This is a genomic window from Chitinibacter bivalviorum (assembly GCF_013403565.1).
Taxonomy (GTDB): domain Bacteria; phylum Pseudomonadota; class Gammaproteobacteria; order Burkholderiales; family Chitinibacteraceae; genus Chitinibacter; species Chitinibacter bivalviorum.
In genome coordinates, this window is sequence record NZ_CP058627.1 from 1,670,193 (window position 1) to 1,727,863 (window position 57,671).

Here is a 57,671-nt window from a genome sequence, read left to right on the forward strand (position 1 = left end):
CCGGGCCTGATCCGCGAGAAAATCACGCTGCTGATTAAATCACTGCCCAAGCCGATTCGCCGCCTGTGCGTCCCCGTGCCTGACTTTGCCACCAAGATGATGGTCGCACTGGAAAACGCCGACCGCGAAGCCCCGCTGCTGCCACAACTGGCGCAGGCGGCCACGCGGGGCTGCGGCCAGCCGGTGAACGCGGATGATTTCAACGGTAACGATTTGCCCACTCACTTGCAAATGAACTTCCGCATCGTCGACGATGCCGGCCAAGAGCTGGCGCAAGGCCGCGATCTGATTGCGATTCGCGCACAATTGGGCGAGGCGGCGCAGCTCACCTTCCGCGATACGGCGGACGAGAGCACTGGCATCGAAAAATCGGGCATTACGAAATGGGACTTTGGCGATCTGCCGGCCAAGATCAATTTCAAACGCCACGGCAAAGCAATGACGGGCTACCCTGGCCTTGTGCCGGATGAAGATGAAGCAGGCAAAGAATGCGTAGCGATTCGGCTGTTTGACACCGAACATGCGGCCAATGAAGCTCACCGCGCTGGTGTCGTGCGGCTGCTGCAGTTCGAACTCAAAGAGCATCTAAAGCAATTGCCCAAAGCCTTGCCAAACTTTAACCAGCTCGCCATCCATTACCGTAGCCTTGGCAATAGCGACGAGCTGATGGCGGACGTCATCGCCTGCATCTGTAATCGCGCCTTTCTGGGCGACGACGAAGCGCCGCGCAAGAAGAAAGATTTCGACGAGCAGAAAAGCCGCGCCCGCGTTCGCCTACCATCGGTACGCGATGCCGTGCTTCGCACGCTGAACGACATCGCGCCGGACTACGTCGCGCTCAATGGCTTGCTCGCCAAAGGCGGCAATATCCAGAACGAGCTAAAAACCCAACTCGGCAGCCTGATCTACAAGGGCTTTCTCACCGCCACGCCATGGGAGCAGCTACCGCGCGTTCCCGTTTACATCAAAGCGATGAAAGTCCGCCTCGAAAAACGCGTGCAAAACCCAAGCCGAGACGGCCAGCGCGGCGCGGAAGTGTCTGAGTTAATGCAGAGGTATATCGCTGAAATCGAGAAGTGGCAACGCGAAGGTCGAGATACTGCCACCCTATTGCCGTTCCGTTGGATGATTGAGGAATTACGGATTGGGCTGTTTGCGCAAGAATTACGCACGCCGTATCCGGTGTCGGTGAAGCGGCTAGATAAGATTTGGGCGGAGATTACGAAGCGGTGATGGTTGATCAATGTTGATGTGTAGGGTGGGTTTGCTGAAGGCGTAACCCACCGTTCACGTGGTAAACTGAATGAAATTGAAAGAACTTATCCACACCTCACTGACGCTGGCTCCATATCCGCCGAACAATGTAGGCATAAGGTTTTAGATATGACTGAAAATACGAATACCGTTCCAGAAATCAATAAAACAGCGTTTAGTTGCCCTCATTGCAATGCGTTCACGACACAGCATTGGAGCCATTTGTATTCAAACTCATACCCGAATGACTCCAGAACCCCGAACATTCCAAACCCAAGTTTGAAAGAAAAATTTCATTCTGACCCTGAGATTAATCAGAAAGTTAAAGAGGAGCTCATTGAGTGGATAGATAAAATGTCATTGGGCAAACCGTTCACCGAAATTGAGCAAAATTCTTGCTACTCAAGAAGACGGCTAATGAATTTGAATATTTCTGAGTGTTATAACTGCAAAGAAATATCTATTTGGGTTCACGATCAATTAATTTGGCCAAGCTCAAAAATTGAAGTAAAGCCAAACCAAGATCTACCATCTCACATAAAGCGCCTTTTCGACGAAGCACGAGAAATAGTTTTATCTTCCCCCAAGGGAGCTGCTGCTCTGTTACGCCTCAGTATTCAGCATCTCTGCAAAGAGTTAGGTGAAAGTGGAAAAAATATCGATGATGACATTGCGAGCCTCGTCGCAAAAGGCTTGAACCCGCTAGTTCAGAAAGCTCTTGATATTGTAAGAGTCATTGGCAACGAGGCAGTTCACCCAGGAGAAATTAATCTCGATGATGATAGCGATACGGCACTTCAATTATTCGGTTTGATTAATCTAATTGCTGATCAAATGATCACTCAACCCAAGCAAGTTGAGGCTCTATATAAAAAATTGCCAGAAAAAAAGCTAAATGGAATCGAACAAAGAAATAAAAAAGCACTTGAGAACTCGTAGCGCCGCGGCTTGAGCTGAATGAAATAAAGCCCAACGTTTACCGCGACCACCGAAACCGCCAACCAAGGCGGTTTTTATTTACCTGCAGCAATAAATCCACCACGGATTGGCGGCTATGCGCCGCGGCACTTACTTTCTTTGCTTCGCCTAAAGAAAGTAAGCAAAGAAAGGCGACCCCACATCTGCGTCGGCTACGCCGATGCCCTCGCTGCGGACAATCGGCAAGGCGGCGGGCTTTAACAAAACAGAGCCCGCCGATACCCCGCCCCGCCCGTTCCTCGCTCGGCGCAGCTGTAGGGGAATCCGCGCAAACCAACCATTGCTGTATATACATGCCAATGTGTTGCTCTGTATATCAATCTAGATTTCACTTTGGTGAAGATACCCCTGCATTGTTTAGAACGGAGTGCCCGTGGAGCCGCGCCGTTTGAATATGACTTGGCGAGGATTTTAAGCCGCAACCTGTTTGCGACCGAAGGAAGTCCAGACGGAAACTGCGCGACGCTGGCCGGCGAGGACTAAAGCATCGATGACTTGCTGTTTAACCTCAGTCAAACCTGCAGGCATAAAAAAAACACCTAGCTTTTAAGCTAGGTGTTTTGTATTGGTGGGCCCACACGGACTTGAACCGTGGACCAAAGGATTATGAGTCTCATGCAACAACCCCGCTACACCCTGCTATATGCTGTATTTACACAATATAATATAAGGAAAGGGGCTTTATATATGCTATATCCACCATTACGGTTGACACATTGTTGACACTCTAATTGATGGATACCACTTAATTTAATTAAGCCGAAAACGGCTGGGGTCGCTTCGTTTGAGCCAATAAATTAACCGTTTTAAGAATCTGGTCAGAGCAGCTAGACCATACGCTTACTAAGTTAAAATCAAGAAAATTAGCACCATCCCAACGTAAAGCTGCACCCACCACATCTAGTGGCCGAACCCTTGAAATCCGATCCATGTTAGTCTCGATGTACTCGACGTGTCTCTGCAAATCCGCCCTGAACTGAGGAGTTAGAGTAGGATCTTGCAAACTCTCTCGCAGGCCACTTACAACCATCGATATAAACACAGCATCGCCTTCACGCTCACGCCAAGCAGATTTATTAATGAAATTGAATTTCAGCGTGTCAAATGTTGCAACAATAAATGTTGCACAAGTTAATCCTGCACCAGTTTTTGAATCTGCCCAATTACCCCCCATATCAAATGGAGTTCTATCACAGAAAAAACTGTAAGGAATATCTTCTAATTTATATGGTATCTGATTAAATAACTTATCAATCTTAGCTTTTTTCTTTAGCCAAGAGGACAAAAGCAATAAATTAGGTCGATTTAACTTCACATTGGCAAAATAGCCACTACGAGGTGCAATTTCAACTCGAAAATCATAATGCCAAGCCATATGCAAATAAAGAACAACGCTATCTACACGAAGCAAAAAACCCGCGTGCTGCCCTTTACTATTAACATGTATAGCAATGCCGCCTAAAGGCACATAGTCATCACTTTGTCCACGAATGGGGTAAAGCATTCTCACCCCCTTAATTCAAGCAAACCACCAAAACATTCCTTTTGCAAACTTAAACTTGGAACTTTCCTCACAGATTGGTTCAAGAGTTTGTCCCAATTTGGTATGTAATCTTTATAGTCGGATGCACTTCGATATACGGCGGCTTCAAAATAAGAATCAACATTCATTGCATCTAACATGGCAAGCAAACTTGCAACTCTATCCAGTCGCCCGTCTTCAATTAAAGGCTCAGTCACTTCGAATATTGCATCAAACCCTCTTGAATACTCTGCATCATTTTGGACATTTATTTGACGCAAACAACTTAATGAACGATAAAAACCAAGAACATCACTTGACACATCTTCTTGGTCTTTTCGCCGAACAACATTAGTTGACGCGATAGAGCGTGCAAAATTAACCGAGTTACTTAAAGTGCCATGACTTGATAAGGAAAAAGCTACTCCAGCTAAAATAGTAGTAACACTTTTCAAGGCATCAAAAACAGCAGACTCTCCCCCCGACACATTCGAAGATAAATTTATCGACTGAGTTGTGGCACTAGAAGTAATTCTTGGTGATATCGTTGAATATCTAATAGAAGTTGAGGACATAATTAAAAACCACCACGTATACATTCATCCAACTGCTCAAAAATGCAATCAATTAGCCGCAAAGGGTTATGGATCGGATTTTTATTCATAGCATCAGAATTTATATCCCACTCGACCTGAGCAACTAGCTCATTAACAATTGATGCGGGGCCTGAAGTATCAAATGCAATATTCTGAATTTGCCCGATAGCACATCTAAGAATTCTATTAATTTGCCCAGAATCATCAGCCCAAATTGGCTTATTTATTTGAAAATTAAAATCCTGACTACCATCAGGAATTTCATAATTAATCAAAGTAGATAATGCTTTTGAAGCAGCACAGTTATCGGCTTCTTTTCTTGAAAATACAATTCCAACCGCGTAACGCAATGCACCACTTGAGAGTTCATCATTTATACATTGCAGCATCGCTCTGAGGTCTGCAATCGATTGATCATAACTTCCGATAGATAGCAAGCCTTCAACAGAAGGTGAGCTTGGCTGTATTGCAATGTCGATACGAGTGGGCAACGCAAACTGTACTGCTACATTTTTACTTCCATCAGCCGATGGTCCAAAAGCCATATGCACAGGCGCAGCAGGTGGATGCAACACACTGGGATTTTGTTGTTTTGTCAGTTTTTTCCATAAACCATCAGGCGATAGGCTAGCATTTTCCAGATGGAAAAAGGTAAAACGTAAGCCCTCAACATTCCAACCCGACAAGTCATAACGTGACATTTAATTTCCCAACCCTTACGAGATAATAACTTACAACAAAAAACACTGAACTAACTACATCGTCAACGAATTGTAGACCAAAATCCCTTAGACAGTCATCGCTTTATTCCCTATACAAATAGTAAGACCAACAAAACCAGAAGTTACAACCTTAAAATTAGTAAGGATATCGTCATGAATTAGACCAAAAAATTGTTTTGCCTTTATCTGATTTTATATAGATCGTAAAGTTTCAGGCCAAATAAAATACGGCCCAAATTTAGGACTAAACTTAGCCTCACCGCCCGCAGCCTTGCCCTGTGCGGTTAGTTTTGGCTTGCCCTCAACAATCTCTACAAAACCCTTCTCAACCAATTTATCAATCAACTCTTGAGTATTTTTGAGCCCTAGCTTGGCGGCTAGCTTGGAGCTGGTTAGTTTTGCTACCTCTTCCACTGCTTCCGAGATGGGCGCAACCTCAACAGCTGGCGGTGCGGCCATCGCTGCTTTTTGCTCTTCAACTTGAGCTGTATTTGCAAGCTCATTGATCCCAAACTTTGCTTTGTAGTCGGGTTTTATAGAGCGATGGTGTCGGGTGAATATCTCAGCAATTTCCATCACCGTTTCGCCGCTGACGATCTTGGCCAAGCTACCAAACATACGACCAAAGCTTGCATCATCTGCATTGGTCTTAGTTACCCATTCCAAAACCTGCTCAGCCTTGATGACGTTTTTGGTATCAAAATTTTTTGGGCGCGTAATGCGTTGCTTGTTGCTAACCATCACCACACTGGTAAATGATGGCATCAGCGTTACGCCAAGGCGTGTAGGCAGCGGCAGAGTCTTGCTTAGGGCCTTTAGCACTTCAATGTGCTTTTCGTTCTGGGCTAATGGGCTGGGAATACCGATGGGCTTCTTGTTGTACCAAGCGGTGAACTCGCCCTGCTCGTTGATTTGCAAGTCAGCGCTGAAGTTCTTGGTTTCGATCACAAATACATCCAGCAAACGGTTGATCAGTAAATGATCAATCTGCGCCACTCGTCCATTGTGCTCGATCCGTAAGTCATGAATCACCGCCCAGTTTTTTGAATCCTTCAGATAGAAGTTGATTTCATATTCACTGTTTTGCTCGCCCTGAACCCCTTGCTTGAGAGCATGGATTTCTTTGGTGATTAGCTCCCGCTGTTTGGCGCTCAAATTCGGTAATGTCAGCAGCTCGTGCAGCTCATCAAGCTGCACTTGTTTGGAGTCTGGATTCTTTATGATCATTTTTTTCTTCAAAACCAAAATTAAATATCTACAAACAAACTTCTGAACCCTAACTACCTGACAAGCTCTACTAGGCAATCAAACAGACAAATCTTTCACGGTGCATTTCCAGATTTTCTGCAAAAGAACTAAACAATCCCACTTCTGGCACAAATGATGTCAAAAACTATATGCACTAGCCCTTCAGTCCGCTTCAAAAGTTGCACATGTGCAACTTACGCAAACGATTAGATTTTCCAATCAGCTAATATTTAGCTCAAGTCATGCAAATGATGTCAAAAACCGTATCCTGCGCTAGCTATATACACTTCAAAAAAGTTGCACATGTGTAACTCGTCTCGACCTCCACCCTCCATAATGAGTGATGATCCATAACACTTATGATGCAAATGATGTCAAAAACTATATCCTGCGCTAGCTCTGAACTACCGTAAAAAGTTGCACATGTGCAACTCCTGCAAGTCAGCAAAGCAGCTTGATTTACTAATATTTAGTAAATCTCGCTCAAATGATCTCAAAAACCGTATCCTGCGCTCAGCTCTCAACCACTTCAAAAAGTTGCACATGTGCAACTTTCTTTTCAAGACAGAACATACCACTCCGTAATATTTACCATGGCCAGCACAAATGATCTCAAAAACCATATCCTGCGCTAGCTCAGAACTGCCCTAGAAAGTTGCACATGTGCAACTCCAACATGGTCAGCAAAGCAGCTTGATCTACCAATCTTTGGCAAATCTCGCTCAAATGATTTCAAAAACCGTATCCTGCGCTAGCCTAGAACTACCCTAAAAAGTTGCACATGTGCAACTTTAACCCTTGCCAGTAACGTCCCTGCTGGGCCGTACAGGCTGTCGGCCTACCTGCTGGTCGGCTCGCCAAAATTCGTTTTGAAATTCTTCAAAAATCAAACCGTTTCCAGATACAGGTACTTTTGAAACCCGGTAAAAACCTTGTTGATTTCGGCGGGCTTGCCAAGATCAGCTGCAGCATCAGCTAGTGAGTCGTGATATTTCAGCTTGAGCAAAGGCGTGAGTTTGGTTTGATCCAGCTCTTCCACGCCCAGATTCACGTAATGCGACAGCACAAAATCCAAAAACACCTGCTGCTTGCTATTGAAGTTGGTACTGATCAACGCCATCGCCTTGGCTGCACGTTCTTCTCGCGTCAACGGGCTCATTGCATAGGCCACATGGGCTAGCACGTCGAATAGATCACTATTCTCGGCATCTATGATTTTCTGCATTTCCTGCAGTTGGTCTTTGCCAAAGCCTTTTTCTGCCAAGCCCTCCAGTAGCTTTTTGCGCGTATCGGGCGACATCCACAAAGTACGCAGCTCTTCTTCGTTTTTGAAAAAGTCTGGCAATTGGCCAAATAACATTTCCATGAATTCCTGAGCGGCCATTGGTGTGCCGTCTGGATGCCAAAAGCTAGTGCAGGTCATGTGTTGAATGGCTCGCACTTTGCCATCGGCCAGCTTCACTTTGGCTTTGGGCTTTTTCTTGCAAATGCATGGCTCTTGCCCGCACTGCTTGCAAATTTCTGGCGGGCATACACATGGCTGCTGGCCACAGATCTTGCACGGCTTTGGTGGCGTTTTCTCGCATTTGCAGGGGTATAGGCCACACGTTGGGCAGGTTGCCGGGTCAACTGGCTCGCCATCCCAATCCGGGTCGCTAAACAGGTGGTGCGCCTTCACAAAATCATAAATCGTGAAGTAGTCTTTACCATCGTAAAGCCGCGTACCGCGCCCGATGATCTGCTTAAACTCGATCATCGAAGTCACTGGCCGCATTAGCACCACATTACGCACGTTTCGCGCATCAACGCCTGTAGAGAGCTTTTGTGAGGTCGTCAAAATCGTCGGAATCGACTTTTCGTTATCCTGAAAATCGCGCAAATGCTGCTCGCCCAAAGCACCATCATTGGCGGTAACACGGTGGCAGTAATTCGGGTTGCTGCTGGTTTTGATCTGGTTAATCAAATCGCGCACGGCGAGCGCATGAATCTGGTTGGCGCAAAACACCAGCGTTTTTTCGTTCTGGTTAATTTGCGACATAAACAGCTTCACCCGATGCTGCTCACGCTCTTTGATTTCGATAATCTTGTTGAAGTCTTTTTCTTCGTAGCGTTTGCCCTTCTCGACTTCGCCCTCGATCACCGCATCATCCGGGGTGTAAACGTATTCATCCAGCGTGGTCGAAATTTGCTTCACGCGGAATGGCGTCAAAAAGCCATCGTTGATGCCGTCTTTCAGCGAATAGCTATACACAGGCTCGCCAAAATAGGCGTAGGTATCGACGTTATCTTTGCGCTTTGGTGTGGCCGTCAAACCCAACTGCACGGCGGGCGAGAAGTATTCCAAGATACCGCGCCAGTTGCCTTCGTCTTTCGCGCCACCACGGTGGCACTCGTCAATGATGATGAAATCGAAAAAGTCGGCGGGGTATTCGCCAAAATACGGCAAAGGCTGGCCATCCTTGCCCTTGCCGCTCATAAAGGTCTGAAAGATGGTGAAAAAGATGCTGCCGTTTTTCGGTACTTTGCCTTTTTTCTTGATGTCGTCTGGCTCGATCCGCACCAGTGCATCTTCGGGGAAGGCCGAAAACGAGTTATAGGCTTGGTCGGCCAATACATTGCGGTCAGCCAAAAACAGAATACGCGGGCGGCGTTGTGGCTCGTTGCTAGTTTTCCAATCGGTTAGATTCCAGCGCGATTGAAACAGCTTCCACGCCAATTGAAAGCCGACAAAGGTTTTGCCTGTACCCGTTGCCAGCGTCAGCAGAATGCGGCTGCGCTGCTCGGCCACCGCAGCTAATACGCGCTCAACGGCAATATCTTGATAGTAGCGGCCTTGGAAATAACCGCCTCGGTCTTCAAACGGAATCGCAGCAAAACGATCACGCCAAGCATTTTGCGTCGCAAAGGTCAGATTCCACAACTCATCCGGGCTTGGAAAGCCAACCCGCTCGCCTTCCGTACCCTGCTCCATATCAATCGCATACACGCCCTGCCCATTGCTGGCATAGGTGAAGCGAATCGACAGCTTGCCCGCATAATCCTTGGCCTGCCCTACGCCTTCGCTCAGCGGCTTATCCCAAGCCTTGGCCTCTACAACGGCCAGCTTAGTATTGCGGTAGATCAGCAGATAATCGGCGCTCAATGCCTTGCCGCGTTTGCCATGCCCTTCCAACCGCCCCAGCGTAATCGGGTATTCCCGGCGAATACGGCTTTCATCGACCACGCCCCAGCCAGCGGCTACCAGCATAGGGTCAATATGGTCTGAGCGGGTTTCGGCTTCGTTCATGGAACATTCCTGTTATTTTTTCACGGCACACAGCAATCAGTTTTACACGGACTGACAAGGCTTCATCACTCGCCGCAGTAAGGTCAAACCTTGCAAAAATCGGCGTCAATCAAAACCCAATCAAGAAAAAATCGCACTACCAATCAGCCATAAACCTTTGATTTCCATCGGTCTACTGCTTAACAAACCATCTACACACCTGCAACAATCAAAACACGATCAAGAAACTCAAGCCTTAGCCAACTGTTTCCATTTTGGAAACGGTTGCTTCGTTGCTCCAGCTCGCCGCTGGCAAAGATGTTCTTCAGGTGTTTGGAAATCGCCGCTTTCTGTACGCCAAACACATTCGCCATCTGCTCTTGCGACAGCCATACCGTCTCTTGCGCTACGCGCACTTCGACTGTGCCGTTATCGGCCCGATAGATCGTAATCTCGCCCATGACATACCCTTTGCAGTATTGCCATATAGAACATTATCAACAATGGCTACAAGTATATACCCCATCACAATTCACCACTAAATGCTTGCTGCAGCAAGGCTTTTTTCAGCTCGTCGAGCGCGGCGAGTTTTTGCTGGTAGATGCTGATTAACTGATCATTTTGTTGCGATACACTCTGAATCAATTCAACAATCTCGGCTTGCTTCGCAACAGGGGGGATTGCACCCAACTGCAATGCACGAATATCTTTCATATTCACATGCTGCACCGTCGCACCACGCGAATGCGCTAACAATTTGGTTTGCATTAAGGGCTGAAGCAGAAAATAAGCCAAAAAATGAGAATTAAGAAATTCAGACTTAGGGCGAATTAAAACAGTTCGCTGCCCCAGACAAAGCGGTTGGTTTTCTGGGATTACGGCTACATTACCAGCGGGAGCCTCACGCGCTAATATCAAATCCCCTGCTGCCGGAATTGCTCTGCGAGTCCATTCAACGTATGTTTCCTGCGATACGCGATAAACACCATCGAGCAGCAATTTTCCCTTACCGATGTTAGGGGTGCGAATTGATGGAATGCCTTCGTCCTGAGTGGGAGCTGTTTTATGCTCACAATCAACAATTAGCTCGCACAACTCAGACAGGGGCGTCCCTAAATCTCGCCAGTTCTGATCTTTATTTGAAAAAATATACTGCAAATGGCTTTCAAATAATGCGCGGGCGTTTTGTAGGTTTTTTTCGGCATTGGCTTTCGCCGTGGCAATCCCTTCAAACGCCTCATCCAGAATGGCAACAATGCGCTGCTGCTCTTTTGTATCTGTTGTGAATAGCACACGTTCATCATGAACAAAGTTACGATTTAAGGTTGGTACACCTGTACCAGTCGCAAACCGTTTTAAATCAAAATTATTTAGGAAATGAAATATAAACTTCGGATCATTTCCATGAAAATCCTTAACATAAAGAACGGTATTTAATGGCCAATAATCTTTATCAATAAAAAAAACTTTACCAATACTGCCGCTTCGACCTGTAATTACTCCGGGGCTTTTAACTGCTGACTTATGATGAGAGTCAATTACCCCACTTGAGCTAACCAAGGGAAAAGTGCCGGCAATTCGATTTTGAGTAGGCAAATCGAATCCCCGTTGCAATGTTGCAACTTCCCCAAACCTTTTGTACGACCACCCCGCCTTCATACCCCATCCCCCAAACGCTGGCGCGCCAGCTCGATGGATTGATGCAACTTCGCTTCAAGGATTTCTTTGGCGGGCAATAGCGTCAAATAGTCGGCGACGCGAATATTACTTTGATCGAGCTGCAATAGTTCAATATGCTCATTGTTTTTGCCCGCACACAAAATCAGCCCAATCGGGCTATTTTCATTGGGTAGTTGCTCGTATTTTTCCAGATAGCGCAAATACAGCTCCATTTGACCTTTGTACGCGGCTTCAAATTCGCCAATTTTTAGTTCAATCGCCACCAAACATTGCAAACGGCGATGGTAAAACAGTAGGTCGATATAATAATCGCGCTGGTCGATGGTGATGCGTTTTTGCCGAGCCATAAAAGCAAAGTCGCTGCCCATTTCGACGATAAAACGCTGCAATTCGGCCACAATGGCCGATTCAAGGTCTTTTTCACTGTAGGTGTCGGCTAGACCCAGAAAATCCAGCACATAGGGATCACGAAACGCCAAATCAGCCGACATCTGCCCTTCTTCACGCAAAGCCTGCAAATCCTGCTGGATGGTGGTGGCGGGCTGTTTGGAAATGGCGGTGCGCTCAAACAGCATGGATTTAATGCGCTCTTGTAGCTGGCGCACGCTCCAGCGTTCGAGTCGGCAAATTTCAATATAAAACTCGCGTTTCAGTGCGTCGTCGATGGCCAGCAACAGGCGCAAGTGTGACCAGCTCAATTCTGCACACACTGTGTTCACAATTGCCGAGTCGGGAAAAACGCTGGCCAATTGCACGCAAAGCCAAAGCTGGCGCTCGCTCCAGCCTTTGCCATATTCACTACTCAGTTGCCGCGACATACTGGCAATCAGCTGTTTGCCATACTGCCCACGCTCGCCTTTTAAGACTTCTTGCTGTAAACGCTGGCCGATATGCCAATACAGCAAACTCAGTTCGGCATTCACCACGGCGGCGGCGCGTTGGCGAGATCGCTCGATCAGAACACGCAGATCGAGCAAGATCGGTGAGTGCTGGGTAGGCAATGTCATAGTAAGCCTCGAATGGTCGCCAACACTTCAGCGCTTTCCACGTCCAGCGCGGCGATTTCATCCATGATGTCTTGCGGGCTACGGTGAATCACCTCTTCACCGCCATTCGGATTTTTAACCGACAAATCGTAAGTCGCAATATCGAGGTCGGCGACATCCACGCTCCAGCTTTTGGCAGAATCGGCGCTAGTGGCTTGCAGCGTAATAAATTCGGCCAGATCGTCGTCATTGAGCGGGTTGGTTTTACCCATATTGCGGCCGGGATCAAGCTGGTAATACCAGACTTTGCGCGTGGGCGAGCCTTTTTCAAAAAACAGCACCACGGTTTTAACGCCAGCGCCTTGGAATGTGCCGCCGGGGCAATCGAGTACGGCGTACAGATTGCAGCTTTCCAGCAGCAGCTTGCGCAAGCTGACCGAGGCATTATCGGTGTTCGATAGGAAGGTGTTTTTGATTACCACCGCAGCCCGGCCACCTGCTTTGAGCATTTTGATGAAATGCTGCATAAACAGGAATGCGGTTTCTCCGGTGCGGATCGGGAAGTTTTGCTGCACTTCCTTACGCTCTTTACCGCCAAACGGCGGGTTGGCCAGAATGACATCCATACGGTCTTTGTCTTGGATGTCTGCAAGGTTTTCGGCCAGCGTGTTGGTGTGCTGAATATTGGGCGCTTCGATGCCGTGCAGGATCATATTCATGATCGCAATCACGTAGGCCAGCGATTTTTTCTCTTTGCCGTAGAAAGTGCGCTCTTGCAGCGTTTTTAAGTCGTCCGTAGTGCGATTGGGCGTTTGATTAAGGTAATCAAAGGCTTCGCACAAAAAGCCCGCAGAACCGCATGCGCCGTCATAAATACGCTCGCCGATTTTGGGCTTGGTCACGGCAATCATGGCGCGAATCAGCGGGCGTGGCGTGTAGTATTCGCCGCCGTTGCGCCCAGCGTTGCCCATGTTCTTGATTTTGGCTTCGTACAGGTGCGATAGCTCGTGCTTTTCCACCTGCGAGCCGAATTTCAGTTCGTCGATATGGTCGATCACATCGCGCAGCGTGTAGCCGCTTTGAATCTTGTTTTTAATCTCGCCGAAAATTTCGCCGATTTTGTATTCAATGGTATTCGGGCCTGCTGCCTTTTGCTTGAAGCCCTGTAGATAGGGAAACAGGCGAATATCAACAAACTGGCGCAAATCGTCGCCTGTCATCGCGGCGTTGTGGTCGATCTGGCCTTGCTCATCTTTCGGCGCGGCCCAATAGCCCCAGCGGAATGGCTCGGCGAGAATGTAAGTGTACTCACGGCCTTCCAGCTCGGCTTCCATAGCCTTGCCCTCTTCCAGCGCGTCCAGATACTTCAGAAACAGCAGCCAAGAGGTTTGCTCGGTGTAGTCCAGCTCGGTGGTGCAGCCAGATTCCTTGTGCAAGATGTCGTCGATATTTTTAAAAGCTTGTTCAAACATGGGATGGATCACTTTAACTTGATGGCGAATGCTCTGCACCGGATTGAAGGGCAAAGCAGCCTAAAGGCGTAATTTACCGACTTGAGCGGCATAGAACAAACAAAACGGCGTGATTTTGACGAATAAAGTCAGATAAAGCCTGACTGATGCGGCTGGATAGTCGATTGCAGGCAACAACGGGCGCAAAAGGCAGATCAGCCACTACTCACCTTGCCGAACCGGGTTTGAGTTTTGTGATGGCAGACAGACAATTTTTAGGTGCTATTTTTTAGGAAAAAATTTTGCGTTGCCAAGTGATGTGCCTAGCAAAATCAAGCATTAGCGCCCAATTTGTACCTACAAATACCGGCAACTGCCTATCCTGCGTGTGCTCAATTTTAAGCTTGTTTTTACCTCAAAACTAAGCTTTTCTAGTCAGAATTCGCTAAGAAATCGCAAAAATCACAAAGGAAGCAGGAATGAAGCACTAAAGAAACACAAAGAAAGCATCTAGGAAGCAAAAAAGATGCAGAAAGGCAGCAAAATACGGGATTTTGCAGGCTTTTACAGATCAAAATCAGGCAACCACGGGCTGTTTTGCAAAAGAAGGTCTGCTTCCAATAGCTCACGTGCCAGGCTGATGCTTGAATATCGCTTTCGATCTGAAGCATTGGAATCAACAACAATCTCGATGCCAAAAGAGCCCAGCCCGTAGCCAATGTTTAACAAGAAAAGCCACGTTTCCAAAGAGTCAGGCCTCTGCATGGGTGCAAGCAGTTTATTCGCCACGGCAGCGCCCCCACAAAAGTTAGAAAAATACGGTTTGATTTGCAAATCACACGCACTGATGCCACAACAAATGCTGCTTGTATTGTAGGCTAGGCATTCCATTATTTTTGCTTCAAAACCAGATCCAGCGCGTATTTACGTGCGCCCTGATTAAGAAAGATTATAAAAGATTAAGGCGTTTTTCTGAAAACACGGAAAGCTAGTATTGGCGAGGCTTGCAGGCAGGTTTTGATGCATAAAAATCTGTGTGCTACATCGGGTTTTTATGTGTGCTACATCGGTATTGCCTGTGTGCTACAACGGTAGCTCATGTGTGCTGCATCGGTATTTTCTGTGTGCTACATCGGCAAGATCTGTGTGCTACATCGGTATGAATTTAGCCATTTTTTTCCTAATTGCAGGCAAACCTTTGCCGTGCCGCAAAGTAAGCACTTAGATGGTAGAGCAGGCTGGTGACAAAAACTAAAGCGTGGCGATGTTCGCGTTGAACTTATGCTTTAGAAACTTGGCTTGGGATGTCGAGGGAGTACGCGTAACGTGAACGATATTTTGTTTGAATTCAGCATTAAAAATTTGCTGATGCTGCTCAGAGGCCTTAGCTATCAACGCAAACGCTTTTCGAAGATCGCGCTTAAAGCCGTAGAGATCAGCATTTTCACTGCCGCAAAGTGCATGCAATGTTTCAATCGAATAGGCAAATGGCTTAGCGTGGCTTGAATAAAATCCATGCAGCCAAAGGGCAAGCGGAAATCCCGCTAGCTGCTGCCTAACCTGCCAATCTAGCGCGGTCCATTGGTCTTTCTCAAATAAACCGCGCAGCTTCGGGTTTAGCCGAATCAGATATTGCCGTGTAGCCTGATCCCGATAAACAGAGTCGATCAAGCTGCCTTCATAGCTTAAATTGCCAATTTGAATATTTAGCGCGGTTGCATTTAGACGGCTTAGCCGGGCATTTAGAATTTTTCGGTTTTGCCCTGAGTCAAAGAGGCTAACCAGTCTCAATAATTGGTAGGCCGTTACCCTACATTCATCACCCAGCATTTGCATCCTAGAAGCATGCAAAACGGCCTCCCAAATGCTCAAATCAAATTGATCTAGGGTAGGCCCAGAATAAAGGATATTTAAACCTGCGGCGGCGTATATCGGCTTTCGCTCCAAATATTGAGCAGCGCCTTTTCGTCGAACACCAAATAGCGCAGAACGAAGCAAGCCATTGGGTACACCACGCGCCGTTTCAGGCCACAATGGAAGCTGCACAGACTCGTTGCAAGTCTGATCAACTACTGCAACTGCAGCCTTTTTAGGCTTTAGTAGCGCCCTTTGATGTGCCTCTTTAACTTTGGTTAGCACTGAATTTTCGTACAGAGAATCATCCATATACAGGGATGCTCGTTGCACAAATAAGAAACCGCTGATAAATCAAAGCTTAAACTCTCGCTCAAGCAATTGTTTATTCAGTAAGGCTATGTTCACAAAGCTATATTTTCCAATTTTAACGATCGGCCAATATCCCTTGTCAATTTGCGCGTTTAACACCCCCTCTGGCAGGCCAATCAGCTCAGAAAATCGCTGGCGCGTCATTAGTGGCGCTAAGCCAGCGACAGAGGTAGAAAGCTGTGCAAAATCACCATGATCATTCATAATCTCATCCATTAAGGAATACGCACTAAAGCGCCAATAGTACAGCTACACGCATCAATGCGTAGAATAAACGCACTAAATTTAAGTGTCAAGGCCAGCTATGAATAAAATTACAGATCGACTGCAAGCAGTCATTACTGAAAAAACAGAAGAGCGTCGTCGATGGAAATCGCTCGAAGAACTTAGCGGGATCACAGCAATGAGCTGGCAAAACTTTTGGCGTGGCAAACAACGGCCAACAGCTGAAATGCTCGAAGCAGTCTGTCAAGAATGGCCAGAATATGCGTTTTGGATCACAACGGGCATTACCGATCCTTTGCGTGGCCACATCGCACCACAGTCATTTGAACCGTGCTTTCCAGTTGTTAGAGGGAAGCCGCTTACATTCGCAAATCAGGAATGGAAGTACAAGCTTGCATTAATGCAAACAGAAACTGCAGCAGAAGGCAGCATGGCTGATAAGCGCCTTAAAAGAGAGCAGCTTGGAAGAGAATTGGCCAACGAAGCGAATGTTCCTGCCCTATTTTTATCTTATGAAGATTTAATCGACCTTTACGGCGAGAAAGGCAGCTATCAGTACGTCGAACTCGTATTTGATGAAGAGCTTAATAATATCGAAGAGATGCGGCGGCATGAAGAACTGGCGCTTTCAGAAAAACGGGCACGAACCGTACAGAATATTAAAATTTCTGCAGTCATAGACACACTCTACAAGCGTGGTGTCCATAAAATTCGAGGCTGGTTTTCGCGTGAAATTTAACTATGGCCATTAAAAAAGCTGATTCAGGCTGGCTCGTTGACATCCAACCCGGTGGGCGTGGATTCAAACGCTATCGCAAGAGCTTTGCCACCAAAGCTGAGGCATTGGCATGGGAAACATGGGTAAAAGGTCAGATTCAACAAGAACCAGACTGGCAACCCAAAAAGCGAGACACCCGCAAACTAACCGAATTGCTAGAACTGTGGTGGGTCAATCATGGCCAGCAGCTTCGTGCGGGTAAAAACACTCACTCTCGCCTATTGCTGCTGATTAACTCAATCGGCAACCCGGTAGCTGATCAATTTTCTGCTGATGATTTTGCAGCCTACCGCGCCAAGCGTCTGGCGGCAGGAATTTCGGCCAATGCCATCAACCGTGAACACGCCTACTTGCGGGCGATGTTTAATGAACTGAAGCGCCTCAATCACTGGAGCGGTGAAAATCCGCTATCGGAAATCCGTAGCTTCAAGATTGTCGAAAAAGAGCTGAGTTTTCTCACCAATGAGCAAATCAAGATTCTCTTTGCGGCACTAGAGGAAAGCAGCAACCCTGATGCACTGATCGTTAGCCAAATTTGCCTATCGACAGGCGCACGATGGAGCGAGGCAGAAGAGCTGCGCTCTACGCAGCTCAGGCAAGGTGCAATCGAATATGCCATGACAAAAAGCGGGCGCAATCGCACGATCCCGATTTCTACTGAATTAGAAGCGCAATTAAAAGCGATAGCCAAAGATGGACGGCATCGACTTTTTGCTAGTTGCTATTCAGCGTTTAGGGAAGCGGTAGATCGTTCAGGCTTGAAGCTACCAGACGGGCAACTTACGCACGTACTGCGCCACACCTTTGCCAGCCATTTCATGATGAATGGGGGCAATATTCTGACGCTGCAGCGTGTACTCGGCCATAGCGACTTGAAGATGACAATGCGCTACGCGCACTTGTCGCCAGAGCATTTGCAAGAGGTTAGAAATTTGAATCCGCTGGCGCGGTTGACACTTGGTTGACAGTAGGCAAGAAAAAAGGACTTAGCCGAAGCCAAGTCCTTGATTTTTGGTGGGCCCACACGGACTTGAACCGTGGACCAAAGGATTATGAGTCCTCTGCTCTAACCAACTGAGCTATGGGCCCGTAATCTGTGTCGAATCTGGCCTAAACCAGATTCGAGAGAGGCGCTATTTTACTGCTCACTGGCCGCATTTTCAATGAAAGATTTCAATCTTTCTGAACGCGTTGGGTGACGCAGCTTACGCAGAGCCTTGGCTTCAATCTGACGAATACGTTCGCGCGTTACGTCAAACTGTTTGCCCACTTCTTCCAAGGTATGATCGGTACTCATATCGATACCAAAACGCATACGCAGCACTTTGGCTTCGCGTGGCGTCAGTGTGTCGAGCACTTCCTTGGTGGCTTCACGCAGACCTGCATACACGGCGGCATCAGCTGGCGCCATATTGTTTTGGTCTTCGATAAAGTCGCCGAGGTGCGAGTCGTCGTCATCACCAATCGGTGTTTCCATCGAAATCGGTTCTTTGGCGATTTTCAAAATCTTGCGGATTTTGTCTTCCGGCATTTCCATGCGTTCAGCCAATTCTTCCGGCGTCGCTTCCAAACCAGTTTCTTGCAAGATTTGACGTTGGATACGGTTCATTTTATTGATCGTTTCGATCATATGCACCGGAATACGAATCGTGCGCGCTTGGTCGGCAATCGAGCGAGTAATCGCCTGACGGATCCACCATGTGGCATAAGTTGAGAACTTATAACCACGGCGATATTCAAATTTATCCACCGCTTTCATCAAGCCGATATTGCCTTCCTGAATCAAATCAAGGAATTGCAAACCACGATTGGTGTATTTTTTGGCAATCGAAATTACGAGACGCAAGTTGGCCTCGATCATTTCACGCTTCGCACGGCGCGCTTTGGCTTCACCGGTACTCATTTGACGTGAAATTTCTTTCAATTCTTTAATACTGATGCGCGAATCGTCTTGCAGCTCGTTCAACTTCTGCTGCTTTTCCATGATCGCGTGCTTGTAGCGGAACATCACGCCCGAATAAGCATGTTCGGCGGCGATTTCTTCCGGCACCCACGTCAAGTCGGTTTCACGACCAGGGAAATTCTTAATGAAGTAATCACGCGGCATACCCACACGGCGAGTACACAAGTCCATGATCTGGCGCTCTTGCGTACGAATGTCATCCACCATGCCACGCATCACGTCACACAGCGACTCCACCTGACGTGCAGAGAAGCGAATATTTTGGAACTCGGCGGCAATCGCTTGCTGATACTCAAGGTACTTCGCGCTTGAGCTACCTTCTTTATCCAGAGCAGCCAACATTTTGGCGTATAGATCACGGATATTTTCAAAGCATTCACGCGCTTGAGTTTTCAGCAACTCAAGATTGGCACTGGCTGCAGCTGCGCCGCCATCATCCTCTTCTTCCTCGTCGTCATCTGACTCTTCGAGGATCGCATCTGGATCAGGCAGATCAGGCTCTTGCTCTTCTTCCTCAACCGCATTCGGGTCGATGAAGCCATCGATCACGTCGTCGATGCGAATTTCGTCGTTTAAACCCTGATCAACCAGATCAATAATCTGGCCAATGGTCGTTGGGCACGCAGAAATGGCGGTGATCATGTGACGCAGGCCGTCTTCGATGCGCTTGGCGATTTCGATCTCGCCTTCGCGAGTCAATAACTCAACCGTACCCATTTCACGCATATACATGCGGACAGGGTCAGTCGTGCGACCGAACTCGGCATCAACGGATGACAGTGCGGCCTCAGCCTCTTCTGCCGCGTCTTCATCGGCTACCGCAGCGGGCGCGTCAGACATCAACAGATCTTCGGCATCCGGCGCTTCATCGTAGACCTGAATACCCATATTCGAGATCATGCTGATGATGCCTTCGATTTGCTCGGCATCCAACATGTCTTCTGGGAGGTGGTCGTTGATTTCAGCGTACGTGAGGTAGCCGCGCTCTTTACCGAGCACAATCAGCGTTTTGAACTTGGCCTTACGCGCCTCAGGATCCAGCTTTTCTGGCTCTGATTTGCCGCTCAATTCAGGGTTTTCTTTGTCGTATTTTTTATCTGCTGCCATGACTCTACTTGGTGTGTCTAGCAAAACCGAAAATTATACCAGAACTAGGGCACTCTTGTCCCGAAGCACTGATCCGTTTGGCAAAAAAATGCCGATATTCACTAAAAATTCACTTATTTACGCAATAACAAGGCCAAATATTCTTCACGCTCTTCATCGGTCAAACCACCGTTGGCATCGCGATATTCGAGCTGGCTCTTGCGATCCAGTGTAGAACTTCGATCCTGACTTTGCGCTGCTGTTTGCAAAGTATCTTGCAACTCGGCCTGCAATTCCTCGTCATCAAAACGATCAAACATCCCCTGCGACTCAGCCTGCACCTGCACCAAACGAGCATACAAAGGCTCATCGCGCCAATGCTCTAGCAAAGCCTGAGGCAAAATATCTGCCTGCGAGCGGACATATTGCAACACCGAGCGCACAGCACCAGCAAAGCCCTGTTGCGACCAATTCGTTTCCACTTCAGCGCAAGCCTGCAACAGGCTGGGCTTATACAAAATCAACTGCAACACCCGCAATAATGGATCTTGCCGTGGACGTGGCGGTAAGGGCACGCGCTGCGGTTCATCACTATTCCAGCGTTTTGACCGCCCACCTGAAAATGCACCGCTGCGCTTTGGCCGCCATTGCTTTTGCTGGAACTGCCGTTTTGGCGGCGAAAAATCTCCCGTTGCATAATCGCGCTCGACAGCGAAATCAGCGGAACTATCATTTGGGTATTGCTCAGCAGAGCTTGATTTATATTGCTTGGAATTAGATACCCCAGAAAGCAATAGACTCATCTCTTCCATCGTCAATTGGCACAACTCAGCCAATCGTTTGCTCAGCATTAACTTTAAAATAGGGGCGAGTGTTAATTGTTCAAGATAAGGCTGCGTCAAACGCAATAACTTAGCCCGCCCCTCTTCCATTGTTAAATCAACTTGTGCCGACAATTCTTTCAGCAAATACTGCGACAGAGGCAGTGCATCTTGCACGATCAATTGCTCAAATTGCGCTTTTCCAAATTCCTGTACATAAGAATCGGGATCATGCTCAGCCGGCAAAAACAGAAAGCGCAATTCTTTGCCATCTCGCACTTCGGGCATGCTGTTTTCCAGCGCCCGCCATGCGGCTCGTCGTCCCGCCTTATCGCCATCAAAGCCAAACACCACTTCGTCGGCCAACTTTAGTAGCTTTCGAATATGCTCGGGCGTACACGCCGTCCCCAACGAGGCAACCGCATATTCAACACCATGCTGATGCAGCATGACGACGTCCATATAACCTTCGGCCACGAGCACGCGCCCATGATCGCGAATCGCGGCACGCGCTTGCGGCAAACCATAGAGCTCGCGACCCTTTTCAAAGACCGGCGTTTCTGGCGAATTAAGGTATTTGGGCTCACCCTGCCCCATAACACGCCCACCAAAACCGATGATTTGGCTGCGCTGATTCATGATTGGAAACATCACGCGATCGCGAAAACGATCATAGCGCCGTTTTGTTTCTTCTTTATCAATCACCAAACCCGCCTCAGCGAGGGTTTTATTCCAGTCGTAATCGGCAAAAGCGGTTTTGAGTGGCTGCCAGTCGTCGCCACCCGGTGCAAAACCCAAACCAAAACGCGCCGCCGTCTTACCAGTCACGCCGCGCTTTTTGAAATATTCAATTGCCTGCGGCGCAGTCTTTAATTGGGCGCGATAAAAATCAAACGCCGTTTTGAGCACATCGTAGATGCCAGGGGCTTTTTTTTGCTCTTCGGTTTGCGGCTTATCCTCGACGGGCACCTGCATCCCGACTGATTCTGCCAACTGCCGCACGGCATCTGGAAAACTCAGCGCCTGATGCTCCATCACAAAGCTCAGCGCCGAGCCGTGCGCACCACACCCAAAGCAATGATAAAACTGCTTGGTCTGACTGACGGTAAACGAGGGGGATTTTTCTTTATGAAATGGGCAGCAGGCCATGTAATTTTGGCCCGCCTTTTTGAGCGGCAGATAGCGCTCAACCACGTCGACAATATCAACGCGATTGAGCAAATCCTGAATAAAATCTTCAGGGATACGCGCCATCAATAATCCTTAAGCCAGACGAGCTTTGATGAGCTTACTCACCTCAGCCATATCGGCACGACCCGCCAATTTTGGCTTCAGATCGCCCATAATTTTACCCATGCTAGCTGGCGTACTACCGTGAGTAGCAATGGCCTCATCCAAATACACGGCGATTTCGTCGCTCGTTAATTGTTGCGGCATGTAATCGGCCAACACCACCAATTCGGCCTTTTCTTTATCCGCCAAATCCAGCCGCTGCGCGGCTTCAAACTGGGAAATACTGTCTTTGCGCTGCTTGACCATTTTTTCAATAATGGCGGCGATATCGGCATCTGATAATTCGATACGCTCATCCACTTCGCGCTGCTTCATAGCGGCCAACAACAAACGAATCGTCCCCAAACGCTCAACTTGCTTCTCTTTCATTGCCGTTTTCATATCAGCAGTAATTTGCGCTTTCAAACTCATTTTTGGCTCCAATCTAAGCAATCATCGATAGTGCAACAGTATAAACACGAAGGCTATAAACAACAAAAGGCCGCACTTGGCGACCTTTTGCTTTATTGCAGGCTAACTCTTAGTAGAGTTTAGCTGGCAATTGCTGGCTACGCAGACGTTTGTGTTGGCGCTTAACAGCGGCAGCCAATTTACGTTTACGTTCAGCAGTTGGCTTCTCATAGAACTCGCGAGCACGAAGTTCGGTGAGCAGGCCAGTTTTTTCAACAGAACGCTTGAAGCGGCGCATTGCTACTTCGAACGGTTCGTTTTCTTTAACGCGAACTGAAGGCATTAATCGAGTCCTGTGTAAATAAATGCAATAGCCAAAAACGGCTAGAGAACTAGTAAAGGGTGGCATTATCCCCAATTTCTCCACACTTGTCAAAGCATGAAAAGCATCAAAGGCTTTATTGTTGCGCCTACGCCAGCTACCATACTGTTTTTGCTGTTTATCTAGGTTGGCAATATGCTGGTTTTGGGGATTGAATCATCTTGTGATGAGACAGGGGTCGCATTATACGACACCGAGAAGGGTTTACTCGCACATCAGTTGCATACCCAAATCGCCATGCACAGCGAATACGGTGGCGTAGTGCCTGAACTTGCTTCGCGCGATCATATTCGCCGGGTATTGCCATTGACCAGCGCCTGTCTCGCCGATACCAAGCTCGCTTTAAGTGATATTGACGCGATTGCATATACCGCCGGCCCAGGCCTAGCGGGTGCACTGCTTGTGGGCGCCTCGGTGGCCAACGCGATGGCGTTTGCGCTCAATAAGCCAACCATCGCCGTTCATCACCTCGAAGGGCATTTACTTTCACCTTGCCTTGCCGACCCAGCGCCCGAATTTCCGTTTGTCGCACTACTCGTGTCGGGTGGACACACGCAGCTCATGGCCGTGCACGGCATTGGGCATTATGAATTACTCGGCGAAACCGTCGATGACGCAGCCGGTGAAGCATTTGATAAATCTGCCAAATTACTCGGCCTGGGCTACCCGGGTGGGCCTGCGCTGTCAAAACTCGCGGATACCGGAGACGCCAGCCGCTTTACCCTGCCACGCCCGATGCTGCACTCTGGCACCTTGGATATGAGCTTTTCCGGTTTGAAAACCGCAGTACTGAATTTAGTAACGCAGCAAACTCAAGAAAAACCGCTCGACGACGCAACACGCGCCGACATTTGCGCGGCATTCCAAGCAGCCATCGTCGAAGTATTACTCAAGAAATCACTCGCGGCGCTCAAACAAACCGGCATGAAGCGCTTAGTCATTGCGGGGGGCGTGGGCGCCAATCGCCAACTGCGCGCAGCGCTGGATGATGCAGCCAAAAAACGCAAACTGGAAGTTTTCTACCCGCCACTCGCCCTCTGCACCGATAACGGCGCGATGATTGCCTACGCTGGCGCGCAGCGATTGAAATTTCAGCAAACGGCAGGCTCATTTGCCATTCAACCGCGCTGGGATTTAGCCAGCTTAGCCAGAACGGAATAAACTCCATTCGGGTATTGCCATGCAAAGCAATAATTAAAAGACTTTCAGAGCAATACCCCTCCGTTAATTGCGGGCATGCGTGAGTTGATAATCCTCCAAGCCATCGAGCTGCGATAACACTTGCGCCAATTGCCCCAAAGGCGAGCCAGCACGTTTATCGTGCGCCACACAGACAAAATGCCACTCTTGTCGCCCCTGCTGCAAATCAATCGTTACCGTGCCGCCCGCCAAATCATAGCCATGGGTATGCACAAAACCACGTAATACATGCTCAGAGGAAGGATGCCCCACACGAAACCGCAAACGAACGCCGATCGCTGGGCGTGAAGGCAAATAGCCCTCCAAACGAGCGCCCCACATCATCAGCCCCGCCGATAGCATCGATAAAATAATCGCCGCCAAATAAAAACCAACCCCCACCAAGACCCCGATGACCGACGCCACCCAAATCGACGCCGCAGTAGTCAGCCCGCTGATGTTCATCCCCTCTTTCATGATCACACCAGCGCACAGAAAACCGACCCCCGTGAGCACACCTTGAATAACCCGGGTTGGATCGCCACTCAATACCGAAGGTGATATTTGCTGATTGACCAATTGACCGCCGTACCAGTGATTGGGAAAACCAGCCACAATCACAGCGGCCGCCGAAGCCATACACACCAAAGCATAAGTCCTCATTCCCGCTGCGCGTCCGTGGTAACTGCGCTCATACCCCAGCAACAGGCCCAAAACCAAGGCCACCAGCAGGGTAAATATGATCTGCGCATTGGCGCGCATTTCGGCGTACGACCAGAAATCCAACACGTTTTTCGTAACAAAATCGACCATCGCACACCTCCCTGCCACCAAATCTGCCATATGGCTGACGTCTATCATCCTTTCATTAAAGCGCCAAACCGACAGCGCCACCGAAGTTATTTAACCCATTTCCAGACCTAAGTACGCGCCCCATAAAAAAACCCGCCACCGGCGGGTTTTAATCAATCATCCAGCTAATGAATCTTGCCTATGCGGCAGCCAAGACTTCAAACTCAGCAACAAGCCGATTCGGCCACGCCAGTTGCAAGCGATCCCCCGCCACAATCGGCCCCACACCTTCGGGCGTACCGCTATAAATCAAATCACCCGCTTGCAGCGTGAACTTGCTTGAGAGCCAAGCGATCAATTGCGCCACGGAAAACGCCATCTGCTGCGTTTGCGCCGATTGGCGGAGCTCTCCATTGATATGCAATGTAAATGCTTGGCAGGTCGGATCAATATCCGCAGCAGGAACAAAGTCACTCAGCACCGCCGCGCCGTCAAAGCCTTTCGCCAAGGTCCAAGGGTTACCCGCTTTTTTAGCGGCCGCTTGCACGTCACGTGCAGTCAAATCCAAGCCCAAACCATAAGCAACCACATGCTGGAGCGCAGCTGCCTGATCAATATTTTTACCCCCCTCACCAATCAACACCACAAGCTCCAACTCATGGTGCACATCGTTCGACCAAGCGGGCAATACAATCGGTGCGCCAGGCTGCAAAACCGCTGAATTAGGCTTAATAAAGATCATCGGCTCATCCGCAATGGTCGAACCCATTTCCTTGGCGTGAGCGACATAATTGCGTGCCACACAAAAAATATTATTAATCCGATACTGTTGCGAACCGACTTCGATGACCGCCATACACACTCACTTATCAAATAATGATTAAGACAACCACTGCGCGATCGAAAAGAGCAAAATCACCGCCAGCCACAAGATCGCCGCGCGCCAGACCAAGGCCACCGCGCTCACCAAATCTTCGGTACTTGCCTCGGAGCCCACGCCCAGCTCTGGGCGAAATTTCACCGTATGATCTTGATGCAAAGCTTCACCCAAACGGATTCCCAACGCACCTGCGGCTGAAGCCAGCAAAATACCGTAATCCTGATCCATCCATTGCGCCGCCTGCTCGCGCCAGCAATACACAGCGTCTTCAAAATTTCCCACGATCGCAAAACTCACCGCCGCCAAACGCACCGGCACAAAATCGAGCACATCCATGGCCGAATCAGCAAAGCGACCAAATACATCACCATGCCCACCCCATTTTTGCTGCAACAAACTCGCCGCCCGATAGAGCACTGCGCCTGCGGGCCCAGCAAAAGGCGCCAATACGACAAACCAGAAAATCGTACCGAACACATAACGATGCGAATCAATCACGCCTTGCTCGATCGTGAGACGCGCCACTTCATTGTCGCGCAACTCCGAAGTCGATTGCCCAGTCCACCCCCCCAAAAGCTCGCGCGCAGAGCTTAAATCATCGCGCTGCAAAGCCTTTGAAATCCCCGTGAATGCATAGCTAAATTGCCGAAATCCCATCAGCAAGTACAACACAGCCACATTCCATGCCAGCGCGGCAAAGACGCTCAAGCTCGTAAACGCCCAATACCCCCCCACCGCACCAACCAGCAATGGGACCACAGCTAGAATCCAGGCATATACCCCATTGCGATACTCACCTGCATTCAAGCTACGCGCCATATTATTGGCGATACGCACAAACATCAGATAAATCGGATTACGATTACTAATCGGACGCAACTGCTCTAAAGCCAGCGCCAAAATCAATGACAGAATACTCATAAGCCACCACTCATTAATTGCCACACGGCCCATCGTCGCCGTGCTGCGCAAATCTTGTTATAAATCGCACTCGACAAAAGCTGCCACGCGAATGCTTTCACGATACCATAGCGACACAAGGCAACCAAACAGAACAATGCCTCTTGAAAAATGCTGCTACAGCGCCATATCAGCCGTATCAGCAATGATGACCACCCAACCGGAGATAAAACCCATGGAACACAAATTACCAGAATTGCCATACGCTCAAGACGCACTGGCACCATACATGTCAGCCGAGACCTTGTCTTACCACTATGGCAAACATCACCAAACTTATATCACCAACCTGAACAACCTCATCAAAGGTACAGAAAACGAGAGCAAGTCGCTCGAAGACATCGTTAAAACTGCACCAGCTGGTGGCCTGTACAATAACGCAGCCCAAACTTGGAACCACACTTTCTTCTGGCTGGGCTTTGCTCCAAATGCTAGCGGCGAAGATCGTGCACCTGCTGGCGCCCTAGCTGATGCCATCGTTGCCAAGTGGGGTTCATTTGACGAATTCAAGAAAGCATTCAATGCCTCTGCGGCTGGCAACTTCGGCTCAGGCTGGACTTGGTTGGTTAAAAAAGCCGACGGCAGCGTTGATATTGTCAACACTGGCGCGGCGGGCACCCCACTCACGACCGGCGAAACTGCTTTGCTGACCTGTGACGTTTGGGAGCACGCTTACTATATCGACTACCGCAACAGCCGCCCGAACTACCTTGAAGGCTTCTGGAAATTGGTAAACTGGGCTGTCGTAGCAGAACGCTTTGCAGCCTAAATCACAAAAAAACGACCTTTTGTCGTAAATTTTTCACAAAAGATCAAAATAAAAAGGCAGCCACCAGGCTGCCTTTTTGTTTTTCTTTACCCATCAGAAAATACCACTTCAAAATCCGAACCACTCCCCGCAAAGTGGTATTTAATCAATAAAATAATCGGCCTTAGCAACACCTACAAAATGCAAGGCTATTTTGAGCAGCACAATTGGTCTGCACGCACCTTTACAACGCCAAACCAAACCTTACAAATACAAAAAGACTATATTCCACGCGGGTTTTGCGCTCATTAAAGCTATTGACAAGGCATTTGTAGTCTGCAAAATTATCACTACACAACAGCCAAATCCAAGACTTCACAAAAGCACAATTTGGATTAGCTGTTGAGATGACTGGTATCTAAAAAAACCGCCAGCATCGAAAATACAATCGGATAAGTACACTCGATCGTGCGCAAAACGACGACCCAGTCTTACCTCACTCCGTTTGTATGTCGCAGTGGCCAATTGGCCTTCTGTTTGCAAATTGCAAACAAACAACACGACAAATCTAATCCGTAGGATGAGAGGAAACCAAATGAACTTTCGCTTAAGCGCAGTAGCCACAGTTGTTGCAGTAGCATCCGTTAGTGCATTCGCAGCCGTTGCATGGACCGAAGGTAGCACCTACACCGCAGGCACCGTCGTTACTTATAAAAACAATGACTACAAAGCACTCGTAACTCACACCGCTTACGTAGGTGCTGGCTGGACGCCAGATACAACACCCACCTTGTGGACTTTGGTTGGCGCAGCAAGCGCAACCCCAGCTCCAACAGCGGCTCCAACAGCGGCTCCAACAGCAGCTCCAACAGCGGCTCCAACAGCAGCTCCAACAGCAGCTCCAACTGCGGCACCTACTGCTGCTCCAACTGCAACTCCAGCAGCAGGTAGCTGCACTGCACAAGCTTGGTCAGCGACGGCTTACTCTGCTGGCGCTGTAGTTAGCTACAACGGCCGCACATACAAAGCTCAGTGGTATGCAGCAGCTAGCGATATTCCAAAACAAGTAGCTAACTCTTGGGACTCTCCATGGTTAGATCAAGGCGCATGCTCAGGTAGTTCTGTGACCGCAGTACCAACAGTTGCTCCAACTACAGCACCAACAGTTGCTCCAACTACAGCACCAACAGCTGCTCCAACTACAGCACCAACAGCTGCTCCAACTGCAGCACCAACAGCTGCTCCAACTGCAGCACCAACTGCAGCACCAACTGCAGCACCAACTGCGACACCAGTTGCAAATACTGGCACTAAACAAGTTGGTACTTACTTTGCGGAATGGGGCATCTACGGTCGTAGCTTCTACGTGAAAAACATGCAAACTAGCGGTCAAGCAGCCAAATTGACCTTCATTAATTACTCGTTTGCTAACACATACAAACAAGCCGATGGCACTTACAAATGCGATGCTAGTATTACTCGCACCGAAACCGGCAATGGCGACGGTGGTGACGCTTGGGCTTCATACCAAAAAGGTTTCGATGCGGCATCTTCAGTTGATGGCGTAGCAGATGCTTGGGGTGCCGATGGCGTAGGCAGCTTGAAAGGTAACTTTGGTCAGCTGAAAAAACTCAAAGCACTCAACCCTAATCTGAAAGTTTTGATTTCGATTGGTGGCTGGTCTTGGTCTAAAAACTTCTCCGCTGCTGCCGCGACCGACGCAGGCCGTAAAGCACTGGTTTCTTCATGTATCGACCAATACATCAAAGGCAACCTGAAATACGATTCAGGCTCTAATGCTGGCGGTCCAGGCACACTGGCAGGCGTATTTGATGGTATCGACATCGACTGGGAATACCCAGGTGTACAAGGTATCGGCTACAACTCAGTTGACCCAGTTAACGACAAAGCAAACCATGTGGCTCTGTTCAAAGAGTTCCGCACTCAATTGGATGCTTTGACCGCTCAAACAGGTAAGAAATACTACTTCACAACTGCAATTGGTGTCGGCCAAGCTAAATACGATGCAACTAACCCTGCTGCTGCATATGCATATACAGACTGGGTAAACATCATGTCTTACGACTACCATGGCTCATGGGATGCGAAGACCGACTTCCAAGCTAACCTGTACAAAGATCCAAGCAGCCCGAATATCGCAGGCGGTGGCGATCCAGCAACGTACTACACCGATCACGCAATTAACAGCTTGATCAGCTTGGGCGTACCTGCAAGCAAATTGCAATTGGGCGTACCATTCTATGGCCGCGGTTGGACGGGCGTAGCAGCTGGTCCAAATGGTGATGGTCTGTATCAATCTGCTAGTGGCGCCGCAAAAGGCACTTACGAAAATGGCTTTGAAGACTACAAAGTTCTGAAAAATGCTGCAGGTACTCTACGTACTCACGCCATTACTGGTGACGCGTGGAAATACGACGGCAATAACTTCTGGACTTATGACACTCCAGCCGTAATTCAAAACAAAGCTGCATATGCAAAAGCTAAAGGCTTGGGCGGTGTATTCAGCTGGTCTGCTGACGGCGACTCAGGTTCTGAATTGGTAAACGCAATGGCGACCGTTAATCAATAAATAGCAAAATTGAAATAACCACCTTGAACGCCCCGACTTCGGTTGGGGCGTTTTTTATTTACTTTAAACCCGACTTAAATTACATACACAATAAGTATTTATATTTTCCAACAAGGAAGTGAGAAACCGCATAGATACTCAGTTTTCCTATGCACAAAGCTATAAAAAGCCTTGATTTTCTCGGTCTTTGGCAGTTACGATGTCAGGAATAGGATGGATGGTTTAAACATCTCGATATAACGACATCAACACGAGATCAAACATGAACAAGATGCATTCCAATCAGTTGCTACAAAAGGGTTTTACCCTGCTTGAGTTACTCGTAGTGCTTTTGATTATTGCCCTGCTCGCAGGTTACGTTGGCCCAAAATTATTTGGTGAAGTGGGCAAAGCGAAAACCAAAACAGCGGCAAGCCAAATGAAGTCGATTGCTGACGCATTAGACCACTACCGCCTTGATACAGGCCGCTACCCAAGCACAGAGCAAGGCTTGATTGCTTTGGTGAAAAAACCCAATGAAGAAAGCAAATGGAATGGCCCCTACCTGATGAAAGATGTGCCCAATGACCCTTGGGATAAGCCTTATGTGTATAAGGTGCCAGGTGACAATGGGCACGACTACGAACTCCTGACATTTGGCCTTGATGGCAAAGCTGGCGGCACAGGCGAAGATGCCGACGTTAGCTACTGGCAATAAGCCTAAATCATGCATTACAAGGTCAAAGCCCTCTCTGCAGGAGTGATGCAGGAGCTGGAGCTCGACGCAGCCAACGTTGATGAGTTAAAGAGCCAATTAAGCGCAAAAGGCCTACAACTCATCAGCTTTCAAGCCGAGCGCAGCTTCGGGTTTTCGTTTGGCAAAAACGAATTCCAAGTGTCCCTGTTCACGCAAGAACTGATCGCTCTGCTTGAGGCTGGCCTCACGCTGGTGGAGGCGATGGAAACACTCAAAGACAAGAGTGGGCACGATCAAAACCGTACCGTACTAACACGGATGATTGAAGGCCTTTACCAAGGTCTACCGCTGTCAAAAGTATTGGGGCAGATGCCGAACCTATTTCCACCGCTCTACGTTGCGACGGTGGGCTCGGCGGAAAAAACTGGCCATTTGGCCGATGCCTTAAAACGTTATCACCATTACGAATCACGCTTAGCCGCCGTTAAAAAGAAAATTGTCGCGTCGCTGGTCTACCCGCTGGTGGTGATCGGCATTGGTGGCAGCATTATGTTGTTTTTGCTGTTTTATGTGATTCCGAAATTCAGCCAAATTTACGCTTCGATGCGTAATCTACCATTTGCAGCACAATTAATGCTCTGGTGGGGTGATTTAGTTCATCAGCATGGCACACTGATCTTCGGTAGTATTATTGGCTCGCTCGTTGGCGGTTATTTGTTGATTAAAACGGGCCCAGTACAAGATTTAATTCGCGAGATTTTCTGGAAAATCCCCAAGCTTGACGGATATCGACGGCTATTCTCGTTGACTCGATTTTATCGAACCTTAGGTTTGCTATTGTCAGGTGGTTTATCGATTGTCGGCGCGCTGGATCTGGCTGCGCAACTACTCCCAGCTCAAATGCGCCTCGCCCTATCGCAGGCCTTGGTAGACATCAAATCTGGGCAGCAAGTGTCTGCAACGTTGCCCAAATATGGTTTAACCACCCCTGTGGCCGAACGCTTGCTTCGAGTCGGCGAGCAAAGTGGTGAATTGGCAACGATGTGCGAGCGAGCTGCGCAGTTTTGCGATGAAGAGCTCGACCGTGCAATCGAGATGTTCACTAAATTATTCGAACCGATTCTCATGTTGCTGATTGGCGTCTTGATCGGCGGAATCGTATTTTTGCTGTATATGCCGATCTTTGAATTGGCCGGGAATATGCAATGAGTGAGCTCACACTCGATTTAATTCAACACCTGCGTAGCACGGGTGGCAATCAACCACTCCCCATGCTGGTTCAGCAATCACTGGGCTTGAGTGACGAGGGGTATTGCTCGGAAGTTAGCGAATTTCTTGGCATTCCAGCAATTACCCGCGAAGAGTTATATCAACTCAAACCCCGCTACGATTTGCTGTCCTTCGGCGATGCAGCTGCACACCAGTGCTTTTTAGCGGAAAGCCCCATCCACGGCAATGTGTTGGTCATGTCCGACCCATTCAGCCCTGTGGTTCGCAACTGGGCACAACAACGCATCACCGTTGCATTTCGCTCTTCGTTTGCGCACTACGATGTACTGCAAACGTATTTTAACGAGTACGAAACATCGCACCGCGCGATGGAGCAATTGGCCGTTGGCGAAAATCAAGATACCAACAACAGCGGCGTCACCGAGATTTCGCTCTCAACGCTGTCACAAGATGCCAATCCTGTCGTTAAACTCGTTAACTCGACGCTGTACGATGCGCTCAAAGCCAAAGCGTCCGATATCCATATGGAAACCACGCCTGCCGGCATGACGATCAAGTATCGGATTGACGGTGTGCTACTCCATGCCGGCGGCGCTAATGGCTCGGACACCGCAGAACAAATCATTTCGCGCCTGAAAGTATTGGCCGAGCTGGATATTTCTGAACATCGCGTTCCGCAAGATGGCCGTTTTAAAGCCTTGGTAAATAACCGCGATATCGACTTTCGTGTTTCCATCATGCCGTCGATTCACGGTGAAGATGCCGTATTGCGGATTTTGGATAAACAAGGCGGCGGCGATACATTCAAACAACTTCGCCTAGAAACACTCGGCCATGAAGAGCAAACAATGGCGGCCATTCGCGGGCTATCTCATGAGCCCTACGGCTTGTTACTGGTGACTGGCCCGACTGGTTCTGGTAAATCGACCACGCTATATGCCACTTTGTCGGAAATTAATAATGGCGAAGAGAAAATCATCACCATTGAAGATCCAGTAGAGTACCAACTCCCGGGCGTATTGCAGATTCCGGTCAATGATAAAAAAGGCCTCACGTTTGCCCGTGGTTTGCGCTCTATTTTGCGCCATGACCCAGACAAAATTCTGGTCGGTGAGATTCGCGACGGTGAAACGGCCAATATTGCAGTTCAAGCTGCGTTAACTGGTCACTTGGTACTCACCTCGGTCCACGCCAACAATGCATTTTCGGTGATCGATCGCTTTATTCATATGGGCGTAGAACCCAACAGCTTTGTCGATGCCTTAATCGGCGTTGTCGCGCAGCGACTGATCCGCAAAGTCTGTCCGCACTGCGTCACCGATGATGCTCCAGATGAAAGCCTGCTGATCAATTCGGGGCTTAGCGTCGAACAAGTCAAGGGCTGGACTTTCCGCAAAGGCAAAGGCTGCACGTCTTGCCGTAACACAGGATATTTAGGTCGTAAGGCAATTGCAGAAGTGCTACGCCTTGACGATGATATGAAACAAGCCATTGCCAATCATGCGCCCGCGGTTGAATTAAAGAAAATCGCCCTCGCCAAAGGCTTTGTCTCCATGCGACAAATTGCGGTCAACGCGGTTTCTCGTGGCGAAACCACCTTGCAGGAAATCAACCGTGTCACATTTGTTGATTAAACATATCGCCTGCTTTGGCAAGCAGCGCGTCCGGCTCAGTAGCCTCTCTTTCAGCGGAGAAGTGTTGAGTCGTCGTCGCGGCTCAATCGATCCCTCACCTGACGTTCTTGTCTCGCGACTTCAGGATTTGCTCAGCAACACGCCGCGCGGTACGTTGGGAGTAGACCCCGTCAAGCTGATTTTTGGCTCGCCGTGGGTACGATATGCCTGCCTGCCATGGCAAGACTCGCTAAAAAAAGATAGCGACTGGGAAAGCTATGCCCGCATTTTGCTTGCTCAACAATATGGCGTCACAACCGAACATTGGCGAATCCGCGTGTCAGCAGGTGCATATGGCAAACCGCGCGTCGCAGCGGGTATCGAAGAAGGCCTATACCAAACGATTGCGGAATTGTGCCGAAGCAGCAAATTAAAGCTGGCCGAAGTTGAACCACTTTTCACCACAGCGGTAAATCAACATCGTCGCGCATTAAAATCAACCGAACATGCCTTGCTGGTTATCGAAACATCCCATGCGATTGTCGGTTTTTATCGTGAAAAAGCTTGGCAAGGGGTGATTGCAATCCCGATTCAAATCGATAACCAAGAAATCGCACGTTCTTTGTCGGCGATCGTTCGTGAAGCTGCTGTGCTTGCGGGGCAATTCTTGCCCGAATATGTTTACGTCACATCATCTGACATACAATTGGCCAGCATTAAAGCGGCTGATTTTGATTTTGAGTGGCTAGGCCCTGCTCACCCACAGTTTATTGCTGGTGAGGTGATCTCGTGAAAACACTACAATTAGACTTCAACCGCCGCCCAAGTGTCGTGCCTTGGCTAGGGCTTATTCTTACCGTACTGGGCGTTGTGGCGGTACTTTGGGTCATGACTCAAATGGATGTTGCCAAGGAAAACAAAGCTCAAATTGAAATTCGCGAGGATGATGTGGCCCTGCGCCTCAAGCAGCTAGAAGCGAAGAGATTGGCGGCACAGAAAGCATCACCCGTATCGGATAAAGTCGCCAAGGTCACTCGCGCACAAACAAATAATATTGAAACAGGCTTGCTGATTTTAGAAGATGCATGGCGTCCAGAGATTGCCATTACGCGTATGGAAATTGCCAACTCTGAACGTGACATCAAATTAGAAATTGAAGCCAAAACGCTCAACGATGTGTTACTGCTGGTGGATCGTCTCAACCAAGACCCAGCGGTAAAGCAGGTTTCATTGGCACGCAATGCCATTAAAGTTGGCGACCCATTCCGCCCGGCCGTCGCTTCACTCGAGATCTTCTGGCAAGACAACCGCCCAATCGAAACGGTGGCTTCGCAAGTTGAAGCATCAAAAGCAGGGGTAAGCCGATGAATAAATCGCAACTACTCTGGTATCTGCGCTTAATTCCAAAATACGCTGGTATTTTGGGCTTGGCAGGCATCGTCTTATTGGGCTTTGCGGCGGTTCTCTACACGCAGGACTTAAAACCCTACGAGAAAGACCTAGCCAATCGCGAAGCCGAATTAGAACGTAAATTCAATAGCTTACGTACGCCAATTATTGCCAGCACTGTTAGTGCAGAATTACCCAAGTTGAATCAGGCAGATACCTTTACCTTCTTTTTGCGTCGCATGAATGAAATCGCGTCCAAAGATCAGGTAGCGCTGAATCAAGTGGACTATAAATCGCAAATTGAAGCTGACGGCAAATTAAAACGCTATAGCCTGCAATTTCCTGCCAGTGCACGCTATATGCAGTTTCGCCGCTTTACGGCTGCATTGCAGCAAATACCAGGCGTACGCATTGAGGCGGTGAATTTACAACGCCAAGTGATTGGCGAAGAGCAATTGTCTGTTCAGATGCAACTCTCGTATTTAACGGAGGTGCGTTAATGCTCTCCCGTCCAATGCAATGGCTATTAGGCGGTACGCTGGCCATCACGGCATATACTTTCTGGCATGATAGTCAGCAAGAAGCTGAGCTCGTGTCGGCAGCCAAGCCTGCACCTCGTGTCCAGGCAAGCAGTGTTAAAGTTAAATTAGCATCTGCTGCCAGTTCAGTTGCATCTGAAGTTGCTCAGCAAGGCACCAGTCTTTCTGATCTATTTCCCAAACAAAATTGGGCTCCACCACCGCCAAAACCGACACCGGTGCCCAAGCCCACCCCGACGCCAGTACCCGTGGCGCCACCATTTCCATTGCAACTCACATCCACCTGGCACGAAAAAGTCAGTGATTACTATGTTTTGGAAGGGCAAGGACAATCTTTAGTGCTCTGCACGCGTTGTGATACCTTAGGCAGAATTCAACCCGGCGATACCTTCCTCGGCGTCTACCGCCTGGACAAACTGAGCCGTGATGTTCTGACTTTTACTTATTTACCACTTAATCAGCAGCAATCGCTGCCGACAGGAGGAACGCCGTGAAACGTGCGTTAATGACCTCAATTATTTCTTTGGCTTTTTTAGGCGGCTGTGCTGCGGATATTGCACGCTACCAAGCCGAAACACAGCTTGATGCAGGTAACCCTGAAGCCGCGCTGAAAACGCTACAAGCCCAAATTGCTAGCTCGCCTAATGATTTGAAACTGCGTACAGCCTATCAGACCAGCTTGCTCAACTACGTTAATCAAATGCTGATTAAGGGTGATCAGGCCCGTCAGCAAGGCAATAGTGCTGTCGCAATTAGCGCCTACCAGACTGTCCTGCAATGGGTGCCAAATAATATTCGTGCACAGGAAGGGATTCGTCTGATCGAAATGGGCGTTCGCCATGACTCCATGCTGCGTTATGCCCGCGAAAACAAAGATGCAAGACCTGATGAAGTACTCGGGATTGTGAATCAAATTCTGCAAGACAACCCTCGCAACGTGCAGGCTCAAACGCTAAAAAACGACATCGAAAACCGTCGCTCACGTGAAGTCAGCTTGCGCCCTGCGCTCGCTCAAGCACTCAAAAGCCCGATTTCTTTGCAGTTCCGTGATCAGAGCATGATGAGTGTGTTTGACATCATTTCACGCATCGGCAAAGTCAACTTCATTTTTGACAAAGACGTACCACCCAATCTGAAAACGACGATTTATGCGCGCGATACAACGGTTGAGGATGTCATCAATCTGATTTTGGCGACGAATCAGCTCGATAAAAAAATCCTGAATGACAACACCATTCTGATTTATCCAAAACGCCCCGATAAAGACCGTGACTACAAAGACATGGTTATGCGCACCTTCTACCTATCCAACGCAGACCCAAAGCAGGTCCTTGCGATGATCAAGCAGATGGTGAAAACACGTGATGTTTATATTGACGAGCGCCTCTCTATGCTCGTGATGCGCGATACGCCTGACGCCATTGCAGTTGCCGAACGTTTGGTCGCGGCACAAGATATTCCACAGTCAGAAGTCCTGATGGATGTCGAGGTACTTGAAGTCAGCAACAGCGATGTACTGGACCTGGGTATACAGTATCCAAGCAGCGTCACCGCTACTGTCTACGGCAATACCATAGCAACGACGCCTACTGTGACCAAAAATGCTGATGGCTCAACCACGACGACTTCTGTAGCGGCAACGAAAGGCGCAGGTCAGATGACGTTGGATCAGCTTGGCAACTTGAACAAGAGCGATGTCTTGCTCAATTTAGGTGCGCCAACGATTACGGCCAACTTCATGCAAACCAAAGGCAACACCAATGTCTTGGCTAACCCCAAAATACGGGTTAAAAACCGCGAAAAAGCGAAGTTGTTGATTGGTGATCGTGTGCCTGTCGTAACCACAACCACCTCAAATGGCGTAAGTAGCGAAAGTGTAAACTACCAAGATGTGGGTCTGACACTGAATGTCGAACCAGTATTAACGGTTGATAACGACATCAGCGTCAAAGTGAGCCTCGAAGTATCCAATATTGTCAAAACGATTACGACCAAATCAGGCCTGATCGCTTATCAAATTGGTACACGCCGCGCCGAAACGAATATGACGTCTCGTGATGGTGAAACGCAAGTGCTCGCCGGTTTGCTCTCTCGTTCGGAAATCGACGCAGGGCAAGGTTTGCCATTTATCAGCACGATACCGCTGCTTGATCGGATTTTTGGCACAAAACGCTCTGAGTCTAGCAAAACCGAGTTGATATTGATGATAACGCCGCGCGTTATCCGCTCATTACCTTTGCCATCGTCTCATATCACGAGCTTTGACAGTGGCACTGAAGGCGCAATCAGTACTGATCCATTACGTCTACGGAACTCATCAACGGTTAATATCAGCAATCAAGGTAGCCAAACTACAACATACAATCCGCCACCAGCCCCAGCGCCGGAACAACAACCAGCACCGCAACCAGCAAATACGGGAGATGCACAACCCACGCCACCACCAACCCGTGGCCTAGGGCGTCGTTAAGCCGTGAAACAGCAAGCTGGCTTTACTTTGATTGAGTTGATGGTGACACTCACCATCTTGGCAGTACTTGCGACAGTGGCCTTGCCACTATCGCAAGTCGCAGCAACTCGATCGCGTGAAGAGGAATTACGTCGTTCACTGTGGCAAATTCGCAATGCGATTGATCAATATAAACTGGCGGCAGACGCAGGGAAGGTTAATAAATCGCTCGAAGACTCGGGATATCCAGCCACACTGGAAACCCTGGTAGAAGGCGTTAAGGATTTAAAAGACCCTGGTGGGCGAAAAATCTATTTCTTGCGCCGCTTACCTCGTGATCCATTTTGCGATTGCCCAAGCAAAAGTAACGCACAAACGTGGGGTTTACGCAGCTACGCCAGCCCGCCCGACTCCCCCGCCGAGGGCCGTGACGTGTATGATGTCTACTCCCTTTCAAGCAATATTGGATTAAATGGTGTTAGCTACCGTGAATGGTAAATCTCGCCGCCTCGGCTTTACCCTGATTGAACTCCTCGTCGTGCTAGCAATTATGGCCAGCTTGCTGACTTTGGTTGTGCCGCGCTACTTTCAGCAGACCGACCGCGCCCAAGAAACCGTACTCAAGCATAACTTGGTCGCTGTACGGGATGGTATTGACAAATTTTTTGCCGATACAGGTCGCTATCCAAGTACATTGGAAGAAATGGTTGAGCGTAAATATCTACGCGAAGTACCACTAGATCCAATTACCAATCGACGGGATAGCTGGCGCATTGTGCCGCCTGAAGGCGGCACTGGTGTTTATGACATCAAGAGCGGCTCGGATGCCGTAGCCAAAGATGGCACTAACTACAATACCTGGTAACGAAAGTGCCTAAGCGCCCCCCCTTCAACGGCAAAATGGCTTTGCCTATATGTGGGCTCTCATGATGGTGCTCGTAATGAGCATCTATCTCGCTCAGGTTGGGGAAGCCTGGCAAAACCGCATCCAGCGAACTAAAGAAGAAGACTTGGTGCGGATGGGTTTAGAAATCAAAACCGCCATTAAGCGTTATAGCGAAAATAATATCGGCGACAACCCACAAACAGCCTATCCAAAAACGCTGGATGATCTCGTGCAAGATCCACGCGTTCCTTTCCCAAAACGCTATTTGCGAAAAGCCTATAAAGATCCCATTACCGGCGAAGACTGGCTGTATCTAAACGCACCAGGCGGCGGCTTTATGGGCGTTTACAGTAAATCATTGCAAAAACCACTCAAATCAGCCAATTTTCCTGAAGATCTGACCGGGTTTGCCGAAGCAAAAAGCTATCAAGACTGGCGCTTTGCCCATTGGCCCAATCGCGGCGGCGGCGGACGTCGCTAAAAAAAGCCATCTTAAAAAAGATGGCTTTTTAGTGCGTTGACGATTCTTCAAAAATCACAATCAACCCTGCTCTCGCCCAATCGGGAAATATTCAAAACCTTCTTTTTGCATTCGTTTTGGATCATATAAATTACGCCCATCAAAGACCAATGCTTGCTTTAACAATGATTTCATTTCACCAAAGTCTGGGCTTCGAAATGCTTTCCATTCAGTCACAATAATTAACGCATTTGCGCCTTCTAAAGCCGCTTTAGGATTTTGTGAGAACGTTAATCCCTTCCAGCCTGACATTACGCGTTCTGCTTCGTGCATCGCCACTGGGTCATAGGCAGTTACAGTTGCACCTCGCTTTAGCAATTCTTGGATAATGACTCGACTCGGGGCTTCGCGCATATCATCGGTGTTTGGCTTAAATGCCAAACCCCAAATAGCAAAATGCACTCCCGTCAAATCTTCCCCCATTCGGCGTAGAATTTTATTCACTAGCACTGTTTTTTGAGCGCTATTGGCACGCTCAACCGCATCTAGCACCCGTAACTCAATGCCATTCTCTTGTGCAGTACGCTGTAGGGCCTGAACATCCTTAGGAAAACATGAACCACCGTATCCCACGCCAGGATAAAGAAAATGAAAACCAATCCGTGGATCAGAGCCAATTCCTTTGCGAACCTCTTCGATATCGGCCCCCATCACCTCGGCCAAATTAGCCAATTCATTCATAAACGAAATCCGCGTGGCTAGCATGGCATTGGCCGCATATTTAGTCAGCTCTGCGGATCGAACATCCATATACAAGATGCGATCATGATTACGCACAAAGGGCGCATATAACGTCGCCATGAGATCCTTGGCTGTTTCATCTGCAACCCCAATCACGATTCGATCTGGGCGCATAAAATCCTCAACCGCCGCACCTTCCTTAAGAAACTCGGGGTTTGATACCACAGAAAAACTAATATGTTTATCACGCAGCGTAAGTTCGGATAAAAGTGCCTGTTGAACTTTATCTGCAGTCCCGACTGGCACAGTTGATTTATCTACGATCACCTTGTAATCGCTCATATACTTGCCAATATTTCGAGCTGCAGCGGTCACATACTTCAAATCTGCCGATCCATCTTCATCAGGTGGCGTACCAACTGCAATAAACTGTATCGTGCCATGCGCCACAGATTCAGCAACATCAGTCGTAAATCGTAAGCGCCCAGCTTCAACATTGCGCTTAATCATTTCCTCTAAACCCGGTTCGTAAATTGGCACACCACCATTTTGGAGTAATGCTATTTTTTCAGGATCCAGATCTAGGCACACAACATCATTGCCATATTCAGCCAAACAAGTACCCGTGACCAAGCCTACATAGCCAGAACCAATTACAGTTACCTTCATATGTTCCTCATGATGTACTTATTTATCCGTTCTAAATTCGAAATCAAGGCAGGTGCACCACAAAATACCGCTGCAAGGATGCAATCCCACATCAAAAAATTGAATGGCTCTTTAGACTTCGCAATCAAACTCCAAAGTGTCATATAACTAATTTACAAATTGATGACAAATATTGCGTTTGCACTACAAAAATAGCCCACACGAAGAATTGCTTTAAAAAATAGACAGATTTGATTATTAAAGAATTAACACTAAGCCGCTATTGAAAAATTCTTAGTAATTTCAAGGAATTGAAACATAAACCACTTTACCAAACCCCGCACTATAAGTAAAATCACCACTTATTACGCTAAATGTAATTTAGCAATTACTTATATTAAAGGAATACACATGAAATTATCTTCAATGCTACTTGCAGCAGCAATCAGCTTTGCAGCAGCACCAAGTTTTGCAACAGTATCATTGGTCAATGGTGCTAGCTTCGATGCACAAAAAACCATCACAAAGTCTTGGAGCGATGAATGGATGTTTAGCTCTGAAACGTTCAAAGTAAAAGATGGCTCGCCCATCAATTTCAGTTTTGAGTCCATACAAAATCCAAAAGACAAAGATGGTGCTTTTGATTTCTTGTCAGTGAAATTAGTACAAGGTATGAACGTACTTGGCACTGCATATTTTGGCAGCGCCTCAGGCTCTTACCTGTTTGACACCTCATTTAATGCAAAAAAGAACTATAAATTTGTCTTTTCAGGTTTTACACCAAACTATGAAGGCAAATTCACTTATAGCGTCGCTGCCGTACCTGAGCCAGAAACTTACGCCTTGATGGGCATGGGTTTAGTTGGCTTGCTCGCGGCTCGTCGTCGTAAGACCATGAAAGCCTAAGTTGCAATTCACGCCATAAAATAAAAGCCCCGAATTTTCAATTCGGGGCTTTTTCAATGTACTGCTTGATGAACTCGATTACAGTAATTCTAAAATGGCGTCAGTGTGTTTTTGCATCAGAGCAATATCAGCACGACTTTCCACATTTAATCGAATTACTGGCTCAGTATTACTGCTGCGTAGATTAAACCGCCAATCCCCAAAATCCATGCTCACGCCATCGGTTTCATCGATCGATTGCGCCTGCGATTCATAGACTACGCGAACCTTGGCAATCGCCGCTTTTGCATCAGGGACTACGCGATTGATCTCACCCGAAGATGGAAACGCTGCAATCCGCTCGCTCACCATCTCTGACAATTTTTGCCCGCTACGGCTCATCAGCTCAATCACCAACAACCATGGGATCATACCGCTGTCGCAATAGGCAAAATCACGGAAGTAATGGTGTGCGCTCATCTCTCCGCCATACACCGCATCTTCTTTACGCATGCGCTCTTTGATGAAGGCATGGCCGGTTTTGCTTTGGATTGCTACGCCGCCCGCTTGCTTGACCACATCAATGGTGTTCCACGTTAGACGTGGATCGTGAATGATCTTTGCGCCTTGGGTATGCGCTAAAAAGGCTTTTGCTAAAAGCCCCACAATATAATACCCCTCGACAAACTCGCCAGTTTCATCAAACAGGAAGCAACGATCAAAGTCGCCATCCCATGCAATACCCAAATCAGCACCATGTGCCTTTACGGCATCTGCCGTATCGGCGCGATTTTCTGGTAACAGTGGATTAGGAATACCATTGGGGAATGTGCCATCGGCTTCGTTATGCACTTTAATAAACTGTACCGGAACATTGGCGGCCGCAAATTGCGCTTCCAAGGCATCAACCACATGCCCTGCCGCGCCATTACCTGCATTGAGTACAATCTTCATCGGCTTGAGAGCGCCAATATCGATATAGCCAAGCAAATGCTGTACGTAATCAGCCAAGATTGATTGCTGACTCAAGCTGCCACGATGTGTAACTGCGGGGAAATTATTGTCTTCAGCGAGACGTTGAATATCGCGCAAACCCGTGTCGCCACTGATCGGCACCGCGCCACGCTTAACCAATTTCATCCCGTTGTAATCCATCGGATTATGACTAGCAGTCACTTCGATACCCCCATCGACATCCAGATGGAAGGCGGCAAAATAGACTTCTTCAGTACCCGTCATACCGATATCAATCACGTCACAACCGGCATCCATCAGGCCATTGGCTAATGCCTGCTTGAGCGACTCGGATGTCAGGCGAACATCGCCGCCGACCACCATGCGTTTGGGCTGCAGAAATTGGCCATAAGCTCGGCCAATGCGGTAGGCGATGTCTTCATTCAATTCAGAGCCAAGCTGACCGCGAATATCGTAGGCTTTAAAGCAGGTTAAGGATCCCATCATTTGGCCCCTACTCGACCATAAGTATCTTCAAAGCGAACAATATCGTCCTCACCCAAGTAACTCCCAGATTGCACCTCGATCATTTCCAACGGAAACTTACCGGGATTTTCTAATCGATGTGTTGCACCGATGGGGATATACGTCGATTGATTTTCAGTCAACAACAGCGTTTGATCATCATTGACCACACGAGCAGTGCCACTCACCACAATCCAATGCTCAGCGCGGTGATAGTGCATTTGCAAGCTCAGCGAAGCGCCTGGGTTAACGACAATACGTTTTACCTGGAAACGAGCGCCTGAATCAATCCCTTCGTAGCTGCCCCATGGGCGATAGACTTTACGATGCGTCACCGATTCGCTACGGCCCGCAGCCTGCAGGCGATTGACGATATTTTTAACGTCTTGCACTTTATCTTTGTGCGCCACCAAGATCGCATCGGCAGTCTCAACAATCACCAGATTATCAACGCCCAGCGCAGCAATCATGCGATTTTCGCTGCGGATATAGCTATTGCTCACGCCCTCAACCATCACATCGCCGACCAGATTATTACCTTCAGCATCGGTGGCACTCACTTCAGCCAAGGCAGTCCAAGAGCCAATATCATTCCAGCCCAAACCTGCGGCCTCAATGACTGCCGCATGCGCCGTATGTTCCATGACCGCATAATCGATAGAATCGGAAGGACATTCAGCAAACTCATCGTGACCCAAGCGCACAAAATCAAGATCACGCTGGGATGCAGCAACTGCCGCTTTGACTTGCTCGAGCATTTTGGGCTGATATTGAGCCAGCTCGTGCAGATACACATCGGCGCGGAACATAAACATGCCGCTATTCCAGTAATAATCGCCACTGGCCAAAAATTCAGCCGCAGTAGCTGCGTTTGGTTTTTCTACAAAGGCCGACACGTCAAATGAAGTATTGCTCTCAGACAAAGACGCACCACGCCGAATATAGCCATACCCAGTATGTGGCTCGGTAGGGGCAATACCAAACGTCACTAATTTGCCCTGCGCAGCGACCGTCGCAGCCTGCAATACCAATTGCTGAAACACATCCCCATGGGTAATCACATGATCGGATGGCAACACCATTAACACCGCATCGGGGTTGTTTTCCAGCGCGATGACCGCTGCTGCTGCAACCGCAGGCGCGGTATTGCGGCCCATCGGTTCCAGCACAATCTTGGCCTTAGCCACGCCCACCGCACGCAATTGCTCGGCCACCAAAAAACGCTGCTCGTTATTACTAATCAACAGTGGTGCGGCCACATCAGGCAAGCCCTTCAAACGAGTCGCCGTTTGCTGCAACAGGCTTTCATCACCATACAAATTAAGAAACTGCTTCGGGTAGCCACCGCGAGACAAAGGCCACATACGGGTACCTGAGCCACCACATAAAATTACTGGAGTAATAGTCACTTTGATTTATCCAATGAAAACGTCGGCAAGGGCCAGCTGAATGCCCACTTGATCTTTCTTCGACAATTGTGGAGCCCCCATTTGTGGCCATTCAATGCCAATCTCCGGATCACTCCACAACAAACTCCGCTCAAACTCCGGATACCAATAATCCGTCGTTTTATATAAAAACTCAGCCACCTCGCTCACCACCACAAAGCCATGGGCAAAGCCTTCGGGAATCCAGAGTTGGCGTTTGTTTTCTTCACTGAGCGTAACGCCTACCCATTTCCCAAAGGTTGGAGAGGATTGACGTAGATCGACGGCCACATCAAACACTTCGCCGCGTGTGCAACGCACTAGCTTACCTTGTGGGTGCTGGATTTGGTAATGCAGCCCACGCAAGACGCCTTTAACTGATTTGCTGTGGTTGTCTTGTACAAACTCAACCTTTTTGCCAATGGCCGCTTCAAATTTAGCGTGATTGAAACTTTCGTAAAAGAATCCTCGCTCATCACCAAAGACTTTGGGCTCAATGATTTTTACGTCGGGAATGTCGGTATCAATGATATTCATGCTTAAAATACTCGCTCTTTAATCATGCGCAGCAAATATTGGCCGTAGGCGTTTTTCTTGAGCGGCTGAGCGAGTTTTTCGATTTGAGCAGCATCGATCCACCCTTGGCGATACGCGATTTCTTCTGGGCAGCAGACTTTCAGCCCTTGGCGTGCTTCGATCGTCTGGATGAATTGGCTGGCTTCGAGCATCGATTCATGCGTGCCTGTATCGAGCCAGGCGTAACCACGACCCATGGTTTGTACGTCGAGTTGGCCTTGGGCGAGGTAAACGCCATTGACGTCGGTAATTTCGAGTTCGCCACGCGGTGAGGGCTTGATGTTTTTGGCAATTTCTACAACGCTATTGTCGTAGAAATACAGGCCAGTGACCGCGTAGTTGGATTTGGGTTGCGCTGGTTTTTCCTCGATCGAGAGCGCTTTGCCCGCTACATCAAAATCAACGACACCGTATCGTTCTGGATCATGAACATGATAAGCAAATACGCTCGCACCGCTTTCTTTGGCTGCAGCAGCTTGTAGCAGCCCAGCAAACTCATGGCCGTAGAAGATATTGTCGCCTAAGACCAATGCAACATCGTCGTTGCCAATAAACTCCTCGCCAATGATGAACGCTTGTGCAAGCCCATCTGGACTGGGTTGGACAGCGTATTGCAGCTTGATGCCCCACTGACTGCCGTCGCCAAGCAATTGCTCAAAGCGCGGGGTGTCTTGTGGCGTTGAAATAATCAGAATGTCGCGAATACCTGCCAGCAATAGTGTGCTCAGCGGGTAGTAGATCATCGGTTTGTCGTAGATCGGCAGCAATTGCTTTGAGACTGCAATCGTGGCTGGATACAAGCGGGTACCCGAACCACCCGCCAAGATAATACCTTTCCGGTTTGTCATTGTTTTTCCCCTAAGTTCCTAAGTCTGAATGCTATGACTGCTTCAAGAGCGTCATGACCTGCTGCACACCTTGCTGCCAGTTGGGCAAGACAAGGCCAAACGCGGCTTGCAGCTTTTGCGTATTCAAGCGCGAGTTGGCTGGGCGTGGAGCTGGTAGTGGGTAATCTGTCGCTGGAATGGCTTGAATGTCTTTTGCTGCGACCTTAAGGGTATAGCCCTGAAGAGCTGCAAGCTCGTTGATTTTCGATGCATACCCATGCCACGATGTTTCACCTGCCGCGACTAAGTGGTAGGTTCCGTATGCAAATTCGTCTTGTTTCTCGCTACGCAGGTATTGCGCGATGATCTGAGCGGTGACATCCGCCAATAAGCTAGCGCTGGTTGGCGCGCCGTATTGGTCGTGGATGACGCTCAGCGCATCCCGCTGCTGCATGAGTCGCAGCATGGTTTTGAGGAAGTTGCCACCGTGCGCGCCAAACACCCAGCTAGTGCGGAAGATCAAGTGGCGCGGATTGGCCGCAGCTACGGCTAATTCGCCCGCCAGCTTGGTTTTGCCGTACACCGACTGCGGATTGGGCGTGTCAGTTTCGCTGTACCACCCGTCTTTGCGGCCGTCAAACACATAATCCGTGGAATAATGGATCAGCAACGCACCCAGTTTGGCGGCTTCTTCCGCGAACACTTGCGGCGCCGTCGCATTCAAGGCGGTCGCGAGTTCAATTTCGGATTCGGCTTTATCGACGGCGGTATGCGCGGCAGGGTTGACGATGATGTCAGGACGAATGCGTTGGACGAGTTCACGGATGGCGTCCGGATTGCCGAGATCGCACTCTTCCCGATCGACCGCAATCACCTCACCCAATACGGCGAGGCTGCGTTGCAATTCAAAGCCGACTTGGCCATTTTTGCCCGTAACCAGTATTTTGGGTATTGCGCTCAAAGCCATGCTCAGGCTCCATACTGGGTCGATACCCACTCACGGTATGCACCGCTGGTGACATTTTGCACCCAAGCTTGATTCGTCAGATACCACTCCACCGTTTTACGGATGCCCGACTCAAACGTCTCAGCCGGTTTCCAGCCCAATTCGCGCTCGAGTTTACGCGCATCAATGGCGTAGCGACGGTCATGTCCTGGGCGATCCGTTACATAGGTGATTTGCTCGGCGTAGCCTTGACCATCGGCACGGGGCTGCAATTCATCGAGCAGACTGCAAATGGTTTTAACCACGTCCAGATTGGCTTTTTCGTTCCAGCCACCTACGTTGTAGGTTTCGCCGACCTGACCTGCTTCGAGCACGCGACGAATCGCGGAACAATGATCTTTCACATACAGCCAGTCACGAATTTGCTGGCCATCGCCATAGATGGGCAATGGTTTGCCATTCAAGGCATTCAAAATCACCAGCGGAATCAACTTCTCTGGGAAGTGATACGGGCCGTAATTATTCGAGCAATTGGTGGTCAACACCGGCAAGCCATACGTGTGATGCCAAGCGCGCACCAAATGGTCTGATGCTGCTTTAGATGCGGAATATGGGCTGTTTGGCTCGTAGGTATTGGTTTCACTAAACGGTGGGTCATTCGCATCCAGCGTGCCATAGACCTCGTCGGTCGATACATGCAAAAAGCGGAAAGCCGCTTTCTCATCCGCAGGCAGTTCATTCCAGTAAGCACGCACACTTTCGAGCAGATTGAATGTGCCAACGACATTGGTCTGAATGAAATCGCCAGGGCCGTGAATTGAACGATCAACGTGTGATTCAGCCGCAAAATTCACAACCGCGCGGGGTTTATGCTCGGCCAGTAATTGGCCAATGACTTCACGATCACCAATATCGGCACGAACAAAGAGATGACGGGTATCGCCCTGCAAGCTTTGCAATGTATCGAGGTTACCGGCATACGTCAGCTTATCAACATTGATCACAGCTTCATCGCCAGCAGCGAGCCAATCGAGGACAAAATTACCGCCGATAAAACCGGCACCACCTGTTACTAAAATCATACCAATTCCATCCAGTTAATTACTTCGGTAGCCATTGCAATAAAAGCTGCTCGTATTGATTCAAAATATCCTGCCATTCGAATCGAGCATGGAATTGCGTATGAGCAGCAAGTTTCAATTGTTCTACGAGTTTCGAATCATTAATTAAATCGCCAAGACGAACATCGCATTCGTCTACAGAGCCAAAATAAACTCCAGCATCCGCAGCCACCCAACGATTAAAGCGATTATCATGCGCCAACACCGCACTTCCCGCCCCCAAAGCTTCAACCAGCGATGGATTAGTACCGCCCACCTGATGACCATGCACATAAAAACGAGCACCGGTACGGAGGGTATTCACCACGGATTTCTCGTAAATCGCACCTAAAAAGCGCACTTCATCACTTGCAGCAGCTAACACTTGAGCATGAAAAGGGTTTTCATCTGGCTTGTAGTTACCCAAAACAACCAGCGGCATACCGCGTGGGCGTTTTGAATAAGCTTGAACCACTTCCAGCACCGAATTTTCTGGCTCCGCACGCGCAATCAAAACTCCAAACTGATTCGGCTTTAAATCATAGCGGGCCAAAATGTCAGAATTAATATCATCAAGTCGATCGGCACCATAGGGAATCATCGTAATTTTTGATTCAGCAGCCCCACGTGCTAAATGTTTTTTAATTTCGGGATGATCTGCAATCATATGATTGCCCAGCAAAGAGCCGGCCCATTCATTCAGCCAGAACCACGTCTTAGCAATGGCACCCCACTTCCCGCGGCGCCACTCAATACCATCCATATTGACGACATTCGGGACACCTTTTAAGCGCAATACAGCGCCAAAAACAGCGGTGTTATAGCCGAGAGTCAAACAAAGGTCTTGAAATTTACCGGCATGTACTGTTGAGATCCAATCAAATACAACCGTACTTTTCGCACCATCCCCCTTTACGGGGATATGAATGCGCCTTACACCTTGCCAATCAGATTCATAGATTTCGCCCTCACCTTCCTCTTGGCAATAAACAATGACTTCCCAACCATTGGCGACCAAGAAAGGAGCCAAAGCTTCAGCAAATGTTTCAAAGCCACCATGAGAAGCAGGTACGCCCCTGATGCCTAAAATTCTAATTGTTTTTTTCATTAATTATTTAACACCCAATTCCGCATACAATTTTTGCATAGCCGAGACATATGCATCTCGACTAAAGTTTCGTACCACCAATTCTCGAGCTGAACGACCTAGACTACTTACTGATTCATCGGATTGCGCCCAAATCTGACTTAATAACAAGGCTAATTCATGGCTATCTGCACTGGTAAAAGTCCACCCTGTTTCATGATCAATAACCATTTCAGGAATACCGCCAATACGTGCCCCAATAACGGGTTTACCTAAAGCAAAGCTTTCCAATACACTCATTGGTGCATTTTCATACCACTCAGAGGGTAAAGAGACTGCGCGCGAACCGCGAATCAAATCATGCAACTCTTTACCAGAGCGATACCCTAAGAACTCAATATCCGCGTTTAATTCAGCAGCGAGGATCTTTAGTTCTGCTTCGATAGGTCCTGTGCCTACAATTTTTAGTGGGATATTTGCAGATTTTGCTGCCTTCATTAAAGTGGCAACGCCTTTCTCTGGTGCTAAACGACCAAAATAAAGCAAATAGCTGCCAGCATAAAAATCAGGATCAAACTGGCTAGCATCTACATAATTCGGAATATAAACGAATTTATCTGCAGGCCAGCCCCATTCGACAAACTTATCCATAAAAAAACGACTAGGCACAACCACCTTATCAATATGCTTTTTATATGTATTCAAGAAATTATGAAGCCCAGTTTCAATCGTAACGATAGCACTTGCGGCAGTAGAACCACGCAAACACTTATTCTTAACTACATTGAGTAAACTACCGTCCTTACATTTTTCACAAATGCCAGAATCATTCAGCATTTTATAGGCAGGACAAGCTATTTTTAAATCATGAGCAGTCATCACCACTGGCACACCAGCATGCTTCAAGGCCGGAATAATAGCAGGAGATAAATGATGATAAATACAATGCAAATGCGCTACATCGGGCTTAAAATCGTGAATAAGCGAGCTAATCTTTTTCTTAGCTTCAAAAGAATATACTACTTTTGAAGCCATTTTGACTTTATCCCATGCAGAATAAGCATGACCAAACTCTAACTCATCGACAAAATATGAAGACCAAATTGAATCAAAATTTTTTGGGTGATGCATCGAAAAAAAGGCATTGCTCCAACCAAGTTTTTCCATCAATGCGGCATGCTCTAAATAAACAACATCAGAACCACCACGTCGATAATGGTAGTTATTAACACTTAATAACTTAGGCATGCTTTAATCCAAGAAAATCAATAATTTTATTTGCGATCAGAGACCATTGAGCATCTGCGCCAGCTGCACCCATCGCATCACAATAAGCCGAATAGTCCTGCTCAATATTGGCAATCGCATTGGCTAAAGATGATGAAATACCGTGATCTGCTTCAATCACTATGCCTGCGTTTTCTGGTACTTGTTCGGGAAAATCGCCAACTCGCGTTGCAATAACGGGCTTTGTGAATGCCAAAGCGATCTTCAACACACCACTCGTTGTACCTTCAAGATATGGCAAACAGATGACATTACTTGCCGAAAAATAATTTTCCACATCTTCAAATGGGATTCGTCGATCATGAACAATCACATTAGGCATTAATCTAGCGGTTTCTAGTGCTTGCACATACTCAGGACCATGCCCTGCAACACTACTGGCGCCCGCAAGAATGAATTTATAATGGGTTTGACTCTGCATGGACTTTGCACATTCTAAGAAAGGAATTAATCCTTTTCTCGGTTCTAGGTGCCCAAAAAATAGTGATACAAAATCATTGTCTGATAAACCAGATATAAGCTCACGGGCTTTGGCTTGCGAAATACCTGTTAAATTGAAAATATCATATATCCCATGTGGCACGACAAGAACGGGGGCTGAGATACCAAGTTCTGAAACACCTTGTTGAGCTGCCAAAGAATGGCAAATCACATGCCTAAACGAGCGATAATAAAAGCCAAAAGTAAATCGACTCCAAAATTTAGGGTAATGCGGTAAAACATCATGAACAGTAATCGCCGTAGAAATACCGAATAAATTTAAAAGACGAATAAAAAAGGCATCAAGCAGCGCAAACTTCAACGGCCCTTGCATTAAAATAAAATCAGGATTTCTATTTAACACACCGAAGAAAAATTTTAAGATATCAATTGGATAATGACGAGAACGTCGAAACACACGCTCTACTTTAAACCCTAAATGATCAAATCGACTGGGTAGCGATTGTGCTGTTACCACAGTAGTTTCAGCAAGCACTGATAATGCACGCCCTAACGAAACAGCATAATCCGCTAACCCGGAATCACCAGTAAAACTAACCACTTCAATTTTCATTGCTACTGTCCAATTTCTTTGATAATCGGTACATATATGCGATCAATGAGCGCATCCCAGGTAAATTGGCTTACACGCTGACGACATTGCTGCGCAAAATTTGGATCTGTTTCAAGTCGAGAAAGGACAGAAATTGTAGCGTCTGCGAAATTTTGGACTGCACGCTCTTGATTGATATCTGCGACAACAGCAGCACCGCACGAATGATCGATGACAACTCCTGGCCCACCTAAGCGGTAACAAATCACAGGCAAACCCGCCTGCAGTGCCTCCAACACAACAAAACCACCCGAGTCACGCAAGCTAGGGTAAAACAACGCATCGTAATCGGTGTACATCGCTAATACTTCTGCTTTGGGCAGCCAACCAAGCCATTCAATTGCATGTGATATGCCTAAATCTTGCGCCGTCTGCTCCCAGCGTTGCCGATCAACTCCATCGCCAATAATGGTCAAGCGTACTGAAGGCTTTTGCTGCAAGATCAGTGCAAAACTGCGCAATCCTAAATCCATCCCTTTTAAGCCAATACAGCGCCCAACAAAGATTAGACGCGTCGCTTCAGCGCTGGCGCGACGCGCCAACGGAGCTAAGCGAGCCAAATCGGATGCATTGCAGCCAATGGCAAGTTCGACTTGCGCCTTATTAGCAACAAATGGTGGCACCCGAGCTAGATGACCGTCAGAAGTAAAAAACACTCGCTTTGCATCCCGAAACGTCATTCGCATCATGGGGTCAAAGGCAACACAACGATTGAGTAAACCCCGCAATATTTCTACTAAACGCTGATTCCTAGAAAATATACGTGAATACCCAGGGGGTATTTCATCTCCACCAGCTACAGGACCGAAATACAGCGGTATACCCAGCCCCCCCATAAAACTAGGCTGACGAAAACTAACCCAAGTGACATGGTGCACCAGATCAAAAGCCAATTGCTGATGCATTGTTTTGACATGCTGATAAGCAAACCACTGCCACAAATAGTAATACAGGTGATTACGGCGATTTATTTTGCTCAATACGGCATGAATACGCGGCAGGTCGAAATATACGAACTTAACCGTATTGCATTCATCAGACTGCGCCAGCCGAGCTTCGATAGCACGTTGGTGTGACGCGCGAGTCAAAACAGTAACATGATGCCCTCGTTTGCAAAGCTCCTTGGCCCATTGCCAACCAACTTCTTCATCAGAGCCAAAATCGGGGTCACAAGCAAATGCGGATAATAAGACTCGAGCCATGATTATTTCAGCGTAATATCAAATGTACTAACGGAAAGGGGCGATATGGTTACTGTTAAATTGCCATTTTTAATTGCAGCGAGCGAAGAGTTGATGCTTAAATTCACACGTGCATTTTGGCTTGCATCAACTGTGCGTAATTGTTTTTGTACAAGAGAAACATTACCATCAGCCATAACCATGCGCATATTAAGCAGTACTGATTTGGATTTAGCAGATCGATTTACAAGCCATACTCGGTAAGCACGCGGGTTATTAGCCACATTGAAAATTGCACCTCGAATTGCATACTGTCCAAGATGATCACCATCAAAACTTGAGGTGCTTAACGTTACAAGAGATCGCATAGAATCAGAAGGATTTAACAAGCGAAATAATTCAGCAATATTACTTGTTTGAAGTTCCTGATTATTATTTTCAATAAAATTCCATGGACCAGCTCTTAAACCGTGCCACATCGCACCGCGCACACCATTAATCTGACTTAAACCAATTAAAAAGTCCGCCGTAGATAAAACCCCTGAAATATCAGATGTTTGATACCAATTTCTCGACCACTCGGTATCAGAAGGATTACCTGCAGGCCAACGAGCATGCTCAGTAATCCAAACACCAGGATTAGCGATACCAGCCTGCTTCATCATCGCAATATTTTGTGCCAATTTATTTAAGCGATTGACGATACTTGGTCCTTCCGGAGGATTGTCATAATACATATGCAGAGCATAATCAGCTGAATATGATTTGAAGCGATTAACAAGGTATTTGTTATGCTCAATATCACTTGACATCCAATCAGGCTGATACTCTACTAACGGAATAACAATTTTAGCAGCAGGATCTGCTTGCAAAATATTCGCAACAATAGGCTCAGATCGAAGTGCAATTTTAAATGCATCCCATTTTAAGCGACCACGCTCTAATTCATTCCCAATTTCCCAATAGCGCACCCGATTAGGTGAGTTATCTTTAACAAAAGACGCGTAATTCTTTGCAGAAACGCTTAATTGCTCAAGTGGCGACTCTTCGGCATTAAAACCCACTACATTAGCAATATGCCACGTTGTTTTAGCCCCTAATTTTCCCAAAGCATTTGCATATTCTGCAGGGCCAAATAAGCATGGCGCAGGTTGCATCCAAGTTGTCACACTTAGCAGAGGGCGTAGTTTTGTATTATTTGTACAATCAAGCCAATTAATTTCATTGACACCACCGCCATAACGTATCAATTGCACTGATGAATACTTCAATTTGGATAATGCATCATCAGTTAAATTTCCGGAGGAGTCAGCTAAACTTACTTGGCTTTCCCACCACAAAGAATGAATACCAAATAAATTTTTGAGATCTGTTTTAGAATCAACAAAGCTGGGAGTGGCAACTAAACGAGTTTCACCTTCAGTAATGTCAAATGTATTTCCTTCACTCTGGCTGCATGCGCTTAACAACACTAAAGAAAAAATTGCAAATAGATTTTTCATCATTTAATTATACCCACATCCTTTGTATTCTCACCTTGCCCATTTGCACCATAGAATGCAATAAGTCCGATTGAAAACCAAAACAAATATTGCATACTCACCCCAGCAACAACCGAAGGTTGATATGGCAGCATTGCTAAAAACACTAACAACCATGATTTCATGCCTACCATTAACCAGCGTACCCACGGAGATACAGTCTGACTCCGAGACAATCTAAAGGCTTCAATAAAAGCCGCAATAATCATTGATATAAATGCGATTGTACCTATTAGACCGAAATTCCAAAGTAGAATGCAAATTGCAGTTGAATCTAAGCCTAGACCATATTTAATTACAGCAGGTCCAGGCCCGGCGAGAAAACTGCTTGGTGTGACTGCCCCTGGACCAAATCCAATAAATGAATTTAAAAGTGGCATAGTTGCAAATGCCTGCTCACCCCAATATTGTATATTCCCCATCCGACCGCGATGTTCAGCATCAATTTTAAAGTTCGGATCAAACGAATAAGTAAATGCATGTAATAACTCCCCATCACTTGTCCAATAGCGTATCGAGTAGACAAGGCAAATGACACTTAAAGCAATGCCGATTAATCCAATCATTTTCAACATTGACTTAGAAATACCACCTGGTATTTTCCATACAATTACAAGCAACATCAAAGGCAGCAAAACAATGACAATTTTAGTTTCAGCCAATCCAATCGCCACTAAAGCGGAGATAAGCGCAGCCCAGAGCCATAATTTTTTTAATAGTCTTTGCTCTACTAGCAAATAAACCATCATCAGTACCATCACCGTGAAGCACGCCATTTCACCGGTATAGCCTCCACCTAAGGGATTACCTCCAAAAGACCCCACAATAACTTCAGCTTCACCACCGACAAATGCGCGAGAAGCGAGCCGTTTTGGCACCACAATCAATTGCTCTGCCACACAAAATAACCACTGAACACAGCCAATCCATAGTATTGCTTTAAAACATTGCTCAACTGTCGAAGATGAGAGATAGCCCAATGCAACAACACAAAAAACAGCGATAAAAGGTAAAAAGGCTCTCAGACCTACCAACAGTTGCCCAGCAGAATTAAAATTTACAAGTGCGGAAAACACTAAAGTCATTAAATATACATACAGCGATAAATATAACAAAGTGCGATAAGGAGAGTTTATCGATGTTATTTTACAAATATGAGGCCGCGTAAACAACATCGAGATAAATAGCGCCGCAGCTAAAAGCGAAGCTGCCCAATTGGCCTGACCAAAACCCAAGAAAATTTCTAAACTTCCGCAGATGACTAAACTGGCACCTAGAACTGTATAAGCCAGCCATTTTATATTACTAATTAAACCAGCCCCTAGCAGCAAAGCTATAAGTGCGAATATAACTAAATAGCTCCCAAAGGCAGCGGCCAGCCCAAGCGCGATTGAAACAAAAAATGCAGCACTGTAAAGCGCCAATTGGCGCCCGGCAATTTTACCCATAGCTGGCCTCTCTAATCCTATCAATTTCAACTAATTGTTTTTAATAATTGGGCGGATCTCGACGCGTTCCTCTTACAATCAGGTAGTTTCTCTGCTAAATAACTTTTAATCTCAGCCTGATTATTTGTCAGAATAGAAAAATGTTCCAATAGTGATTCACTGGTGACTTTGGGGGTTTCTAAGACATAATTCAGATGACCGAATAAATCTTGATTAATGCCTTTTGCCTTGATGCTGTATGCAATTGAAGTCGTTGGCACAGCTTGGGATAGCGCAGCTACGGTGGCATGCGTACGCGCGCCCATAAAATAATGGCAGCGGCGAATTACGTCTTTGAGTTGAGCTGCATTTAGATTGCGTGGCAACATTTGTACATGCTGCTCACCAAATCCTGCTGCTCGTATGCGCTGCAAGATTTTGCTCATATATGCCGAGTCACTGTTTTCTTCAACGCCACTCAGTGGGTCTACATGCGGTACTAGCATGACATTGACCTCACCTTGCTTGAGCGTAGCGAGCAAAAAATTAACGACTTCTGTATCCAGAGCTGACTTAGCATCCGCGTCTTCACGAAAATTACGGATCAAGGGGCTCACATTAAATCCCAGCACTGGTTTTTCTTGCTGAAAAAGTTGCAAAGTATTAGCAGGCGCCTGCTCAAAATCCAATACAAATGCTGAATCAACGACCAATTCAACATGATCAATACCTAAACTTTGCAAATATTTAAGTGATGCAGTTTCTCGCACGGTAATCAAAGAAAAACGACGTAAGAAATCTCGCATTTTGGCTTCAACCACGGGCATTTTACTAAATGGGCCCACTGAGCCGGCCCACAATACAGTGGTCTTGCCAGCATCCATTGCAGTCTCACAAATGCGCATCCAGTAATACAGTGAACCTAAACCATAATCGAGAGAAATAATATCGCCCCCCGTCATCACCAATACATCAGAGCTGAGGATGGTCTCACGCGTCGATGCGGTTACTTTGTATTTGGGTGGCATCCCATCTAGTGCAGGAATGAAACGACGCGCCCTACTCCACCAGCGAATCGCACTTGGAATCGGCTCAGCGGGTACAAATTGCACACCACATTTATTGGCATCTGGCCATTGAGCGCTGTCTTTCTTGATATCATGACTAGGTACTATAAATTGGCTATTTGGGATGTGCTGCAAAATAGTTTTCACATTGGCACGAATTAAGGCCTCACAACCGCGATTACCGAAATTATCTTGTCCTGCAAAATAGATCTTAGACATATGGTTCTACTATTTATGATTTGAAATTAAGAATGAGTAATTAAGGTGTTTTCTAACGCTCTGCGCGCTGAACGCGGTACTCTCGCGGTGTTTGCAGCATAACCAACTAATAAATACATAATGATTCGTTCGGCTTGCGGAATTTCTCCATCGCGATGCGCCGCCTTATCTTGAGCGGGCTCAGCGCACCAATTAAGGCAGCAGGTTGATAGCCCTTGCGCCTGTAATGCATAAAGTAAGTTCATCGAGAATAGCCCACCATCAACATACGGTTGATTACGCTCGGATGCATCGAAAAAAGTATTCGCGTCAGAAGTAATAATCAGCAACATAGGTGCAGTATGGCCAAAACCACGATTTCCATTCTGCAAACTAAGTAATCTCTCAATTTTGTCTTTTGCACTGTAAAGATGCACCCTACACGGCTGACGATTGCAAGCGCTGGGACTTAATTGCGCTAAAGAGATTGCTCGTTCAATAAGGAGAGGATCAATTGACTGATCAGAAAATTCGCGAACACTTCTCCGTGCTAAAACTAATTTTTCATACGCAGGTAATGCATCGTCTGGATTTATAGTTATGATATTTTGTGGGGTTTCCAGCTCAATTTTAATTTTTGCATGCGCTGCGAGTTGTTGATCCAAGCGGCGCAGTAGAATTTCGCCTTTTTTGGGTGGAGTTTGACTAAGACGCATGCGATAAGCTCGCAACGTCTCTATTGCTCCACAATAAATTGGATCATTAACTGAATAACCCATCTCATACCATGACTGCAATAAATCAATCGTAGCAATAGCAGGATCATAGCCAAAAAAGCGCTTCTCACCTGGCATGCAAAGCCCTTTTTCCAATTTATGGAACTGGAATAGCAGTTCAGAGCTAA

The 57,671-nt window shown here is 47.6% G+C and carries 52 protein-coding genes, 2 tRNA genes and 1 pseudogene (2 of these 55 cut by a window edge); 19 read left to right on the top strand and 36 right to left on the bottom strand.

Annotated elements, in window-relative coordinates; genetic code table 11:
- Together hrpA and HQ393_RS07855 are read left to right on the top strand one after the other, a co-directional pair.
- Positions 1 to 1,233, top strand: partial view of an ATP-dependent RNA helicase HrpA gene (hrpA, locus tag HQ393_RS07850; RefSeq protein ID WP_179358248.1) — the 3' end only. The gene continues 2,667 nt to the left of window position 1, outside the view; 1,233 of the gene's 3,900 nt are visible here — the last part of the coding sequence; its start codon lies beyond the left edge, outside the window; it ends in the stop codon at positions 1,231 to 1,233.
- A 150-nt stretch (positions 1,234 to 1,383) separates the two neighbouring features.
- Positions 1,384 to 2,193 (top strand): DUF4145 domain-containing protein, encoded by an 810-nt coding sequence (locus HQ393_RS07855; RefSeq protein WP_179358249.1) that lies wholly within the window; start codon positions 1,384 to 1,386, stop codon positions 2,191 to 2,193.
- A 605-nt stretch (positions 2,194 to 2,798) separates the two neighbouring features.
- Here the strand turns inward: HQ393_RS07855 and HQ393_RS07860 are convergent.
- The 13 genes from HQ393_RS07860 to HQ393_RS07920 all read right to left on the bottom strand — a co-directional run bounded on the left by HQ393_RS07860 (position 2,799) and on the right by HQ393_RS07920 (position 16,132).
- A tRNA-Ile gene (locus tag HQ393_RS07860) sits at positions 2,799 to 2,869 on the bottom strand.
- A gap of 117 nt (positions 2,870 to 2,986) precedes the next feature.
- On the bottom strand, positions 2,987 to 3,736 hold the full coding sequence (locus HQ393_RS07865) for a hypothetical protein (RefSeq protein ID WP_179358250.1): 750 nt from the start codon (positions 3,734 to 3,736) through the stop codon (positions 2,987 to 2,989).
- A gap of 2 nt (positions 3,737 to 3,738) precedes the next feature.
- On the bottom strand, positions 3,739 to 4,329 hold the full coding sequence (locus HQ393_RS07870; protein ID WP_179358251.1) for a hypothetical protein: 591 nt from the start codon (positions 4,327 to 4,329) through the stop codon (positions 3,739 to 3,741).
- A gap of 2 nt (positions 4,330 to 4,331) precedes the next feature.
- Positions 4,332 to 5,051 (bottom strand): hypothetical protein, encoded by a 720-nt coding sequence (locus HQ393_RS07875; RefSeq protein ID WP_179358252.1) that lies wholly within the window; start codon positions 5,049 to 5,051, stop codon positions 4,332 to 4,334.
- A 213-nt stretch (positions 5,052 to 5,264) separates the two neighbouring features.
- Entirely contained in the window at positions 5,265 to 6,317 is a 1,053-nt protein-coding gene (locus HQ393_RS17530; protein ID WP_218871337.1) for a nuclease-related domain-containing protein, read from the bottom strand.
- An 889-nt stretch (positions 6,318 to 7,206) separates the two neighbouring features.
- On the bottom strand, positions 7,207 to 9,606 hold the full coding sequence (hsdR, locus tag HQ393_RS07885) for an EcoAI/FtnUII family type I restriction enzme subunit R (RefSeq protein ID WP_179358253.1): 2,400 nt from the start codon (positions 9,604 to 9,606) through the stop codon (positions 7,207 to 7,209).
- A 191-nt stretch (positions 9,607 to 9,797) separates the two neighbouring features.
- Entirely contained in the window at positions 9,798 to 10,046 is a 249-nt protein-coding gene (locus tag HQ393_RS07890; protein WP_179358254.1) for a virulence RhuM family protein, read from the bottom strand.
- A 64-nt stretch (positions 10,047 to 10,110) separates the two neighbouring features.
- Complete coding sequence (locus HQ393_RS07895; protein ID WP_179358255.1) at positions 10,111 to 11,244, bottom strand: restriction endonuclease subunit S; 1,134 nt, start codon at positions 11,242 to 11,244, stop codon at positions 10,111 to 10,113.
- The gene (locus HQ393_RS07900; protein ID WP_179358256.1) at positions 11,241 to 12,272 is read right to left on the bottom strand and encodes a PDDEXK nuclease domain-containing protein; all 1,032 of its coding nucleotides are present in this window, start codon (positions 12,270 to 12,272) and stop codon (positions 11,241 to 11,243) included. Before HQ393_RS07900 ends, HQ393_RS07895 begins: the two co-directional genes overlap by 4 nt.
- Positions 12,269 to 13,723: a type I restriction-modification system subunit M gene (locus HQ393_RS07905; protein ID WP_179358257.1), complete on the bottom strand. Its 1,455-nt coding sequence runs from the start codon at positions 13,721 to 13,723 to the stop codon at positions 12,269 to 12,271. The genes HQ393_RS07900 and HQ393_RS07905 overlap by 4 nt, the downstream gene beginning before the upstream one ends.
- A 543-nt stretch (positions 13,724 to 14,266) precedes the next feature.
- Positions 14,267 to 14,593: a hypothetical protein gene (locus HQ393_RS07910; RefSeq protein ID WP_179358258.1), complete on the bottom strand. Its 327-nt coding sequence runs from the start codon at positions 14,591 to 14,593 to the stop codon at positions 14,267 to 14,269.
- Between the two features lie 360 nt (positions 14,594 to 14,953).
- Entirely contained in the window at positions 14,954 to 15,868 is a 915-nt protein-coding gene (gene trfA, locus HQ393_RS07915) for a plasmid replication initiator TrfA (protein WP_179358259.1), read from the bottom strand.
- 42 nt (positions 15,869 to 15,910) lie between these two features.
- Positions 15,911 to 16,132, bottom strand: coding sequence for a hypothetical protein (locus tag HQ393_RS07920; protein WP_179358260.1), 222 nt, complete (start codon positions 16,130 to 16,132; stop codon positions 15,911 to 15,913).
- A 100-nt stretch (positions 16,133 to 16,232) separates the two neighbouring features.
- Here HQ393_RS07920 and HQ393_RS07925 point away from each other — a divergent pair, with 100 nt between their 5' ends.
- Positions 16,233 to 16,892 (top strand): hypothetical protein, encoded by a 660-nt coding sequence (locus tag HQ393_RS07925; protein ID WP_179358261.1) that lies wholly within the window; start codon positions 16,233 to 16,235, stop codon positions 16,890 to 16,892.
- A gap of 2 nt (positions 16,893 to 16,894) precedes the next feature.
- The gene (locus HQ393_RS07930; RefSeq protein ID WP_179358262.1) at positions 16,895 to 17,896 is read left to right on the top strand and encodes a phage integrase; all 1,002 of its coding nucleotides are present in this window, start codon (positions 16,895 to 16,897) and stop codon (positions 17,894 to 17,896) included.
- Between the two features lie 47 nt (positions 17,897 to 17,943).
- Here the strand turns inward: HQ393_RS07930 and HQ393_RS07935 are convergent.
- From HQ393_RS07935 to rpsU, 5 genes are all read right to left on the bottom strand, one after another.
- Positions 17,944 to 18,020 (bottom strand) — tRNA-Ile (locus HQ393_RS07935).
- Between the two features lie 49 nt (positions 18,021 to 18,069).
- On the bottom strand, positions 18,070 to 20,001 hold the full coding sequence (gene rpoD, locus HQ393_RS07940; protein WP_179358263.1) for an RNA polymerase sigma factor RpoD: 1,932 nt from the start codon (positions 19,999 to 20,001) through the stop codon (positions 18,070 to 18,072).
- A gap of 113 nt (positions 20,002 to 20,114) precedes the next feature.
- On the bottom strand, positions 20,115 to 22,055 hold the full coding sequence (gene dnaG / locus HQ393_RS07945) for a DNA primase (protein WP_179358264.1): 1,941 nt from the start codon (positions 22,053 to 22,055) through the stop codon (positions 20,115 to 20,117).
- Between the two features lie 9 nt (positions 22,056 to 22,064).
- Positions 22,065 to 22,505, bottom strand: coding sequence for a GatB/YqeY domain-containing protein (locus tag HQ393_RS07950; RefSeq protein WP_179358265.1), 441 nt, complete (start codon positions 22,503 to 22,505; stop codon positions 22,065 to 22,067).
- Between the two features lie 109 nt (positions 22,506 to 22,614).
- Positions 22,615 to 22,827: a 30S ribosomal protein S21 gene (rpsU, locus tag HQ393_RS07955; RefSeq protein ID WP_157670867.1), complete on the bottom strand. Its 213-nt coding sequence runs from the start codon at positions 22,825 to 22,827 to the stop codon at positions 22,615 to 22,617.
- Positions 22,828 to 23,001: 174 nt separating this feature from the next.
- Between rpsU and tsaD the strand changes: the two genes are divergently transcribed.
- Positions 23,002 to 24,027, top strand: a complete 1,026-nt coding sequence (tsaD, locus tag HQ393_RS07960; protein ID WP_179358266.1) for a tRNA (adenosine(37)-N6)-threonylcarbamoyltransferase complex transferase subunit TsaD — start codon at positions 23,002 to 23,004, stop codon at positions 24,025 to 24,027.
- A gap of 63 nt (positions 24,028 to 24,090) precedes the next feature.
- On the opposite strand, the gene HQ393_RS07965 is transcribed toward tsaD, so the two are convergent.
- The 3 genes from HQ393_RS07965 to HQ393_RS07975 all read right to left on the bottom strand — a co-directional run bounded on the left by HQ393_RS07965 (position 24,091) and on the right by HQ393_RS07975 (position 26,638).
- The gene (locus HQ393_RS07965; protein WP_179358267.1) at positions 24,091 to 24,858 is read right to left on the bottom strand and encodes an MgtC/SapB family protein; all 768 of its coding nucleotides are present in this window, start codon (positions 24,856 to 24,858) and stop codon (positions 24,091 to 24,093) included.
- A 178-nt stretch (positions 24,859 to 25,036) separates the two neighbouring features.
- Entirely contained in the window at positions 25,037 to 25,693 is a 657-nt protein-coding gene (locus HQ393_RS07970) for a fumarylacetoacetate hydrolase family protein (RefSeq protein ID WP_179358268.1), read from the bottom strand.
- A gap of 24 nt (positions 25,694 to 25,717) precedes the next feature.
- Positions 25,718 to 26,638: a CobD/CbiB family protein gene (locus tag HQ393_RS07975; protein ID WP_179358269.1), complete on the bottom strand. Its 921-nt coding sequence runs from the start codon at positions 26,636 to 26,638 to the stop codon at positions 25,718 to 25,720.
- A gap of 214 nt (positions 26,639 to 26,852) precedes the next feature.
- On the opposite strand from HQ393_RS07975, the gene HQ393_RS07980 reads away from it, so the two are divergent.
- From HQ393_RS07980 to HQ393_RS08040, 13 genes are all read left to right on the top strand, one after another.
- Complete coding sequence (locus HQ393_RS07980) at positions 26,853 to 27,446, top strand: superoxide dismutase (RefSeq protein WP_179358270.1); 594 nt, start codon at positions 26,853 to 26,855, stop codon at positions 27,444 to 27,446.
- Between the two features lie 574 nt (positions 27,447 to 28,020).
- Positions 28,021 to 30,015: a glycosyl hydrolase family 18 protein gene (locus HQ393_RS07985; RefSeq protein ID WP_179358271.1), complete on the top strand. Its 1,995-nt coding sequence runs from the start codon at positions 28,021 to 28,023 to the stop codon at positions 30,013 to 30,015.
- A 262-nt stretch (positions 30,016 to 30,277) separates the two neighbouring features.
- Entirely contained in the window at positions 30,278 to 30,712 is a 435-nt protein-coding gene (gene gspG, locus HQ393_RS07990; RefSeq protein WP_246307982.1) for a type II secretion system major pseudopilin GspG, read from the top strand.
- A gap of 9 nt (positions 30,713 to 30,721) precedes the next feature.
- A complete protein-coding gene (locus tag HQ393_RS07995; RefSeq protein ID WP_179358272.1) occupies positions 30,722 to 31,900 on the top strand; it encodes a type II secretion system F family protein in 1,179 nt (392 codons plus the stop codon).
- Positions 31,897 to 33,555, top strand: a complete 1,659-nt coding sequence (locus HQ393_RS08000; RefSeq protein ID WP_179358273.1) for a GspE/PulE family protein — start codon at positions 31,897 to 31,899, stop codon at positions 33,553 to 33,555. Before HQ393_RS07995 ends, HQ393_RS08000 begins: the two co-directional genes overlap by 4 nt.
- On the top strand, positions 33,536 to 34,327 hold the full coding sequence (locus HQ393_RS08005) for a hypothetical protein (protein WP_179358274.1): 792 nt from the start codon (positions 33,536 to 33,538) through the stop codon (positions 34,325 to 34,327). Before HQ393_RS08000 ends, HQ393_RS08005 begins: the two co-directional genes overlap by 20 nt.
- Entirely contained in the window at positions 34,324 to 34,902 is a 579-nt protein-coding gene (locus tag HQ393_RS08010) for a hypothetical protein (RefSeq protein ID WP_179358275.1), read from the top strand. Before HQ393_RS08005 ends, HQ393_RS08010 begins: the two co-directional genes overlap by 4 nt.
- Entirely contained in the window at positions 34,899 to 35,423 is a 525-nt protein-coding gene (locus HQ393_RS08015; RefSeq protein WP_179358276.1) for a hypothetical protein, read from the top strand. Before HQ393_RS08010 ends, HQ393_RS08015 begins: the two co-directional genes overlap by 4 nt.
- Positions 35,423 to 35,956 carry a hypothetical protein gene (locus HQ393_RS08020; protein WP_179358277.1) on the top strand — a complete coding sequence of 178 codons (534 nt, stop codon included), beginning with the start codon at positions 35,423 to 35,425 and terminating at the stop codon, positions 35,954 to 35,956. Before HQ393_RS08015 ends, HQ393_RS08020 begins: the two co-directional genes overlap by 1 nt.
- Positions 35,953 to 37,932, top strand: coding sequence for a secretin GspD/PilQ domain-containing protein (locus HQ393_RS08025; RefSeq protein ID WP_179358278.1), 1,980 nt, complete (start codon positions 35,953 to 35,955; stop codon positions 37,930 to 37,932). Before HQ393_RS08020 ends, HQ393_RS08025 begins: the two co-directional genes overlap by 4 nt.
- A 3-nt stretch (positions 37,933 to 37,935) precedes the next feature.
- Positions 37,936 to 38,409: a type II secretion system protein gene (locus HQ393_RS08030; RefSeq protein ID WP_179358279.1), complete on the top strand. Its 474-nt coding sequence runs from the start codon at positions 37,936 to 37,938 to the stop codon at positions 38,407 to 38,409.
- Entirely contained in the window at positions 38,399 to 38,776 is a 378-nt protein-coding gene (locus tag HQ393_RS08035) for a type II secretion system protein (protein WP_218871339.1), read from the top strand. Before HQ393_RS08030 ends, HQ393_RS08035 begins: the two co-directional genes overlap by 11 nt.
- A gap of 76 nt (positions 38,777 to 38,852) precedes the next feature.
- On the top strand, positions 38,853 to 39,278 hold the full coding sequence (locus tag HQ393_RS08040; protein ID WP_246307983.1) for a type II secretion system protein: 426 nt from the start codon (positions 38,853 to 38,855) through the stop codon (positions 39,276 to 39,278).
- Between the two features lie 60 nt (positions 39,279 to 39,338).
- Here the strand turns inward: HQ393_RS08040 and HQ393_RS08045 are convergent, their stop codons facing one another.
- A complete protein-coding gene (locus HQ393_RS08045; protein WP_179358282.1) occupies positions 39,339 to 40,667 on the bottom strand; it encodes a UDP-glucose dehydrogenase family protein in 1,329 nt (442 codons plus the stop codon).
- Positions 40,668 to 41,075: 408 nt separating this feature from the next.
- Here HQ393_RS08045 and HQ393_RS08050 point away from each other — a divergent pair.
- Positions 41,076 to 41,552 (top strand): annotated as a pseudogene (locus HQ393_RS08050) (FxDxF family PEP-CTERM protein); the annotation flags it as partial.
- A 78-nt stretch (positions 41,553 to 41,630) separates the two neighbouring features.
- On the opposite strand, the gene HQ393_RS08055 reads toward HQ393_RS08050, so the two are convergent.
- The 14 genes in view from HQ393_RS08055 to HQ393_RS08120 are tightly spaced (at most 31 nt apart) and all read right to left on the bottom strand, a layout consistent with a single transcriptional unit that may run on beyond the window.
- Positions 41,631 to 42,992, bottom strand: a complete 1,362-nt coding sequence (locus HQ393_RS08055) for a phosphohexomutase domain-containing protein (protein WP_281361490.1) — start codon at positions 42,990 to 42,992, stop codon at positions 41,631 to 41,633.
- Positions 42,989 to 44,419 (bottom strand): mannose-1-phosphate guanylyltransferase/mannose-6-phosphate isomerase, encoded by a 1,431-nt coding sequence (locus HQ393_RS08060; protein ID WP_179358284.1) that lies wholly within the window; start codon positions 44,417 to 44,419, stop codon positions 42,989 to 42,991. Before HQ393_RS08060 ends, HQ393_RS08055 begins: the two co-directional genes overlap by 4 nt.
- 6 nt (positions 44,420 to 44,425) lie before the next feature.
- On the bottom strand, positions 44,426 to 44,974 hold the full coding sequence (rfbC, locus tag HQ393_RS08065; RefSeq protein WP_179358285.1) for a dTDP-4-dehydrorhamnose 3,5-epimerase: 549 nt from the start codon (positions 44,972 to 44,974) through the stop codon (positions 44,426 to 44,428).
- Between the two features lie 2 nt (positions 44,975 to 44,976).
- Positions 44,977 to 45,861, bottom strand: a complete 885-nt coding sequence (gene rfbA / locus HQ393_RS08070; RefSeq protein WP_179358286.1) for a glucose-1-phosphate thymidylyltransferase RfbA — start codon at positions 45,859 to 45,861, stop codon at positions 44,977 to 44,979.
- 31 nt (positions 45,862 to 45,892) lie between these two features.
- Positions 45,893 to 46,807, bottom strand: a complete 915-nt coding sequence (rfbD, locus tag HQ393_RS08075) for a dTDP-4-dehydrorhamnose reductase (RefSeq protein WP_179358287.1) — start codon at positions 46,805 to 46,807, stop codon at positions 45,893 to 45,895.
- 2 nt (positions 46,808 to 46,809) lie between these two features.
- Entirely contained in the window at positions 46,810 to 47,868 is a 1,059-nt protein-coding gene (rfbB, locus tag HQ393_RS08080; RefSeq protein WP_179358288.1) for a dTDP-glucose 4,6-dehydratase, read from the bottom strand.
- A gap of 19 nt (positions 47,869 to 47,887) precedes the next feature.
- Complete coding sequence (locus HQ393_RS08085; RefSeq protein ID WP_179358289.1) at positions 47,888 to 48,994, bottom strand: DUF1972 domain-containing protein; 1,107 nt, start codon at positions 48,992 to 48,994, stop codon at positions 47,888 to 47,890.
- Positions 48,995 to 48,997: 3 nt separating this feature from the next.
- Positions 48,998 to 50,221, bottom strand: coding sequence for a glycosyltransferase family 4 protein (locus HQ393_RS08090; RefSeq protein ID WP_179358290.1), 1,224 nt, complete (start codon positions 50,219 to 50,221; stop codon positions 48,998 to 49,000).
- Positions 50,214 to 51,314 (bottom strand): glycosyltransferase, encoded by a 1,101-nt coding sequence (locus tag HQ393_RS08095; RefSeq protein WP_179358291.1) that lies wholly within the window; start codon positions 51,312 to 51,314, stop codon positions 50,214 to 50,216. Before HQ393_RS08095 ends, HQ393_RS08090 begins: the two co-directional genes overlap by 8 nt.
- Positions 51,315 to 51,316: 2 nt before the next feature.
- Complete coding sequence (locus HQ393_RS08100) at positions 51,317 to 52,555, bottom strand: glycosyltransferase family 4 protein (protein WP_179358292.1); 1,239 nt, start codon at positions 52,553 to 52,555, stop codon at positions 51,317 to 51,319.
- Positions 52,556 to 52,557: 2 nt separating this feature from the next.
- Positions 52,558 to 54,039 carry a hypothetical protein gene (locus HQ393_RS08105; protein ID WP_179358293.1) on the bottom strand — a complete coding sequence of 494 codons (1,482 nt, stop codon included), beginning with the start codon at positions 54,037 to 54,039 and terminating at the stop codon, positions 52,558 to 52,560.
- The gene (locus HQ393_RS08110) at positions 54,036 to 55,523 is read right to left on the bottom strand and encodes a hypothetical protein (protein ID WP_179358294.1); all 1,488 of its coding nucleotides are present in this window, start codon (positions 55,521 to 55,523) and stop codon (positions 54,036 to 54,038) included. Before HQ393_RS08110 ends, HQ393_RS08105 begins: the two co-directional genes overlap by 4 nt.
- Before the next feature lie 26 nt (positions 55,524 to 55,549).
- Complete coding sequence (locus HQ393_RS08115) at positions 55,550 to 56,788, bottom strand: polysaccharide pyruvyl transferase family protein (RefSeq protein ID WP_179358295.1); 1,239 nt, start codon at positions 56,786 to 56,788, stop codon at positions 55,550 to 55,552.
- Between the two features lie 26 nt (positions 56,789 to 56,814).
- Positions 56,815 to 57,671 carry the 3' portion of a nitroreductase family protein gene (locus HQ393_RS08120; RefSeq protein ID WP_179358296.1) on the bottom strand. 178 nt of this gene lie beyond the right edge of the window, so the window shows 857 of its 1,035 coding nt (coding positions 179–1,035); its start codon lies off the right edge, out of view; the stop codon is at positions 56,815 to 56,817.

What these genes read in the sequence shown, in the direction of transcription:
- hsdR (WP_179358253.1), bottom strand. Translation starts at nt 9,606, where the DNA reads ATGAACGAAGCCGAAACCCGCTCAGACCATATTGACCCTATGCTGGTA.
- HQ393_RS07970 (WP_179358268.1), bottom strand. Translation starts at nt 25,693, where the DNA reads ATGGCGGTCATCGAAGTCGGTTCGCAACAGTATCGGATTAATAATATT.
- HQ393_RS08110 (WP_179358294.1), bottom strand. Translation starts at nt 55,523, where the DNA reads ATGGGTAAAATTGCCGGGCGCCAATTGGCGCTTTACAGTGCTGCATTT.
- HQ393_RS08000 (WP_179358273.1), top strand. Translation starts at nt 31,897, where the DNA reads ATGAGTGAGCTCACACTCGATTTAATTCAACACCTGCGTAGCACGGGT.
- HQ393_RS07950 (WP_179358265.1), bottom strand. Translation starts at nt 22,505, where the DNA reads ATGAGTTTGAAAGCGCAAATTACTGCTGATATGAAAACGGCAATGAAA.
- HQ393_RS07985 (WP_179358271.1), top strand. Translation starts at nt 28,021, where the DNA reads ATGAACTTTCGCTTAAGCGCAGTAGCCACAGTTGTTGCAGTAGCATCC.
- HQ393_RS07865 (WP_179358250.1), bottom strand. Translation starts at nt 3,736, where the DNA reads ATGCTTTACCCCATTCGTGGACAAAGTGATGACTATGTGCCTTTAGGC.
- HQ393_RS07965 (WP_179358267.1), bottom strand. Translation starts at nt 24,858, where the DNA reads ATGGTCGATTTTGTTACGAAAAACGTGTTGGATTTCTGGTCGTACGCC.
- HQ393_RS07925 (WP_179358261.1), top strand. Translation starts at nt 16,233, where the DNA reads ATGAATAAAATTACAGATCGACTGCAAGCAGTCATTACTGAAAAAACA.
- rfbB (WP_179358288.1), bottom strand. Translation starts at nt 47,868, where the DNA reads ATGATTTTAGTAACAGGTGGTGCCGGTTTTATCGGCGGTAATTTTGTC.
- HQ393_RS08055 (WP_281361490.1), bottom strand. Translation starts at nt 42,992, where the DNA reads ATGATGGGATCCTTAACCTGCTTTAAAGCCTACGATATTCGCGGTCAG.
- HQ393_RS07930 (WP_179358262.1), top strand. Translation starts at nt 16,895, where the DNA reads ATGGCCATTAAAAAAGCTGATTCAGGCTGGCTCGTTGACATCCAACCC.
- HQ393_RS08045 (WP_179358282.1), bottom strand. Translation starts at nt 40,667, where the DNA reads ATGAAGGTAACTGTAATTGGTTCTGGCTATGTAGGCTTGGTCACGGGT.
- HQ393_RS07890 (WP_179358254.1), bottom strand. Translation starts at nt 10,046, where the DNA reads ATGGGCGAGATTACGATCTATCGGGCCGATAACGGCACAGTCGAAGTG.
- HQ393_RS07900 (WP_179358256.1), bottom strand. Translation starts at nt 12,272, where the DNA reads ATGACATTGCCTACCCAGCACTCACCGATCTTGCTCGATCTGCGTGTT.
- HQ393_RS07910 (WP_179358258.1), bottom strand. Translation starts at nt 14,593, where the DNA reads ATGGAATGCCTAGCCTACAATACAAGCAGCATTTGTTGTGGCATCAGT.
- HQ393_RS07980 (WP_179358270.1), top strand. Translation starts at nt 26,853, where the DNA reads ATGGAACACAAATTACCAGAATTGCCATACGCTCAAGACGCACTGGCA.
- HQ393_RS07920 (WP_179358260.1), bottom strand. Translation starts at nt 16,132, where the DNA reads ATGAATGATCATGGTGATTTTGCACAGCTTTCTACCTCTGTCGCTGGC.
- dnaG (WP_179358264.1), bottom strand. Translation starts at nt 22,055, where the DNA reads ATGGCGCGTATCCCTGAAGATTTTATTCAGGATTTGCTCAATCGCGTT.
- HQ393_RS08095 (WP_179358291.1), bottom strand. Translation starts at nt 51,314, where the DNA reads ATGAAAATTGAAGTGGTTAGTTTTACTGGTGATTCCGGGTTAGCGGAT.
- rfbC (WP_179358285.1), bottom strand. Translation starts at nt 44,974, where the DNA reads ATGAATATCATTGATACCGACATTCCCGACGTAAAAATCATTGAGCCC.
- rpsU (WP_157670867.1), bottom strand. Translation starts at nt 22,827, where the DNA reads ATGCCTTCAGTTCGCGTTAAAGAAAACGAACCGTTCGAAGTAGCAATG.
- HQ393_RS08100 (WP_179358292.1), bottom strand. Translation starts at nt 52,555, where the DNA reads ATGGCTCGAGTCTTATTATCCGCATTTGCTTGTGACCCCGATTTTGGC.
- HQ393_RS07895 (WP_179358255.1), bottom strand. Translation starts at nt 11,244, where the DNA reads ATGAAGGCGGGGTGGTCGTACAAAAGGTTTGGGGAAGTTGCAACATTG.
- HQ393_RS08015 (WP_179358276.1), top strand. Translation starts at nt 34,899, where the DNA reads ATGAATAAATCGCAACTACTCTGGTATCTGCGCTTAATTCCAAAATAC.
- trfA (WP_179358259.1), bottom strand. Translation starts at nt 15,868, where the DNA reads ATGGATGATTCTCTGTACGAAAATTCAGTGCTAACCAAAGTTAAAGAG.
- HQ393_RS07870 (WP_179358251.1), bottom strand. Translation starts at nt 4,329, where the DNA reads ATGTCCTCAACTTCTATTAGATATTCAACGATATCACCAAGAATTACT.
- rfbD (WP_179358287.1), bottom strand. Translation starts at nt 46,807, where the DNA reads ATGGCTTTGAGCGCAATACCCAAAATACTGGTTACGGGCAAAAATGGC.
- HQ393_RS08115 (WP_179358295.1), bottom strand. Translation starts at nt 56,788, where the DNA reads ATGTCTAAGATCTATTTTGCAGGACAAGATAATTTCGGTAATCGCGGT.
- HQ393_RS07855 (WP_179358249.1), top strand. Translation starts at nt 1,384, where the DNA reads ATGACTGAAAATACGAATACCGTTCCAGAAATCAATAAAACAGCGTTT.
- rpoD (WP_179358263.1), bottom strand. Translation starts at nt 20,001, where the DNA reads ATGGCAGCAGATAAAAAATACGACAAAGAAAACCCTGAATTGAGCGGC.
- rfbA (WP_179358286.1), bottom strand. Translation starts at nt 45,861, where the DNA reads ATGACAAACCGGAAAGGTATTATCTTGGCGGGTGGTTCGGGTACCCGC.
- HQ393_RS07875 (WP_179358252.1), bottom strand. Translation starts at nt 5,051, where the DNA reads ATGTCACGTTATGACTTGTCGGGTTGGAATGTTGAGGGCTTACGTTTT.
- HQ393_RS08040 (WP_246307983.1), top strand. Translation starts at nt 38,853, where the DNA reads ATGAGCATCTATCTCGCTCAGGTTGGGGAAGCCTGGCAAAACCGCATC.
- HQ393_RS08105 (WP_179358293.1), bottom strand. Translation starts at nt 54,039, where the DNA reads ATGATGAAAAATCTATTTGCAATTTTTTCTTTAGTGTTGTTAAGCGCA.
- HQ393_RS07975 (WP_179358269.1), bottom strand. Translation starts at nt 26,638, where the DNA reads ATGAGTATTCTGTCATTGATTTTGGCGCTGGCTTTAGAGCAGTTGCGT.
- tsaD (WP_179358266.1), top strand. Translation starts at nt 23,002, where the DNA reads ATGCTGGTTTTGGGGATTGAATCATCTTGTGATGAGACAGGGGTCGCA.
- HQ393_RS08085 (WP_179358289.1), bottom strand. Translation starts at nt 48,994, where the DNA reads ATGAAAAAAACAATTAGAATTTTAGGCATCAGGGGCGTACCTGCTTCT.
- HQ393_RS07905 (WP_179358257.1), bottom strand. Translation starts at nt 13,723, where the DNA reads ATGTTTGAACAAGCTTTTAAAAATATCGACGACATCTTGCACAAGGAA.
- HQ393_RS08020 (WP_179358277.1), top strand. Translation starts at nt 35,423, where the DNA reads ATGCTCTCCCGTCCAATGCAATGGCTATTAGGCGGTACGCTGGCCATC.
- gspG (WP_246307982.1), top strand. Translation starts at nt 30,278, where the DNA reads ATGAACAAGATGCATTCCAATCAGTTGCTACAAAAGGGTTTTACCCTG.
- HQ393_RS08090 (WP_179358290.1), bottom strand. Translation starts at nt 50,221, where the DNA reads ATGCCTAAGTTATTAAGTGTTAATAACTACCATTATCGACGTGGTGGT.
- HQ393_RS07995 (WP_179358272.1), top strand. Translation starts at nt 30,722, where the DNA reads ATGCATTACAAGGTCAAAGCCCTCTCTGCAGGAGTGATGCAGGAGCTG.